General features: G+C 69.6%; 56 protein-coding genes, 2 tRNA genes and 2 pseudogenes (2 of these 60 cut by a window edge). 30 read left to right on the forward strand and 30 right to left on the reverse strand.

The features are described 5' to 3' along the window. A pseudogene (locus IEY73_RS33685) lies at window positions 1-227 on the forward strand (MerR family transcriptional regulator); its annotated part reaches 112 nt to the left of the window's first position; the annotation flags it as partial. A 38-nt stretch (window positions 228-265) separates the two neighbouring features. Here IEY73_RS33685 and IEY73_RS20000 read toward each other — a convergent pair. Genes IEY73_RS20000 through IEY73_RS20015 form a run of 4 tightly spaced genes read right to left on the reverse strand, consistent with a single transcriptional unit; the run spans window position 266 to window position 3,595 of the window. After that, the gene (locus IEY73_RS20000) at window positions 266-1,009 is read right to left on the reverse strand and encodes a sirohydrochlorin chelatase (protein WP_189080787.1); all 744 of its coding nucleotides are present in this window, start codon (window positions 1,007-1,009) and stop codon (window positions 266-268) included. Next, complete coding sequence (locus IEY73_RS20005) at window positions 991-1,752, reverse strand: phosphoadenylyl-sulfate reductase (RefSeq protein ID WP_189080788.1); 762 nt, start codon at window positions 1,750-1,752, stop codon at window positions 991-993. The genes IEY73_RS20000 and IEY73_RS20005 overlap by 19 nt, the downstream gene beginning before the upstream one ends. Next, window positions 1,749-1,907: a hypothetical protein gene (locus IEY73_RS20010; protein ID WP_189080789.1), complete on the reverse strand. Its 159-nt coding sequence runs from the start codon at window positions 1,905-1,907 to the stop codon at window positions 1,749-1,751. The genes IEY73_RS20005 and IEY73_RS20010 overlap by 4 nt, the downstream gene beginning before the upstream one ends. Further along, window positions 1,904-3,595 (reverse strand): nitrite/sulfite reductase, encoded by a 1,692-nt coding sequence (locus IEY73_RS20015; protein ID WP_189080790.1) that lies wholly within the window; start codon window positions 3,593-3,595, stop codon window positions 1,904-1,906. Before IEY73_RS20015 ends, IEY73_RS20010 begins: the two co-directional genes overlap by 4 nt. A 378-nt stretch (window positions 3,596-3,973) precedes the next feature. On the opposite strand from IEY73_RS20015, the gene IEY73_RS20020 reads away from it, so the two are divergent. After that, window positions 3,974-5,479, forward strand: a complete 1,506-nt coding sequence (locus IEY73_RS20020) for a glycosyltransferase family 39 protein (RefSeq protein WP_189080791.1) — start codon at window positions 3,974-3,976, stop codon at window positions 5,477-5,479. 79 nt (window positions 5,480-5,558) lie between these two features. Here IEY73_RS20020 and IEY73_RS20025 read toward each other — a convergent pair whose 3' ends face one another. Beyond that, complete coding sequence (locus tag IEY73_RS20025; RefSeq protein ID WP_189080792.1) at window positions 5,559-7,109, reverse strand: sensor histidine kinase; 1,551 nt, start codon at window positions 7,107-7,109, stop codon at window positions 5,559-5,561. A 23-nt stretch (window positions 7,110-7,132) separates the two neighbouring features. After that, complete coding sequence (locus tag IEY73_RS20030; protein ID WP_189080844.1) at window positions 7,133-8,167, reverse strand: SIS domain-containing protein; 1,035 nt, start codon at window positions 8,165-8,167, stop codon at window positions 7,133-7,135. A 206-nt stretch (window positions 8,168-8,373) separates the two neighbouring features. Here IEY73_RS20030 and IEY73_RS20035 point away from each other — a divergent pair, with 206 nt between their 5' ends. Continuing rightward, a complete protein-coding gene (locus IEY73_RS20035; protein WP_189080793.1) occupies window positions 8,374-10,029 on the forward strand; it encodes a tetratricopeptide repeat protein in 1,656 nt (551 codons plus the stop codon). Here the strand turns inward: IEY73_RS20035 and IEY73_RS20040 are convergent. Beyond that, complete coding sequence (locus IEY73_RS20040; RefSeq protein ID WP_189080794.1) at window positions 10,007-10,225, reverse strand: biotin/lipoyl-binding carrier protein; 219 nt, start codon at window positions 10,223-10,225, stop codon at window positions 10,007-10,009. The two genes, IEY73_RS20035 and IEY73_RS20040, sit on opposite strands and share 23 nt — an antisense overlap. 133 nt (window positions 10,226-10,358) lie before the next feature. Here IEY73_RS20040 and IEY73_RS34405 point away from each other — a divergent pair, with 133 nt between their 5' ends. Beyond that, window positions 10,359-10,433, forward strand: coding sequence for a 50S ribosomal protein bL37 (locus tag IEY73_RS34405; protein ID WP_373292824.1), 75 nt, complete (start codon window positions 10,359-10,361; stop codon window positions 10,431-10,433). 53 nt (window positions 10,434-10,486) lie between these two features. On the opposite strand, the gene rsrA is transcribed toward IEY73_RS34405, so the two are convergent. From rsrA to IEY73_RS20065, 5 genes are all read right to left on the reverse strand, one after another. Next, entirely contained in the window at window positions 10,487-10,765 is a 279-nt protein-coding gene (gene rsrA, locus IEY73_RS20045) for a mycothiol system anti-sigma-R factor (protein ID WP_189080795.1), read from the reverse strand. 5 nt (window positions 10,766-10,770) lie between these two features. Next, on the reverse strand, window positions 10,771-11,553 hold the full coding sequence (locus IEY73_RS20050; protein ID WP_189080796.1) for a sigma-70 family RNA polymerase sigma factor: 783 nt from the start codon (window positions 11,551-11,553) through the stop codon (window positions 10,771-10,773). A gap of 43 nt (window positions 11,554-11,596) precedes the next feature. Further along, the gene (locus tag IEY73_RS20055) at window positions 11,597-12,223 is read right to left on the reverse strand and encodes an alpha/beta hydrolase family protein (protein WP_373292823.1); all 627 of its coding nucleotides are present in this window, start codon (window positions 12,221-12,223) and stop codon (window positions 11,597-11,599) included. 11 nt (window positions 12,224-12,234) lie between these two features. Then, a complete protein-coding gene (locus IEY73_RS20060; protein ID WP_189080797.1) occupies window positions 12,235-12,639 on the reverse strand; it encodes a WhiB family transcriptional regulator in 405 nt (134 codons plus the stop codon). 188 nt (window positions 12,640-12,827) lie between these two features. Continuing rightward, window positions 12,828-13,517 (reverse strand): SOS response-associated peptidase, encoded by a 690-nt coding sequence (locus tag IEY73_RS20065; RefSeq protein WP_189080798.1) that lies wholly within the window; start codon window positions 13,515-13,517, stop codon window positions 12,828-12,830. Window positions 13,518-13,629: 112 nt separating this feature from the next. Between IEY73_RS20065 and aroA the strand changes: the two genes are divergently transcribed. The 6 genes from aroA (at window position 13,630) to IEY73_RS20095 (ending at window position 19,235) form a co-directional block, all read left to right on the forward strand. Next, complete coding sequence (aroA, locus tag IEY73_RS20070; protein ID WP_189080799.1) at window positions 13,630-14,907, forward strand: 3-phosphoshikimate 1-carboxyvinyltransferase; 1,278 nt, start codon at window positions 13,630-13,632, stop codon at window positions 14,905-14,907. Between the two features lie 2 nt (window positions 14,908-14,909). Continuing rightward, a complete protein-coding gene (rsgA, locus tag IEY73_RS20075; RefSeq protein ID WP_189080846.1) occupies window positions 14,910-15,986 on the forward strand; it encodes a ribosome small subunit-dependent GTPase A in 1,077 nt (358 codons plus the stop codon). Window positions 15,987-16,013: 27 nt separating this feature from the next. Then, the gene (hisN, locus tag IEY73_RS20080) at window positions 16,014-16,811 is read left to right on the forward strand and encodes a histidinol-phosphatase (RefSeq protein ID WP_189080800.1); all 798 of its coding nucleotides are present in this window, start codon (window positions 16,014-16,016) and stop codon (window positions 16,809-16,811) included. Between the two features lie 64 nt (window positions 16,812-16,875). Next, window positions 16,876-17,742: a hypothetical protein gene (locus IEY73_RS20085; protein ID WP_189080847.1), complete on the forward strand. Its 867-nt coding sequence runs from the start codon at window positions 16,876-16,878 to the stop codon at window positions 17,740-17,742. Window positions 17,743-17,876: 134 nt separating this feature from the next. Next, window positions 17,877-18,665, forward strand: coding sequence for an ATP-binding protein (locus tag IEY73_RS20090; RefSeq protein ID WP_229715986.1), 789 nt, complete (start codon window positions 17,877-17,879; stop codon window positions 18,663-18,665). Between the two features lie 9 nt (window positions 18,666-18,674). Beyond that, window positions 18,675-19,235 (forward strand): DUF5709 domain-containing protein, encoded by a 561-nt coding sequence (locus IEY73_RS20095; RefSeq protein WP_189080802.1) that lies wholly within the window; start codon window positions 18,675-18,677, stop codon window positions 19,233-19,235. 35 nt (window positions 19,236-19,270) lie between these two features. On the opposite strand, the gene IEY73_RS20100 is transcribed toward IEY73_RS20095, so the two are convergent. Then, window positions 19,271-19,906: a response regulator gene (locus IEY73_RS20100; RefSeq protein ID WP_189080848.1), complete on the reverse strand. Its 636-nt coding sequence runs from the start codon at window positions 19,904-19,906 to the stop codon at window positions 19,271-19,273. An 8-nt stretch (window positions 19,907-19,914) separates the two neighbouring features. Further along, window positions 19,915-21,129, reverse strand: coding sequence for a MacS family sensor histidine kinase (macS, locus tag IEY73_RS20105; RefSeq protein WP_189080803.1), 1,215 nt, complete (start codon window positions 21,127-21,129; stop codon window positions 19,915-19,917). 71 nt (window positions 21,130-21,200) lie between these two features. On the opposite strand from macS, the gene IEY73_RS20110 reads away from it, so the two are divergent. The 3 genes from IEY73_RS20110 to IEY73_RS20120 all read left to right on the forward strand — a co-directional run bounded on the left by IEY73_RS20110 (window position 21,201) and on the right by IEY73_RS20120 (window position 23,584). Then, the gene (locus IEY73_RS20110; protein ID WP_189080849.1) at window positions 21,201-21,593 is read left to right on the forward strand and encodes an ATP-binding protein; all 393 of its coding nucleotides are present in this window, start codon (window positions 21,201-21,203) and stop codon (window positions 21,591-21,593) included. Window positions 21,594-21,698: 105 nt separating this feature from the next. Next, the gene (locus IEY73_RS20115) at window positions 21,699-22,217 is read left to right on the forward strand and encodes a carbohydrate-binding protein (protein ID WP_189080804.1); all 519 of its coding nucleotides are present in this window, start codon (window positions 21,699-21,701) and stop codon (window positions 22,215-22,217) included. A 104-nt stretch (window positions 22,218-22,321) separates the two neighbouring features. Then, a complete protein-coding gene (locus IEY73_RS20120) occupies window positions 22,322-23,584 on the forward strand; it encodes a family 16 glycosylhydrolase (protein WP_189080805.1) in 1,263 nt (420 codons plus the stop codon). Between the two features lie 159 nt (window positions 23,585-23,743). Here the strand turns inward: IEY73_RS20120 and IEY73_RS34250 are convergent, their stop codons facing one another. After that, window positions 23,744-25,006, reverse strand: a complete 1,263-nt coding sequence (locus IEY73_RS34250) for a chitosanase (RefSeq protein WP_306661511.1) — start codon at window positions 25,004-25,006, stop codon at window positions 23,744-23,746. Window positions 25,007-25,231: 225 nt separating this feature from the next. Here IEY73_RS34250 and malQ point away from each other — a divergent pair, with 225 nt between their 5' ends. After that, complete coding sequence (gene malQ / locus IEY73_RS20130) at window positions 25,232-27,274, forward strand: 4-alpha-glucanotransferase (protein ID WP_189080806.1); 2,043 nt, start codon at window positions 25,232-25,234, stop codon at window positions 27,272-27,274. Here malQ and IEY73_RS20135 read toward each other — a convergent pair. Then, a complete protein-coding gene (locus IEY73_RS20135; RefSeq protein ID WP_229715988.1) occupies window positions 27,271-27,657 on the reverse strand; it encodes a hypothetical protein in 387 nt (128 codons plus the stop codon). The two genes, malQ and IEY73_RS20135, sit on opposite strands and share 4 nt — an antisense overlap. Window positions 27,658-27,824: 167 nt before the next feature. On the opposite strand from IEY73_RS20135, the gene IEY73_RS20140 reads away from it, so the two are divergent. Next, a tRNA-Met gene (locus IEY73_RS20140) sits at window positions 27,825-27,898 on the forward strand. 51 nt (window positions 27,899-27,949) lie between these two features. Here the strand turns inward: IEY73_RS20140 and IEY73_RS20145 are convergent. After that, the gene (locus tag IEY73_RS20145) at window positions 27,950-28,441 is read right to left on the reverse strand and encodes a hypothetical protein (RefSeq protein WP_189080857.1); all 492 of its coding nucleotides are present in this window, start codon (window positions 28,439-28,441) and stop codon (window positions 27,950-27,952) included. Between IEY73_RS20145 and IEY73_RS20150 the strand changes: the two genes are divergently transcribed. From IEY73_RS20150 to IEY73_RS20160, 3 genes are read left to right on the forward strand one after another with little or no spacing between them, the layout of a single operon-like run. Beyond that, complete coding sequence (locus IEY73_RS20150; protein WP_229715989.1) at window positions 28,421-29,089, forward strand: hypothetical protein; 669 nt, start codon at window positions 28,421-28,423, stop codon at window positions 29,087-29,089. The genes IEY73_RS20145 and IEY73_RS20150 overlap by 21 nt on opposite strands. Further along, window positions 29,086-29,406 carry a hypothetical protein gene (locus IEY73_RS20155; protein ID WP_189080807.1) on the forward strand — a complete coding sequence of 107 codons (321 nt, stop codon included), beginning with the start codon at window positions 29,086-29,088 and terminating at the stop codon, window positions 29,404-29,406. Before IEY73_RS20150 ends, IEY73_RS20155 begins: the two co-directional genes overlap by 4 nt. Further along, window positions 29,403-29,768 carry a sigma factor-like helix-turn-helix DNA-binding protein gene (locus IEY73_RS20160; protein WP_189080808.1) on the forward strand — a complete coding sequence of 122 codons (366 nt, stop codon included), beginning with the start codon at window positions 29,403-29,405 and terminating at the stop codon, window positions 29,766-29,768. Before IEY73_RS20155 ends, IEY73_RS20160 begins: the two co-directional genes overlap by 4 nt. An 88-nt stretch (window positions 29,769-29,856) precedes the next feature. On the opposite strand, the gene IEY73_RS20165 is transcribed toward IEY73_RS20160, so the two are convergent. Beyond that, window positions 29,857-30,393 carry a GNAT family N-acetyltransferase gene (locus IEY73_RS20165; protein ID WP_189080809.1) on the reverse strand — a complete coding sequence of 179 codons (537 nt, stop codon included), beginning with the start codon at window positions 30,391-30,393 and terminating at the stop codon, window positions 29,857-29,859. Window positions 30,394-30,402: 9 nt separating this feature from the next. After that, complete coding sequence (locus IEY73_RS20170) at window positions 30,403-31,668, reverse strand: helix-turn-helix domain-containing protein (RefSeq protein WP_229715990.1); 1,266 nt, start codon at window positions 31,666-31,668, stop codon at window positions 30,403-30,405. A 592-nt stretch (window positions 31,669-32,260) separates the two neighbouring features. Between IEY73_RS20170 and IEY73_RS20175 the strand changes: the two genes are divergently transcribed. The 5 genes from IEY73_RS20175 (at window position 32,261) to cyaB (ending at window position 37,686) form a co-directional block, all read left to right on the forward strand. Beyond that, a complete protein-coding gene (locus tag IEY73_RS20175; protein ID WP_189080811.1) occupies window positions 32,261-32,614 on the forward strand; it encodes a hypothetical protein in 354 nt (117 codons plus the stop codon). A 321-nt stretch (window positions 32,615-32,935) separates the two neighbouring features. Further along, entirely contained in the window at window positions 32,936-33,766 is an 831-nt protein-coding gene (locus tag IEY73_RS20180; RefSeq protein WP_189080812.1) for an SAM-dependent methyltransferase, read from the forward strand. A gap of 419 nt (window positions 33,767-34,185) precedes the next feature. Further along, window positions 34,186-36,006, forward strand: coding sequence for a B12-binding domain-containing radical SAM protein (locus IEY73_RS20185; protein WP_229715995.1), 1,821 nt, complete (start codon window positions 34,186-34,188; stop codon window positions 36,004-36,006). After that, on the forward strand, window positions 36,003-37,109 hold the full coding sequence (locus tag IEY73_RS20190) for an aldo/keto reductase (RefSeq protein ID WP_189080813.1): 1,107 nt from the start codon (window positions 36,003-36,005) through the stop codon (window positions 37,107-37,109). The genes IEY73_RS20185 and IEY73_RS20190 overlap by 4 nt, the downstream gene beginning before the upstream one ends. 10 nt (window positions 37,110-37,119) lie before the next feature. Further along, window positions 37,120-37,686, forward strand: coding sequence for a class IV adenylate cyclase (gene cyaB / locus IEY73_RS20195; protein WP_189080814.1), 567 nt, complete (start codon window positions 37,120-37,122; stop codon window positions 37,684-37,686). Between the two features lie 191 nt (window positions 37,687-37,877). On the opposite strand, the gene IEY73_RS20200 is transcribed toward cyaB, so the two are convergent. The 3 genes from IEY73_RS20200 to IEY73_RS20210 form a co-directional block, all read right to left on the reverse strand. After that, on the reverse strand, window positions 37,878-38,027 hold the full coding sequence (locus tag IEY73_RS20200) for a hypothetical protein (RefSeq protein ID WP_189080815.1): 150 nt from the start codon (window positions 38,025-38,027) through the stop codon (window positions 37,878-37,880). Window positions 38,028-38,053: 26 nt separating this feature from the next. Further along, window positions 38,054-38,647, reverse strand: coding sequence for a hypothetical protein (locus IEY73_RS20205; RefSeq protein WP_189080816.1), 594 nt, complete (start codon window positions 38,645-38,647; stop codon window positions 38,054-38,056). 349 nt (window positions 38,648-38,996) lie between these two features. Further along, window positions 38,997-39,818, reverse strand: a complete 822-nt coding sequence (locus IEY73_RS20210) for an SAM-dependent methyltransferase (protein WP_229715991.1) — start codon at window positions 39,816-39,818, stop codon at window positions 38,997-38,999. Window positions 39,819-39,933: 115 nt separating this feature from the next. Here IEY73_RS20210 and IEY73_RS20215 point away from each other — a divergent pair, with 115 nt between their 5' ends. Together IEY73_RS20215 and IEY73_RS20220 are read left to right on the forward strand one after the other, a co-directional pair. Beyond that, complete coding sequence (locus IEY73_RS20215) at window positions 39,934-40,683, forward strand: pentapeptide repeat-containing protein (RefSeq protein ID WP_189080853.1); 750 nt, start codon at window positions 39,934-39,936, stop codon at window positions 40,681-40,683. A 10-nt stretch (window positions 40,684-40,693) separates the two neighbouring features. Then, window positions 40,694-41,671: pseudogene (locus tag IEY73_RS20220) on the forward strand (TerC family protein); the annotation flags it as partial. A 240-nt stretch (window positions 41,672-41,911) separates the two neighbouring features. On the opposite strand, the gene IEY73_RS20225 reads toward IEY73_RS20220, so the two are convergent. Beyond that, window positions 41,912-42,694, reverse strand: coding sequence for a translation initiation factor 2 (locus IEY73_RS20225; protein WP_189080819.1), 783 nt, complete (start codon window positions 42,692-42,694; stop codon window positions 41,912-41,914). Between the two features lie 190 nt (window positions 42,695-42,884). Beyond that, window positions 42,885-43,736 carry a spermidine synthase gene (locus tag IEY73_RS20230; RefSeq protein ID WP_189080820.1) on the reverse strand — a complete coding sequence of 284 codons (852 nt, stop codon included), beginning with the start codon at window positions 43,734-43,736 and terminating at the stop codon, window positions 42,885-42,887. A 411-nt stretch (window positions 43,737-44,147) separates the two neighbouring features. On the opposite strand from IEY73_RS20230, the gene IEY73_RS20235 reads away from it, so the two are divergent. After that, window positions 44,148-44,828: a hypothetical protein gene (locus IEY73_RS20235; RefSeq protein WP_189080821.1), complete on the forward strand. Its 681-nt coding sequence runs from the start codon at window positions 44,148-44,150 to the stop codon at window positions 44,826-44,828. Window positions 44,829-44,901: 73 nt separating this feature from the next. On the opposite strand, the gene IEY73_RS20240 is transcribed toward IEY73_RS20235, so the two are convergent. The 4 genes from IEY73_RS20240 to IEY73_RS20255 form a co-directional block, all read right to left on the reverse strand. Continuing rightward, on the reverse strand, window positions 44,902-46,284 hold the full coding sequence (locus IEY73_RS20240) for a hypothetical protein (RefSeq protein WP_189080822.1): 1,383 nt from the start codon (window positions 46,282-46,284) through the stop codon (window positions 44,902-44,904). Between the two features lie 207 nt (window positions 46,285-46,491). Then, window positions 46,492-46,568: transfer RNA gene (locus IEY73_RS20245), tRNA-Met, on the reverse strand. A gap of 144 nt (window positions 46,569-46,712) precedes the next feature. After that, window positions 46,713-49,661, reverse strand: coding sequence for a UPF0182 family membrane protein (locus IEY73_RS20250; RefSeq protein WP_189080823.1), 2,949 nt, complete (start codon window positions 49,659-49,661; stop codon window positions 46,713-46,715). Window positions 49,662-49,746: 85 nt separating this feature from the next. Next, window positions 49,747-50,775, reverse strand: coding sequence for a YlbL family protein (locus tag IEY73_RS20255; RefSeq protein WP_189080824.1), 1,029 nt, complete (start codon window positions 50,773-50,775; stop codon window positions 49,747-49,749). A 159-nt stretch (window positions 50,776-50,934) separates the two neighbouring features. Between IEY73_RS20255 and IEY73_RS20260 the strand changes: the two genes are divergently transcribed. Further along, window positions 50,935-52,104 (forward strand): zinc-dependent metalloprotease, encoded by a 1,170-nt coding sequence (locus IEY73_RS20260; protein ID WP_505744146.1) that lies wholly within the window; start codon window positions 50,935-50,937, stop codon window positions 52,102-52,104. Between the two features lie 8 nt (window positions 52,105-52,112). Here IEY73_RS20260 and IEY73_RS20265 read toward each other — a convergent pair whose 3' ends face one another. Together IEY73_RS20265 and IEY73_RS20270 are read right to left on the reverse strand one after the other, a co-directional pair. After that, window positions 52,113-52,691: a hypothetical protein gene (locus IEY73_RS20265; protein ID WP_189080826.1), complete on the reverse strand. Its 579-nt coding sequence runs from the start codon at window positions 52,689-52,691 to the stop codon at window positions 52,113-52,115. Window positions 52,692-52,797: 106 nt separating this feature from the next. Then, window positions 52,798-52,959 (reverse strand): DUF5679 domain-containing protein, encoded by a 162-nt coding sequence (locus IEY73_RS20270; protein WP_189080827.1) that lies wholly within the window; start codon window positions 52,957-52,959, stop codon window positions 52,798-52,800. Between the two features lie 462 nt (window positions 52,960-53,421). Here IEY73_RS20270 and IEY73_RS20275 point away from each other — a divergent pair, with 462 nt between their 5' ends. The 3 genes from IEY73_RS20275 to IEY73_RS20285 form a co-directional block, all read left to right on the forward strand. After that, complete coding sequence (locus IEY73_RS20275) at window positions 53,422-53,955, forward strand: M48 metallopeptidase family protein (protein ID WP_189080828.1); 534 nt, start codon at window positions 53,422-53,424, stop codon at window positions 53,953-53,955. 181 nt (window positions 53,956-54,136) lie between these two features. Beyond that, entirely contained in the window at window positions 54,137-55,252 is a 1,116-nt protein-coding gene (locus IEY73_RS20280; protein ID WP_189080854.1) for a ThiF family adenylyltransferase, read from the forward strand. Window positions 55,253-55,280: 28 nt separating this feature from the next. Then, window positions 55,281-55,481 carry the beginning of an ABC1 kinase family protein gene (locus IEY73_RS20285; protein WP_189080829.1) on the forward strand. 1,146 nt of this gene lie beyond the right edge of the window, so the window shows 201 of its 1,347 coding nt (coding positions 1-201); the start codon lies at window positions 55,281-55,283; its stop codon lies beyond the right edge, outside the window.

A 55,481-nucleotide genomic window follows, 5' to 3' on the forward strand; every position in this document is an offset into this window, starting at 1 on the left:
AGCGCGCGTTCAGCGACGCCGACATCGCGTGGCTGACCATTCTCCGGTGCCTGCGCGACACCGGCATGCCGATCGCACAGATGCTGCGCTACGCGCGGCTGGCACGCATCGAGCACACCGAGGAGGAGCGGCTCACCCTCCTGGAGGAGCACGACACGGAGGTGAGCCGGCGGATCGACGTGCTGGAACGGCAACGCGAGCACATCCGGGAGAAGATCGCGTACTACCGCGCCGTCGTGACCGCGCCGCGGGCCGAGCGGACCGCTCAGGCGGCGACGGGGGATGCGGCGGCCACCCGCGAGGCGATCAGCCGGACCAGTTCCGGAGCGTCCCCCAGCGGCTGTGCCGCCGCGATCGCCCCGGCGGACTGCGCCGACGCCACCACGGCGTCATAGAGCCGGCCCGGCGCGAGGAAGTACGACGCCACACCGACACGGGAGGCGCCCGCTTCGCGCAGCGCGGTCACCGCCTCGGCACCGGTCGGGGGCGCCGCCGAGGCGTACGCGACCCGGCAGGGCCGGTCCAACCGGTCACCCAGCACCGCCGCCGCCTGCTCGACCGTGGCGCGCGCTGCGGCGTCGTTGGTGCCCGCGGCGGCCAGCACCACCGCGTCCAGGGAAACCGGCGGCAGACGACGAATGAGGGCGTCCACCAGGGCCGCCGAGACGGGCCCCAGCACCGGGGCGACGGACACGTCCACCGCCAGGCCCGCGTCGCGCGCGTCGGCCACCACGGCCGGCACGTCGACGCGCCCGTGATAGGCGGCGGTCAGCAGGAGCGGCACCATGATCGCGCGCCGGCACCCCAGCGCGGACAGGGTCGCCAGCACCTCCAGCGGTCGCGGGCCGGCATGGTCCAGGTACGACGCGTGCACGTCCCACTGGGGATGCGCCGCGGCGACCGCGGCGGCGAGCGCCCGGGTGGACGCGGCCGCCCGCGGGTCGCGCGAGCCATGCGCGACAAGCAGGACGGCCGGCCCGTCCCCGAAGTTCACTGATGGAGGCCGCATTCGGTCTTCTCGAACATCGCCCAGCGGCCCGCTCGCGGGTCCTCCCCCGCGGTGGTGCGCCGGGTGCACGGCCAGCAGCCGATGGACGTGTACCCGCGCTGGAACAGCTCGTTGACCGGCACGTTCCACCGGGAGATGTACTGATCCACCTCCGGCTGCGTCCACGCCGCGATCGGGTTGACCTTGATCTTGCCCCGCCGTGCGTCGAAGGACACCACGGGCGTGCCGGCACGCGTCGGCGATTCGTCGCGGCGCAGGCCGGTCGCCCAGGCGTCGTACTCGCTCAGCGCCCGCTCCAGCGGCTCCACCTTGCGCATGAAGCAGCACTCGTCCGGGCTGCGGGCGAACAGCCGCGGGCCGTACTCGCCGTCCTGCTGCCCCACCGTCATCCGCGGCCGGATCGATCGCACGGTCACGTCCATCGTCGCCGCGACCGTGTCACGCACCTTGAGCGTCTCCGGGAAGTGCAGTCCGGTGTCCAGAAAGACCACGTCGACGCCCGGCGCCACGCGGGAGAACAGGTGCGCCACCACGGCGTCGGCCATGGAACTGGTCACGCAGAAGCGCGCGCCGAAGGTGTCGGTCGCCCACTTGGCGATCTCCAGCGCGCTAGCGCCCTCCAGGGCGACACCCGCGGCGTCGGCGATCGATTGAAGTTCGTCGGCGGATCGTCGGGACGGATCGGTCGCCCGGCTGCCCTGGAGAGACACCAGGCCCAGTCCGGCGGCGGTCACCACAGTCATCGGTTCACTCCCTTGGACAGCAACCCGTTGAACTTGACCGTGAAAACGCGGGCACAGCAGTGGCACTCCCACGCCCCGTGCGACGCCTCGCTCGGACGCAGGTCCTCCTCCCCGCAGTAGGGGCAGTACAGCGGCGTGGAGCGCGCATCGCTCATTGCACGAGCTCCTCGTCCGCCCGGACCACCCAGTCGGCGAACGACTCGCCGTCGGTGCGTCCCCGCACGTAGTTGTTGGCCAGCCGCTCCACGTACGCGGGAAGCTCGTCGGCGGTCGTCTTCAGCCCGCGCACCTTGCGGCCGAAGCCCGCGGTGGCGCCCTGCGCCATGCCGAGCCCGCCGCCCAGGTGGACCTGGAAGCCCTCCACCTGCTCACCCTGCGCGTTCATCACGAGCTGGCCCTTGAGGCCGATGTCCGCGACCTGCGTGCGGGCGCACGCGTTGGGGCAACCGTTGATGTGGATCGAGATGTCCGCGTCGAAGTCCTTGAGCCGGTCCTCCAGCCGCGCGACCAGTTCCTCGCCGCGGGCCTTGGTCTCCACGATGGCGAGCTTGCAGTACTCGATGCCGGTGCACGCCATGGTGCCGCGCCGCCACGACGACGGCCGCGCCTCCAGCCCGGCCGCGCGCATCTGCTCGATCAGGCTCTCCACCCGGTCGTCCGCGACGTCGAGCACCAGCAGTTTCTGGTACGGCGTGAGGCGCACCCGCCCGGAGCCGTGCTGCTCGGCGATGTCCGCCAAGCGGCTCAGCTGGGTGCCGGAGGAACGCCCGACCACCGGCGCGGCGCCGACGTAGTTGCGACCGTCGACCTGCTGGTGCACTCCGATGTGGTCGATCGGTTTGGCGGGCAGATCCGGCGACGGACCGTCGATCAACGCCCGTCCCAGGTATTCCTTCTCCAGCACCTCACGGAACTTCGCCACGCCCCAGTCGGCGAGCAGGAACTTCAGCCGTGCCCGGGTGCGCAGCCGACGGTAGCCGTAGTCGCGGAAGATGCCGACCACGCCCTCCCAGACCTCGGCCACCTCGCCCAGCGGCACCCACACCCCGAGCCGTTCGGCAAGCCGCGGGTTGGTGGACAGGCCGCCGCCGACCCACAGGTCGAAACCCGGGCCGTGCTGCGGGTGTGTCACACCGAGGAAGGAGATGTCGTTGACCTGGTACGGCGTGTCCGCCAGCCAGGAGATCGAAGACTTGAACTTGCGGGGCAGGTTGGCGTACTGCGGATCGCCGATGAAACGGTCGAGGATCTCGTCGATGGCCGGCGTCGGGTCCAGTTCCTCCACCGCCGAGATGCCCGCCACCGGGCTGCCCAGCACGACCCGCGGGCAGTCGCCGCACGCCTCCGTGGTCTGCAGGCCGACGGCTTCGAGCCGGCGCCAGATCTCCGGCATGTCCTCGATGCGGATCCAGTGCAACTGGATGTTCTGCCGGTCGGTGATGTCCGCACTGTCGCGGCCGAACTCGCGCGAGATCTCGCCGATCGTCCGCAACTGAGCCAAGTCCAGCGCCCCGCCGTCGATGCGGACCCGGAGCATGAAGTGCTCGTCCTCCAGCTCGTGCGGCTCCAGGATCGCGGTGCGTCCGCCGTCGATCCCCGCCTTGCGCTGGGTGTAGAGGCCCCACCAACGGAACCGGCCGCGCAGGTCCTGCGGGTCGATGGAGCCGAATCCGTTGCGGGCGTAGATGTTCTCGATGCGGGCTCGGACGTTGAGCGGATTGTCGTCCTTCTTGAGCTGCTCGTTGGAATTCAGCGGCTCGCGGTGTCCGAGCGCCCACTGGCCCTCGCCTCGGGCCTTGCGGGGCCGGGCGGTCGGGCGGGATGTGGTGCTGCTGGGCGCCATGTCGGCGTTCCTCCGGGAGGTCGTGGGCGCAACGCGACGCTCACGGCCTGCGGAGGCTCGCGACATCAATGTCAGGAGAGGCCGGCGCGTCGTGCGCACCCGGATCGGTCGGATCGGGCGGCGTCAGATGGCCGGACACATCGCGCTGCGGACACGCCCGTAGTCCACGTGGCGGCGGGCCACGAGGCGGCGGTCGAACGCAGCGGTCATAGCGTCAGCCTCTCACGCGCACGCAGCCCCGGCCAGCGTGGTCCAGATGGCGGGAGTGTGCCGCTGCACACAACGGGCGTGAGTGTGCCACTGCGCACAGTGCTGGGTACTGAGGTGCGCGCGGGTCATAGACTGCTGCATTTCGCCCGGTCGACACGAAAGAATGACATGCCCCTCCAGGCGGAGCAGCAGACCGCAATCCCCCGTCAGCGCGCCGAAGCGCCCACCGGGTCGCCCGACCAGCGTTGGACACGGGCCCGGACGTGGACCCGGGCCTGGATGATCTCCGTGGTCCCGGCGCTGGCGATGCTCGTCGTCGGACGGTTCCGGCTGCAACAGCCGACCCTGGGCTGGGACGAGAACGCCACCTGGATCGCCAGCCAGCGTACGCCGGGGCAGATCGTCGACCTGGCCCGGCACTTCGACGGCGTGATCTCGCCCTACTACCTCTTCATGCACCTGTGGACCGCGGTCTTCGGCGATTCGGAGTTCGCGCTGCGCGCCCCGTCGCTGCTGGCCGTCGCGACTGCGGTCGGGGTGGCGGCGGAACTCGGCCGACGGCTGTTCGGCCCGGGCGTCGGCCTGCTCGCCGGGCTCCTCCTGGTCGCCGTCCCGCAGTTGTCCCGCTACGCGCAGGACGCACGGGCGTACGGGCTGGCGTTCTGCTGCGCCACGCTGGCCACGCTGCTGCTGCACCGGGCGCTTGCCCGCCCCTCGTGGGGCCGCTGGGCCGGGTACGCCGCCGCGATCACGCTGGCCGGGTGGGCGCACATCCTGACGCTGCTGGTGCTGGCCGCTCACGCGTACGCGGTGTGGTCGCGCAGCGCCGGGCAGCACGACCGCCTGCGGACCGCCCGACGCTGGCTGATCGCCGCCGCGGCCGCGCTGCTGCCCGTGCTGCCGTTCGTCTATCTGGGGCTGACCCAGCGCGGCGAGCAGCTCGACTGGATTCGCCCGATGGACGCGGAGCAGGTGTGGTCGGCGCCCGGAGACATCTTCGGATCGGCCGCCGTGGGCCTGCTGCTGATCGGGCTGGCCTTCGCGGCACACGCCACCGACCGCCGGGCGGTCCGCGAGCTGGCCGTGCTCGCCACGGTGCCGCCGGTGCTGCTCATCGCGGTCTCCTTCGTCACGTCCTCGCTCTGGGTCCCGCGATATGTGCTGTTCGTCATCCCGGCGGTCGCCCTGCTGGCCGCGCTCGCGCTGCGCGGGCTGTGGATGCGCGCCGCCCTGGCGTTGGTCGTGCTGGCCGCGGTGGGCGTGCCGGCACAGACCGAGGTCCGGGGGCCGGTGAGCCACATGGGTGCGGACTTCCGCACCATCGCGGGCGTCGTCAAGCGGCACCAGCAGCCCGGCGACGTGATCGTGTACGGGCGTGAGGGCACCTGGTCGCTGCGTGCCGGCATCGACTATCAGCTACGCGACCAGCCGAAACCGCGGGATGTGCTGCTGCGCGAGCCGGCCGCCGAGGTCGGCGAGCTGGACGCGGTGGAGTGCGACGAGCCGGCCCGGTGCCTGGGCACGGCGCCGCGGGTGTGGTTCTTCCGGCAGTGGCAGTCCGACGAGCCGCTGAGCAGCGCCGGGGACCTGACCGACACGCTGCACACGAACTACCGGGTGGTGCGCGTGTGGAAGGCCACGAAGGCGACCCTGGTGCTGCTGAAACACCGCTGACCGGCGGGCGACCGGCGGCCCTGCGTCACTTGGCGGCCCTGCGTCACTTGGCTGATCAGCGTCACTTGGCTGATCAGCGTCACTTGCGGATCAGCGGCACGACCAGCACCGCCTCGGTGCCGCCGCTGGCCCGGTTGCGCAGCTCGATGGTGCCCCGCAGCTCGCCGGTGGCCAGCGCGCGCACGATCTGCAGTCCCAGCCGGCCGCCGGCGTCCGCCCGGAACCCCTGCGGCAGGCCCTGTCCGTTGTCCGCCACGCTCACATGCAGTTGCTTGCGGAACCGGTGCGCCGAGACCACCACTTCCGCGTCGCCTGCGGCAGGCGACGACGCCTCGTCCACGACCGGCGCGGGCTCGTCCGGGTCCTCGTCCGGGAACGCGTGTTCCACCGCGTTCAGCAGCAGCTCATTCAGCACCATGACCAGCGAGGTGGCGATTTCCGCCGGAAGGACGCCGAAGGTGCCGTCGCGGCGCATGCGCACCGCGCTCCCGGTGGCGGCGACCTCGGCGGCGGCCGTGGCGACCCGGTCCACGATGCCGTCGAAATCCACCGCCTCGTCGCTGGACATGGACAGCGTCTCATGCACCAGCGCGATGGAGGCCACCCGCCGGACCGAGTCCTGGAGTGCCATCTTGGCCTCCGGAATGTCCACTCGCCGGGCTTGCAACCGCAACAGCGCCGCCACCGTCTGCAGGTTGTTCTTGACCCGGTGGTGGATCTCCCGGATGGTCGCGTCCTTGGTCATCAACGCGCGCTCCCGCCGACGGACCTCCGTGACGTCGCGCACCAGCACCAGGGCTCCTATCGGCACGCCGGCCGGCAGCAGCGGCAGGGCACGCATCAGCACCGTCGCACCGCGGGCCTCCACCTCCTGCCGCGGCGGCGACTCACCGCGCAGGGCGGAGAGCATCCGGTCCGCCACGTCGTTGCCTTCCAGCGGATCGGCCGCCAACCGGCTGGTCAGAGCGGAGAGGTCCTCGCCCACCAGATGGGCGTTGAAGCCCAGGCGCCGATACGCCGACTGGGCGTTCGGGCTGGCGTAGGTGACCTTGCCGCCGGCGTCCAGCCGGATCAGGCCGTCGCCGACCCGCGGGGCCGACGTGGTCTCGCCGGGATGCCGCCGCGGCGGGAACGTGCCGTCGCTGACCATCTGCGCCAGGTCGTCGGCGGTGGTCAGATAGTTGAGTTCGAGCTGGCTGGGGGTGCGGGCGGTGGAGAGGTTGGTGTCCCGGCCGATCACCGCGATGAGCCGGCCGGGCTCCTCGGCCCCCCGCAGCCGCACCGGGATGGCTTCGTGCCGGGCGGGGGTGTCGCCGTACCAGACCGGGTCGCCCTCGCGCCAGATCCGGCCCTGCGCGAAGGCGATCTCAAGGTGCGCCACCTCCGGACCGCCGAAGATCCGGCCGACCTGGTCGTCCTGGTACGCCGTCGGCGCCGTGGTCGGACGCACCTGGGCCACGCAGAGGAATCGCCGCGGCTCCCCATCGTCGCGCACCGGCACCCAGAGCAGCAGGTCGGCGAACGACAGGTCGGAGAGTAGTTGCCAGTCCCCGGCCAGCCGGTGCAGCGCATCGATGGCGGGTGCCCCGAGGTCGGTGTGTTCTTCGGCGAGATCGCGCAGGGTCGACACACCATCAGCCTGCCACGCCATTGTTACCGGGTTGCGGTCACCTTGTTCAGCCCCCGGGGTGCGTCCGGGTCCGCACCGCGGGCGAGCGCCAGCGACAGGGCCAGCTTTTGCAACGGCAGGATGTCCAGCAGCGGCGCGTACCGCTCGTCCACCGCCGGCACGTCGAGCCGCCCGGCGGCGCCCGGCACGTCGTGCGCGCCCACGGTCACCACGTCCGCGCGACGTTCACCCAGCCGGTGCACCACGTCGCTCATCGCGCTGCCGCCCGGCCCCGCGCCGACCACCGCCAGCACCGGCACGTCGGGGTCGGTCATCGCGAGCGGCCCGTGCAGCAGATCGGCGCCGGAGAACGCCAGGGCGGGCAGGTAGGACGTCTCCATCAGCTTGAGTGCGGTCTCCCGGGCCGTCGGATACGCGTACCCGCGTCCCGTGGTGACCATCCGGGAGGCGAAACGGTACCGCTGCGCCAGTTCGGCGGCGCCGTCGTCGGCGATCACCCGGGCGGCGAGCCCGGGGAGTGCGCGCAGCGCCGCCTGCTCCTCGGCGGGAATCGCGCCGTCACCGGCCCGGATGCCCTCCACCAGCATCAGCAGGGCGAGCAGTTCGGCGGTGTAGGTCTTGGTGGCGGCCACCGCGCGCTCGTGTCCGGCGGCCACGTCCACCGCGAACTCGGCCGCCTCCGCCAGCGGTGACGACGGATTGTTGGTGACCGCGAGGGTGAGCGCGCCGCTGGCCCGCGCGACGGTCAGAACCTCGGTGAGGTCCGGCGACCCGCCGCTCTGGCTGACGCCGACGACCAGGGCGCCGGAGAAGTCCGGCCGCGCGCCGTAGAGGGTGATCGCGCTGGGCGATGCGCTGGCGACGGGCAGACCGAGGCGGATCTCCGTCAGATAGGCCCCGTACAGCGCGGCGTGGTCGGAGGTGCCTCGCCCGACGAAGACGACGTGGCGGGGGCGCCGCTGCGCGATGCGGGCGGCGATCTCGGCGATCCCGGTGGCGTGCGACCCGTCGACCAGACGGTCGTATCCGGCGGGCTGTTCCTCGATGTCGGCGGCCATGCCCCGGCCGTGCAGCGTCACAACATCCTCCCCAAGACGTAATTTGCTCGCCTGATGCGCAATCTTGCACGAAATCATCGTCAAACGCAAAGCTTCGATCAGGGTGGTGTCAAGAGAGGACTGACATATTGAGGAACGTCGCCTAGGCTCGCGACCGGACCCGCCACCCGAGACTGATCCGCAGACGACAGGGATGGGTGCAGCGCATGAACGATGCACGGCGCTCCGCCGACCACGACCTCGCGCAGGCCCGCGCCGCGCTCGCGCGAGGCGAGATGAGCCATGCGGCCGGGCATCTGGCCGGAGCCATCGCGCACGCCCCCACCCTGCCCGAGACCCACGAATTGCTCAGCCTGCTCGCCGCCCGGGCGGACGGCGGACTCGACCTCTTCCCGCTGGAACGCCACGCGTTCGTCGGCACCATCGTGGCCCGCGCACATCTGCTGGCCGCCGCCGGACGCCCCGAGGACGGGCTGCCGTTGCTCGTCGCCGCCAGCGGCAACACTCCCGGCACGGATTGGGCCGGCGTGCCCTGGGTCAGCGACCCGGCCCTGGCCGTTCGGATGGAGCCCAGCCTGCTCGCCCGCGTGGTGATGCAACTCTGCACCGCCATCGGCGATCCGGCGCCACTGCAGGGACGGGACTCGCTGCGCCCGTACCTGACGCTGATGCGGCACGCGGTGACGGCTCACCCGGGTCATGCCCTGCTTCTCGGCGCGGGGTCCGCGCTGGCCCGCCGGCTGGGCGAGACGCGGCTCGCGGTCGACTGGGCCGAACTGGCCGTGGCCGCCGAGTCCACCAAGCTCGGCGAGATCTGGCTCGGGTACGCCTACCGCAGCGCGGGCCGGACCGGGGAGGCGCTGGAGGCCCTCGGCCGCGCCGTGGCGCACGACCCCGACGACCTTTCGGTGTACGCGGACATCGCCGCCACCCTCGCCGACGACGGCCGCCTCGACGAGGCGCTGAGCTGGGCGGACCGCGCCCTGGCTCGCGACCCCACGTACGACTGCGCCGTGCACACCGCCGGACGCCTGCGCTTCCGCGCCGACGGCGACCTGACCCATCTGGTGCGCGTCGCGGACTTCCAACGCGATCATCCCGACGATGCGCACGAGCACACCGACCTGGCGGACTGCTGCCGTGGCGTGCCGTGGCTGGGCCACGTGCCGCCCGCGGGCTTCCCCCGCCACGACCCGCGGCGTCGGCCGCCGGTGTCCCAGCGCCCCTCGGCCGCCGCGATCGAGCGGTTGCGCCGGGTGGCGTCACCCACCTGGGGGCACCCGCCGACCGCCTACGACGCCGCGCTGGGGCTGGTGCTTGTCGAACCGGACGAACTGCTGGCGCTGCTCATCCACACCCCGCCGGTGGACCCCGGCATGGCCGGCTCGGCAAGCCGCAGCGACCGTGCCTGGTGGGAGCGGACCGCCCGGGTGTGGGCGTGCCTGGGCCTGCTGCATCATGGCGCCGACGAGCCGTGGGCCTGCTCCGCCCGCCGCCGCCGGCTGGTGGAGCTGGTCTCCGACGGAACCGATCAGATCACCGAGGCGGCGTTGTTCGCGCTGGTCGTCTACGCCTGGGTGGATCCGGCGGCGCGCATCGACGTGGCCGCCCTCATCACCCGGCGGCTGATCGACGCGGCGCGCGGCGAGAACGGCATGTCGACGGCGAGCGCGTGGTCGATCGCGCAGATGGCGCTCGCCACCCCGGAGATCGACCCGGCGGCGTCCCGCCTCGCGGCGTCGATGGCCGAGGCTCGGGCGGCCACGCTCGGCCCGGATGTGCCACAGCAGCGCCGCCGTGGCACGACACGGCGGCTGCTGCGATGGCTGTCCGGTGGTCTCAGTCCTCGATCACCGCAATGAGGTCACCCTCCTGCACCACGTCTCCCTCGTTCACCGCCAACTGGGAAACCGTCCCATCCGACTCGGCGAGCACGGGGATCTCCATCTTCATCGACTCCAGGATCACCAGCGTGTCGCCCTCGGCCACCTCGTCACCGGCGGAGGCCACGACCTTCCACACGTTGGCCACCATCTCGGCGCGGATCTCTTCGGCCATCCTGAGTTTCCTCTCCTGCGGCTGTCCGGGATGACGGTATCCAACCACGAACCCTTGGTGGGGGAATCCTGAGAGTCGTCACGCGCCGACTACGATCGTCGGGCTGAACGAATGCGATGAACAGGAGTCCGCCATGGCGAAGAAGGCTCGCAAGAAGAAGGCTCGCAAGAAGAGCAACGCCAACCACGGCAAGCGGCCCAACAGCTGAGCGGAGGGTCCGCGCCCGGATGCCGGGCGCGGACCCTCGGCATCAGGCCGGGATCAGGACAGGTACTCCCGGCTCTCCACGTCGATCACCAGGTCGTTGAGCTTCAGGCGCAGCCGCTCACGGAGTTCCCGCGGTGCGGTCTCCGAGCCGCAGCAGCGGGCGACCAGAGCCTTCACCTCATGCTCGATCCCATACTCGTGGAGGCAGTGGGTGCAGTCGTCCAGATGCCGCCGGATCAGTTCCCGGCGGGTCTCGCTGCACTCCAGATCGAGGTAGAGATAGACCTCGCTGAGCACGGTGCCGCAATCGGGCGTCTTGTCCTCGTCGCTCATCGAACTCATGCCTCCTGCGGTTCCGACGCATTCCGGGTGATGCCCCGGTCCGCGGCGTACTGCTCCAGCAGTTTGCGCAGGTTACGCCGGCCACGGTGCAAGCGCGACATCACGGTGCCGATCGGCGTCCCCATGATGTCCGCGATCTCCTTGTAGGAAAAGCCCTCGACGTCCGCCAGATAGACGGCGAGCCGGAATTCCTCCGGCAACGCCTGCAGGGCGTCCTTGATGTCGCTGTCCGGGAGACGGTCGAGCGCCTCGGTCTCGGCCGACCGCAGACCCACCGACGTGTGCGACTCCGACGACGCGAGTTGCCAGTCGGTGATCTCCTCGGTCGGCGCCTGGACGGGCTGGCGCTGCCGGCGCCGGTACGAATTGATGTAGGTGTTGGTGAGGATGCGGTACAGCCACGCCTTGAGGTTCGTGCCCTCTTGGAACTGGTGGAACGCGGAGAATGCCTTGAGGTATGTCTCCTGCACCAAGTCCTCGGCGTCCGCCGGGTTGCGCGTCATCCGCAGACCGGCGGCGTAAAGCTGGTCCACGAACGGCAGCGCATCCCGCTCGAAGCGCGCGCGTCGCTCCTCGGTCCGTTCCGTCTCAGCCACCCTCTGCTCTCCCCTCGGCCGTCCCGCCGAGGATACGGGTAGTGCCCGAGGAGTCGATTCGAAAACCGCCGGTGTGCCGACGCTCACCGTTTCGGTGGACGCCGATGTCGTGGCGGGCCACTCCGGGGCACCCAGCAGGTTCCGCACCCGCTCTGCCTCACGGTTGACACTCGCGGCTAGCACTCGATCCCCTTCCGACGTCGTGCCTCACCGCCAGTGCAACGGATCAGCGGGACCTCGCATTCCGGCCCGCGTCGGTCCATCCATGCCGCCCCAGCCAGGCGATAACCTGCTCCGCGGTGGCCGCCAGGTCCTTGCGCAGATCGTGTTTCGCGCCGGGCCGGACGATCACCTCGACCTGGCCGACCGGCTCGGGAACGCCGAACGGGTCACGGTCGCCGTTGACCACCAGGGTGGGCAGACGCTCCGGCAGCTCGGCGGCGCGGCTGCGCTCCGGCCGACCCGGCGGGTGCAGCGGAAACGCCAATGCGAGCACGGCCGCGGCACCGAGCCCGGCGGCCGTCCGGCAGGCCACTCGCGCACCGCTCGATCGGCCACCGAGGACCAGCGGCAGATCCGGATCGGCGATCTCCCGGACGACCGCGGTCCACGCCTCGTCGAGGTGACCGGCCGGCGGGGGCGAACGCCTGCCGGCCACCCGATAGGGCTGGGTCACCAGGACCACCCGCAGGCCCGCCGCCACCGCCGCGGACCGGATCCGGGTCAGGTCGGGAGCGTCCACCCCGCCCCCGGCGCCGTGGCCGAGGACGAGCATTGCCGCCGGTTCGCCGGCCGGCTCGGTGACATCCACACCGGCCGGCCCGCGCGGGGTTGGGATTTCGGGACTGTGCACAGCTCCTATGTTTACCGGCCGGCCGGCACCAACGGGGACGGCCGGAGGCCGTCCTCACCCGGACGATCTCGGACCGGATCGGCCGACCGGTCATCCGGTCGTGCACGCTCGTTCCAGGCCACCAGCATCGCCCGCCGCTCTCGCGGGGTGGTGCCGCCCCACACACCATGGCAATCGCCCACGGTCAGCGCCCAGGCCAGGCAAGGCCCGCGAACGTCACAGGCCCGGCAGAGCGCCAGGGCTGCGTCGGACGGCTCGTTCGGTGCCGGGAAAAACATCTCCGGATCGACCGTGCGGCACGCGCTGCGCGTGCGCCATGCCTCATCGGCGTGCTGTTCATCGATCGCGGCAAGCAGTCGCGGATCACGCCTCGCGACCGCGACCTCGTGCGGACGGGGCAATCGTGCCCGGGTCATCAGCCCACCTCCCCCGTGGGACCGGCCATGCATGTGATGGCACGTCCCGCCCCGTGCGGGTGCATGCATCACGACCGGGGCTGGTTTGTATCGCAATCGGATGGACAAGAACAAGGGGCTTATCGATCCCGAAACAAAGTTTCCGAAAAAGCCGTGGCCACAAAACCGGTTAAGCCACGCATTCCGCGTCAGAAAAGCGTCGCCGGTTCTTCGTCCGCGGGTGTGGCTGGCGTCACCAAATGCGGGCCGTTGTTGCGCACGTTGCCCACATCCGGGCGCACCGCGCGGACCTCGATCGCGTCCAGCTCCGGCACCGGCAGCGGCCGCAACACCTCGGCCGGGTCGCCACCGCCGGACAGCCACGAGGCCCACCGGTCGCGCGGCAGGATCAGCGGCATCCGATCGTGCACCCGTGTCAGGCCGCCCAGCGCGGCCGTGGTGATCACGCTGCAGGTCAGCATCTCGCCACGCCATGTCGTCCACAGCCCGGCGAAGGCGAGCGGCGAGCCGTCCCGGCTGGTCATGTAGTAGGCCTGCCGGGAAGCGGAGACCCGGACCCACTCGTACCACCCGTCGGCGGGCACCAGGCAGCGACGGCGCGCGAACGACGGCGCGAAGGCGGGTGAGGTCGCGACCGTCTCGGCCCTGGCGTTGATCATGCGACTACCGGCCCGCGGATCGCTCGCCCAAGGCGGCACCAGGCCCCAGCGAGCCGCATCGAGGACGCGCCCGTCGTGCCGTTGCGACATCCGGATCACCGGCACCGGGTCGGTGGGCGCCACGTTCCAGCTCGGCTCCGGCGCCTCCGCGACGCTCACGGCATCGAACAGCGCGCTCAGATCGGTCTCGCTCCGAGTGGTCGCGTACCGCCCGCACATGGTTCGGAAGACTACGCCTGCGGGCCGCCGGGCGGGGGCACCGATCGCGGACGCCCGCGGCGGGCGGGGCAACGGCCATGCCGTCCGACCGGGATGGCCACGATGGAGCAGAATGAGACCCGTGACTTCATGGACCGCTCCGCACGCCGCCGGCCCCGTCGACGCCACCGTGACACTGCCCGGCTCCAAGTCGATGACCGCTCGCGCGCTGGTGCTCAGCGCGCTGGCGGACAGCCCGTCGGAGCTCGTCCGGCCGTTGCGCGCGCGGGACACCACGCTGATGGCCGGCTGCCTGCGCGCCCTCGGCATCGACGTGGACACCTCGGCGGACGACCGCTGGCGCGTCACGCCCGGTCCGCTGCGCGGGCCGGCCACCGTCGACGTGGGCCTGGCCGGCACGATCATGCGGTTCGCCCCGCCGGTCGCCGCGCTGGCCGACGGTCCGGTCACCTTCGACGGCGACCCTTACGCGCGCGAGCGGCCGCTGCGCCCGATCGTGGACGGGCTGCGCGCCCTGGGCGTGACCATCGACGCGTCGGCCTCCGGCGGCCTGCCGCTGACCGTGCACGGCACCGGAGCGGTCGAGGGCGGTTCGGTGGTCATCGACGCGTCCGGTTCCAGCCAGTTCGTCTCCGGGCTGCTGCTGTCCGCGCCGCGCTTCGGCAAGGGCCTGGTGCTGCGGCACGAGGGACCGCCGGTGCCGTCCGCGCCGCACCTGCGGATGACCACCCACATGCTGCGGGCGGCCGGCGCGGCGGTCGAGGACGGCATCCCGGACGAGTGGATGGTCGAGCCCGGCCCGCTGCGCGGCTGCACCTGGCAGATCGAGCCGGACCTGGCCGGGGCGGCGCCGTTCTTCGCGGCGGCGATGGTCACCGGCGGCACGGTCACGCTCGCCGGGCTGCCCGCGGAAAGCTGGCAACCGGTGGACCGGCTGGCCGAATTGCTCACCGCGATGGGCGCCACGGTGTCGCAGGGGACCGACGGGCTGACCGTGCGTGGCGGCATGCTCCGGGGCATCACCGCCGACCTGTCCGAGGTGGGTGAGCTGACGCTGGTGATCGCCGCGCTGGCCGCGCTCGCCGACGGCCCGTCCCGGCTGCGCGGGGTGGCGCACATCCGCAGCCACGAGACGGATCGGCTGGCCGCGCTCGCCCGGGAGCTGACGAAGGCGGGCGCCACGGTGACCGAGCACCCGGACGGGCTGGACATCACCCCGGGGCCGCTGCGCCCGACCGTGTTCGAGACCTACGACGACCACCGGATGGCGCACGCGGCGGCGGTGCTCGGGCTCGGTGTCGAAGGGATCGAGCTGACCGACGTAGCGTGTACGTCGAAGACGCTGCCCGAGTTCCCGGAACTCTGGGCCGGGCTCGTGACGAGGAGCTGAACCTGCCGGGGCGCAAACGGGAGTACGACGAGGACGACGTCCGGATCCGACCGGGCCGCTCGTCGCGTCCCCGTACCCGCACCCGGCCGAAACACTCCGACGCCGCCGACGCCCTGGTGGTGACGGTGGATCGCGGACGCTACGGCTGTGTGCTGAGCGCGGCGGCCACCGCCAAGGATCCCGCGGACGGCCTGGTCACCGCGATGCGCGCCCGCGAACTGGGACGCCGGTCGGTGGTGGTCGGTGATCGGGTGGCCCTGGTCGGCGACGTCTCGGGCGCGTCCGGTGCGCTGGCCCGGATCGTGCGGGTCGGCGAGCGCACCTCGGTGCTGCGCCGGACGGCGGACGACGACGACACCACGCCCGAGGGGCGCCTGGAGCGGGTGGTGGTGGCCAACGCCGACCAGATGGTCATCGTCAGCGCGCTGGCCGATCCGCCGCCGCGTACCGGCTTCGTGGACCGGTGCCTGGTGGCGGCCTACGACGCCGACGTCGAGCCGTTGCTCTGCCTGACCAAGGCCGATCTGGCCGGCCCCGCGGCGGTGCTCGGCTACTACGCCGAACTCGATCTGCCGTACGTCCTGGTCGGTCCGGGATCCGACCTGAGCGAGCTGGGCCGGCACCTGAGCGGACGGATGTCCGTGCTGGTGGGCCATTCCGGGGTGGGCAAGTCGACGCTGGTCAACCGCTTAGTGCCGGACGCGGTCCGGGCGGTGGGCGAGGTCAGCGCGGTGGGCAAGGGACGGCACACCTCGACCAGTGCGGTGGCGCTGCGGCTGCCCCGCCACGGGCGAGGACGGCGGGACCCCGGATGGATCATCGACACGCCCGGCATCCGCAGCTTCGGGCTGGCCCACGTCGGCGCCGAGAGCCTGCTGCACGGGTTTCCCGACCTGGTCGAGGGCACCGTCGACTGCCCCGCCAACTGCGGCCACACCGCTGGCGATGTGGACTGCGCGCTGGACGCCTGGGTGGTGGCGGGCAAGGCGGACCCGCGACGGCTGGCGTCGTTTCGCCGGCTGCTCGCCTCCCGCGCCGGTGAGCTGGATCCTCGTACGGACGCCGCCGGGCACCCCTGAGGCGGTCATCGGTTAGCGTGCCATGTCATGGCCGGTTACGCCGATGATCTCGCCCTCGCCCACCTGCTCGCCGATACCGCCGACACGATCTCCACGGCCCGGTTTCGAGCGCTCGACCTGCATGTCGAGTCGAAGCCCGATCTCACCCCCGTGTCCGACGCGGACACCGCCGTGGAGTCGGCCATCCGGTCCACGCTGGCCCGCGCCCGGCCTCGCGACGGCGTGCTCGGCGAGGAATACGGCGCATCCGTGGCGGGCAGCGGCAACCGGCGCTGGATCATCGACCCGATCGACGGCACCAAGAACTTCGTCCGCGGGGTACCGGTCTGGGGCACGCTCATCGCGCTGATGGAGGGGGATCTGCCGGTGGCCGGCCTGGTGTCCGCGCCCGCGCTGGGGCGCCGTTGGTGGGGTGCCAAGGGCCACGGCGCGTACGCGGGACGGCACCAGCGGGCGGCAAGCCGGATCCGGGTGTCCGCGGTCAACCGGCTGGCCGACGCCAGCGTCTGCTATTCGAGCCTGACCGGCTGGGAGGAGTCCGGCCGGCTGGAGCCGATGCTGGACATCCTGCGGCAGGCGTGGCGGTCACGGGCGTACGGCGACTTCTACGGCTACATGCTGCTGGCCGAGGGCGCCGTCGACGTGATGGTGGAGCCGGAGCTGTCGCTGTGGGACGTGGCCGCGCTGGTGCCCATCGTGACCGAGGCCGGCGGCCGGATCACCGACCTGCAGGGACGGGTCGACCCGAGCGGCGGCAGCGCGATTGCCACGAACGGGCACCTGCACGCCGACATGCTGGACCGGTTGTCTGCCGGGAAGCCCTGAGACCCTCCCCGCGCTGGTTTATTCTCGCCCAGTGGTGTCCGCGGGATGGTTCTTCCTCGCGGCGATGATCGCTGCGTATGGGGTGGCCAACCTGCTCCAGGCGATCGCCGCCGCGCGCACCACCGCGCACCACACCTTCGATCCCGGGCTGCTGCTGCGCCTGGCCGGCCAGCGCACGTACCTCTGCGGGGTGGGCTGCCAGACGCTGGGCTTCGTGCTCGCCTTCCTGGCCCGCCGCGACCTGCCGTTGTTCCTGGTGCAGGCGAGTGTCGCGGCGGGCCTGGGGGTGACCGCGATCCTCGGTGTGGTGCTGCTGAAATGGACCCTGCCGAGGGCCGAGGTGGCGCTGCTGGGGCTGCTGGGGCTGGGCATCACCGCGCTGGTGATGTCCGCGCGGCCGGCGCACGCCCGGCAACTGGGCGTCGCCGGGATCGTGGGCCTGGCGGTCGCCGCGGTGCTGATCGGCGTGCTGGGTTATCTCGCCGCGCGGATTCCGGGGGTGGCCGGCTCGGTCGCGCTGGGTTCGCTGGCCGGAGTGGGCTTCTCCGCGGCGGCGATCGCGGCCCGTCCGCTGACCGCCGAGCACGGCGTGACCGGCTATCTGTCCAGCCCGCTGCTCTACCTCCTGCTGGCACATTCCGTGATCGGCCAGATGCTGCTCGGCCTGGCCATGCAACGCGGCTCCACCACCGCCGCGGTGGCCGCGATGGACGCCGCGGGGGCGGTGCCCGCGGCCATCGTCGGACTGCTGCTGCTCGGCGACCAGATCCAGCCGGGACGAACGTGGCTGGCGACCACCGGATTCTTGGTCACCCTGGCCGCGGTCCTCGGCCTGACCCGCTACGCCGAGCCACAGCACCACCACGCCGCGTCCGCGGCGGCGACCGTCGCACCGGGGGTGGCGGCGGCGCCCGCGTCCGGGCGCCGTTGAGCGTGCATATCCCCGCGACGACGGGGTAAACCCTGGTCACGCAACGCACATGCATGCCCACCGGACACTTCGGCACGTGTCCTTCTCGCCCGCGAAATGCGAGAACGATACGCGAAATGCACAATGGAGCGATCATGCCGATCGAGGTTGGCCATCCGGCGGACGACGAGCGACCGTTTCCGGTGCTTCGGCTCGCCGGAGCGCTCGATGACGGCGGCGTGTCCACGGTCCGGTCGGCATTGCTCAGCACGTTGGCGCATCAGCCCGCCGCGCTGATCGTCGACGTGGCCGACGTGCGTCTCGACGATCCCGCCGCGGCGCGGGTGTTCCGGGACGTCGCGAGCCTCGCCGCGGACTGGCCCGCCGCCGCCCTGATGCTGGTGTCACCGCAGGCGTCGGCGTGGCACACCACCGGGTTGCCGGTGCACCCGAGCGTGCCGGAGGCGCTGGCCGGGATGGATCTGCCCGCGGTGGCCGACCGGCTGGACGCGGAATTGGATCCGGTGGTCGGCGCCGCCCGGGTGACCCGGCAGATCATCACCGACGCGTGCCGCCGCTGGGCGATGCCCGATCTGGCCGGGTCGGCCTGCATCGTGGCCACGGAAATGGTGAACAACGGCGTGGCGCACGCCCGTACCGGAATGACCTTGCTCCTGTCCCGGCGCGCGGACCCGCGCGGAGACCAGCTCCAAGTGGCCGTGCGGGATCACTCCCGCGCCGCGCCGACGTTCACCGGTCCGGTGCCGCCGGAATCCTACGGCGGCCGGGGCCTGGTGCTCATCGACTCGGTGGCGGACCGCTGGGGTTGCCTGCCGCTGGACGACGGCAAGGTGGTGTGGGCCGTGCTCTGGCCGGAGTCGGACATTCCGCCCCCGGGCGCAGACCCGCATCGCACAGGCATGGCCGAGCCGGGCCGCGGGTAGATAGCTGGCATGCGAGACAACGACTACCCGACCGAGGTCTCCGACCCGGAGGCGTCCGGCCTTCCGGAGACCGCGGACGACGACTCGAACGCGTACGACTCGGTACGCAGCTCCCGCTGGGCGGACGGTGCCGACCCGGCCGCGCTCGCAGGAACCGGACCGGGCGGATCGAACCGCTTCGGCGACACCGCCGAGGAGGCCCGCGAGGGCGAATCGCTTGACTACCGGCTGCGTCAGGAGGAGCCGGACGTCGGCGCGCGGGACCCGATCCCGCCGCGCCGCGACCCGTACGACGAGACGGTGGACAGCTCGGAGCAGCGTGCGCTGGACGCCGACGTGTGGGGTGCCGGGCCGACCTCGGACCCGAACTCGCCGGTGTCGCTCTACGACGACGGCCAGCTCGACGACGACGACCCGGAGCAGGTCGGCCGGCTGGTGGCGCCGGACGAGGGCAGCGGCACCGACGACGAGGCGGACAGCGTCGCGTACGACGCCGGCGCGGCCGGCGGCGGAGCCAGCCCGGAGGAGCGGGCCATCCACGAGACCAACGCGCCCCGATACCGCCCCTGATCATCCGCCCTCGGGTCCGCCCTGGTCTGGGCGACTCAGGGCTCCCGATCCAGGCCCTTCTCGATCGCGTACCGGGTGAGCTGCACGCGGTTGTGCAACTGGAGCTTGCCCAGCGTGTTCTGAACGTGGTTCTGCACGGTGCGGTGGCTGAGGACCAGTCGTTCGGCGATCTGCCGGTACGACAGGCCCTTGGCCACCAGCCGGAGCACCTCGGTCTCCCGCTCGGTGAGCTTGGGCGCGCCGTCGTCGTCGGCCGGCTCGACCGCCAACCGACGGAACTCGCCCAGCACCAGTCCGGCCAGGCCGGGGTTGAAGACGGCGTCGCCGGCCGCGGTGCGCCGCACCGCATCCAGGAACTCCGGCAGCGCGGCGGATTTGAGCAGATATCCGCAGGCGCCGGCCTTCACCGCGTCCAGTACGCTCTGCTGCTCGCCGCTCGCGGACAGCATCAGCACCCGGACGCCGGGCACCTCGCTCAGCAGGCCGCGAATCACCTCGACACCGCTGATGTCCGGGAGTTGCAGGTCGAGCACCACCACCTCGGGCCGGGCTGCCGCGGCGATGCGCACCGCCTGCCGCCCCTCCCCGGTGGCGGCGACCACGTCGTGTCCCGCCGCGGTCAGGTCACGGCCGACGCCCTCGCGCCACATCGGGTGGTCGTCGACCACCATCACCCTGCTCAACGGCTCTCCCCCCGTCCGGACCGCGCGCTCGCCGTCGCGGGCCGTTCCATCGTCGCCGACGATCTCGGCACGCTCATCTCCACCTCGGTGCCCTGATCGGGTGCCGAGGTGATGCGCACCGTGCCGCCCAGGTCGGCGATGCGACCCCGGATGGACTGCGCCACGCCCAGGCGACCCTGCCCCGCCGCCTCGCCGAGCCGCTCCGCGGGCATGCCGCACCCGTCGTCGCGCACGCTCACCGTCACCTCGTCCGGCTCGTCCTCCACCAACACCCAGACCGGGGTGCCGGGGGCGCAGTGCCGGGCCACGTTGTCCAGCGCCGCCGCGGTGGCCGCGGCCATCTCGCGGGCGGTTCCCGCGGGCAGCCGCACCGCGCCGGCCGGCCCGGCGATCGACACCGTCGGCGACGCGTACGCGCCGAGCAGTCCCATCAGATCGGTGTCGGCGGCCGTGTCCACGAGCGCCGCCGCGTTGCCGACCACCAGCGCCCGCAGCGCCGCCTCCTGCTCCCCGGCCAGCCGGGCCAACTCCCCGGCCTCGCCGGGCAGTCCCGCGCCGCGTCGCTTCACCAGGGCCAGCACCTGGAGGACCCCGTCGTGGATGTCACGGGCCAGCCGTTCCCGTTCCCGGGTCGCCGCCTCCGTCTCGATCGCCCGCTGCAGGCGTTCCTGGGCGTCCTCGGCCAGCCGCACGAGATAGCCGACGGCGAACGCGGCGAGCAGCATGAGCACCGCTCCGGTGAACGCCGACTGGTCGTAGTGCGCCCGCACGGTCAGATCGGTGGCGCCCATCAGCAGGGCCGTGGCCACGCCCCACCGTCGGCCGCCCCAGACCGCCCAGGCGAGCACCGGGGCGACGTGCCACGCCACCGCGAGCGTGGGACGTCCGGCTTCCAGCCCGGGACGCCCCACGACCACGATGCTCGCGGCCATCACGGCCATGGTGATCACCAGGTCCGCCACGAGCAGCGGCGGGCGACGACGACGCGGATCCGCGTACGCGTACGTGGTGACCACCGTCCAGCCCGCGGTGACCGCCAGCACCGGCCAGGCGAGCATCGGTCGCGCGTCGTGGCCGATGTTGCGGATCACCAGCACGGCGACGTAGATCAGCGCGGCGATGCGGTAGACCGCGATCGCCCGCCACAGTGGCGTCTGCAGGGCCGGCGCGGGACCGCCTCCCGGCCCACCCCGGTCGCCCTCGCTGCGCATGCACCGACCTTGCCATACGTAATTTGGGTGCCCAACGGGCAAGAACTTCCGGCGTCGCATACGGTCGACGGATCGACGCCGAACTCCTGCTCTCGCAATCCTTCGACCGCAGCCGGATCACCGGGCTACGGCACGTCCTGGCATCCTGCGCCGAGCGCAGCGGGTTGAGCGGGGATCGCCTCGACGGTTTCGTGGTAGCCGCGAACGAGTTGCTGACCAATGCGGTGCGGCACGGCGGCGGCCAGGGTCACGTGGCGCTGTGGCAGGAGGACGGATTCGTCGTCTGCGAGGTCTCCGACCACGGGGACGGCCTCCCCGAGCCGCGCCCGACGCCGCCGCCGCGTCCGGCCACCGATCAAACCGGCGGTTGGGGGCTGTGGCTGGCCGGTGAGCTCACCGACGAGTTGCACCTCACCACGGGAGCCGCGGGCACGACCGTACGCATCTCCAGCCGTACATCTTGAAGAGAACCTTAATTTTTCGGCCGTAACTTGCCCGGCCAAAATCGTTCTTCGAAAGTCTTCCGTGCTGCATCAGACCCCCGACCGCCAACGGAGGTTCCCGTCCCCATGCATCGCGCCCGTCACGGACGACGCTCGTCGCTGCTGCGCCCCCGCACCCTGATCGCCCTGGCCGTCGTCGGCGCGGGCCTCGCCACCGCGCTCTACCTGCCCGGGCGCGGCGACACCGCCGCGGCGACGGAGAACGACCGACACTCTCACGACGCCGATTTCCGGGACGGCCAACGGGATCGGGACGGCCAACGGGATCGGGACGGTCTGCGGGAACGGATCATCGCCGCGCTGCAACGGCATCGCGACGAGCACCAGCGCTGGGACGGGACCCAGCCGCCCGGCACGCAGCCGCCCGGCACGCAGCCGCCAGCGAGCACTCCCCCGACCGACGAGCCGCCGACCAGCCCGCCCACCTCCGCTCCGGCGGTGACCGCATGGGAGCCGTTCGTCACCTACGCCGCCGGTCAGCGGGTGACCTTCGAGGACGTGACCTACCTCGTACTGCAATCACATACATCGATGCCGGATTGGGACCCGCCGCACGTCCCGGAGCTGTTCGAGGCGGTTTCCTAGGGCTGGCTTCGCGAAGCCCGGTTCCGCAACCCGCCCGACTTGACGGAACGCCGTCAATCTCTAAGGGTTACTACGAATTACACCTCTCCCCCGGAGGATTCCCCATGCGCAAAGCGCGAATCACGCTTGCCGCGGCAGTCGTCGCGGCAACCCTCACGGGCGGCCTGGCGGCCGCCTCCCGCAGCGACACGGCAGACGCCGCCATCGGCGGCATCACGTGGCAGGACGAGTTCAACGGCGCCGCCGGCGCCCCGATCGACGGCTCCAAGTGGAAGTTCGACATCGGCGGCAGCGGCTGGGGCAACAACGAGCTGGAGTACTACACCAACTCCACCAGCAACGTGTCCCAGGACGGTCAGGGCCACCTCGCGATCACCGCGCGCAAGGAGAACCCGGCCAACTACCAGTGTCACTACGGCCGTTGCGAGTACACCTCCGGCCGCATCCTGACCCAGGACAAGTTCACTCAGGCGTACGGCCGCTTCGAAGCCCGCATCAAGATCCCGAAGGGACAGGGCATCTGGCCCGCGTTCTGGATGCTCGGCAGCGACATCGGCAGCAACCCGTGGCCCAACTCCGGCGAGATCGACATCATGGAGAACGTCGGCAAGGAGCCGAACACGGTGTACGGCACCGTGCACGGCCCCGGATACTCGGGCGGCTCCAGCATCGGCGGACACAAGGTGGCCGGTTCGGCGCTCGGGGACGCCTTCCACACCTACGCGGTCGAGTGGTCGCCGAACCTGATCGTCTGGTTCCTCGACGGCCAGGAGTACTTCCGGGTCACGCCGGCCAGCCTGAACGGCAACCGGTGGGTCTTCGACCACCCGTTCTTCATGCTGCTGAACGTGGCGGTCGGCGGATACTGGCCGGGCAACCCGGACGCGAGCACCGTCTTCCCGCAGACCATGCTCGTGGACTGGGTCCGCGTCTCGGCCTGGAACGACGGCGGTGGCGGCGGATCGACCCCGCCCCCGTCGACCGGCGGAACGATGCTGAAGTCGAACTTCAGCGGCCGGTGCATCGACATCCCGGGCGGCAACGCGGTGGACGGCGCCCGCCTGCAGATGTACGACTGCAACGGCAGCGACGCACAGAAGTGGACCTTCCAGGGCGACGGAACGCTGCGCGCGAAGGGCATGTGCATGGACCCGGCGGGCGGTGCGCTGAGCAACGGCACGCCGATCCAGATCGTCAGTTGCAACGGCAACCCGGTGCAGCGCTTCACCCTGTCGGGTGCGGGCGACCTGGTGAACGTGTCGGCGAACCGGTGCGTCGACGTCAAGGACTGGAACAGCGGAAACGGCGCTCAGTTGCAGCTCTGGGACTGTGGCGGCACGTCCAACCAGAAGTGGACGAAGGCCTGACCGCATAACGCCCCGATCGACGGCATGAACCTCAAGCTCGACGCGTCGGCGCGTCGAGCTTGAGGTTTATCGGGCGACGTACGCACAGGATTACCCGCGAATCGGGCAACATGAAGGTCAACATCGGCCGCTCGTGGGTGGCGGCGGCGGAGCGCACACTCAACCGGGCATCAGGCCGGTCCGGGTGATCTGGAAGTCGTCGCCGTAGACGGCCCAGCTCAGCGGCAGGTTGAGGTCCAGGTTGCCGGCCCGCAGGAACGCCCGCTGCGCGGTGTCCACCCGGCTGGTGTCGTGATGCGCGGCCTCGGAGCGCATCTCACGCACCCGCATGTCCAGGAAGGCGTTCAGATAGGCGACCTCGTCGCCCCCGCGTTTGGGTGCCGGCGACACGCGCAGCGCTGCGGCGCGGATCTGCCGCAGGCCGGACACGCCGTGCATGACCGCGGCGTCGAAGTAGGCGAACTGCCCCAGCGCCCGGAGCCCGTCGGCGCGGCTGAGCGCGAGAGCCGGTTCGAGGTACAGCCTGTCCCGTTCGTCCTCCTGCGTCTTCTGGAAGACCGGGTCCTGCGCGGCGGCACGCCAGTCGGCCGGGAACCCCGGATCGAGGCCGGCATGCGAGTCCGAGCCGTCCACCACACGCAGCGCGGGAAGGTATTTCGCCAGCGGGTTGTCCGGCTTCCGCCGGGTGTATTCGGTGACCACGATGAGCATGTCGGAGGTGCCGGAGCAGAACCCGACCAGTCCGGCGGTGTATCCGCGGCCGTCGCCGATGTCCTCGATGTAGCCGTACTGTCCGCGCCAGTCCCGGGTGGAGTTCTCCGCGGTGGAGACCAGTTGGAGCGCGATCTCCTTGCGCGCCGGGTGTTCCAGGCCGGCTGCCGTGGACGGCACCGCGGCAGAGAGGGACGACGGCCGGCCCGGCCGGGACGCGGGCGCGGAACCGTACACCTGCACCTCCCGGAGCGAATAGCCGAAGCGTGTGGCGCGCTGGGTGGCGAGCACCCGCAGGAAACGCCCCCGTCCGTGCAGTCGACGCAGGTCGTCGGTGCCGCCGTTGCCGGAACGCATCACGTAGGTGTCAGACCAGGAAGCACCATCGTTGGACGTCTGGATCCGGTAGCCGGTGGCATAGGCCCGCTCCCACGTCAACCGTACGCGGGAGACGCCGTGCACGCCGCCGAGGTCGATGCGCAGCCACTGGGTGCCGCCCCCGCTGACGCTCGCCCAGCGGCTGCCGAGGCTGCCGTCGGTGGCGTGCGCGGCGGCGTACCGCTCGGCATAGGTGCTGGACGCGAGGGCCGGACGACCGGCGGAGATCAGCACGGCGGTCGCGGCGGATGCGGTGACCGTGATCCCCAGGGGCACCAACCCCACCGTCGCGACGGTGGCGACGATGGCGACGTTCCGCACCCTGATCCGCACCCGTCAATGCTAGGCCGCCGGGCTCAACGCCGTTTGCGGTTCCGCGAAATGAGCACGATGCCCAGCACCACGGCGGCCACCACGAACAGGCAGCAGACCCCGCCGAGGAGCGGGAAGAAACCGAAGCCGCGCCGTCGCCGACCCGGGCAAGGCCCTCGGCCCACGATGGGGAGGCGGATCAGGCAGGGTAGTACCTGGGGAGATCCCGTCGAGAGAGGAGAGCGCATGGACGCCGACCTGGTGGCCTTGGCCGAGGCGTACGGAGTCGCGACCTGGTATGAGGACTGGCACCGGGAACGCCGCGACGTGTCCGCCGAGTCCGTCATCGGGGTCCTCGGCCTGCTCGGGGTGGATGCGAGCACCCCGGCTTCGGTCGCCGGTGCGCTCGCCGCCGTGCAGCGGGCGCGCCGGGAACACCGCCTGCCGGGGACCGTGGTGGTCCGGCACGGCACGGCCCGGGAACTGCCCGCGCCGGGTCGGATCGTGCAGGAGGACGGCACCACGCGCGACGTGACCGGGATTCCCGACGATCTGCCGCTGGGCTGGCACCGGCTGACCGTCGAGGACCGTGCGGTGACCCTGGTGGTGGTGCCGGCCGAGCTGCCGGAGCCGCCCACCACCTGGGGGTGGATGCTGCAGCTATACGCGCTGCACTCGGCCGCCTCGTGGGGCATGGGCGACCTGGGTGACCTGCGAGAGTTCATCGGCCAGGGCCAGGACGCCGGCATGATCCTGCTCAACCCGCTGCACGCGATCACGCCGACGTTGCCGGTGCCGTCGTCGCCGTACTCGCCGTCCAGCCGCCGCTTCGCCAATCCGCTCTACCTGCGGGTGTCCGACACCGCCGAATACCGGCGCGCCGACCCGCCGCTGCGTGCGCAGGTGGATGCACTGCGGCCCGGCCCGACCGCGGACGGTCTGATCGACTACAGCGCCGTCTGGCAGGCCAAACGCGCCGCGCTGGAGCTGCTGTGGCCGCTGGCCGGTCAGCGGGACCCGGACGCCGATCCGGGGCTGACCGACTTCGCCACGTTCTGCGCGCTCGCCGAGGTGCATGGCGCGAACTGGCAGCAGTGGCCGGCTCAGTTGCGGCGGCCGGACTCGGACGCGGTCCGCGCGGCCCGGGAACGGCTGGGCGACCGGATCGGCTTCCACATCTGGCTGCAGCATCTGCTGGACGAGCAACTGGACGCCGCCAACGAGGCCGCGCGGGCGGCCGGCATGCCCCTCGGGGTGGTGCACGACCTGGCGGTGGGCATCGACCCCAGCGGCGCCGACGGCTGGCTGCTGCAGGACGTGCTGGCCGAGGGTGTGCACGCGGGCGCCCCGCCGGATGCCTTCAACCAGCTCGGGCAGGACTGGGGACTGGCGGCGTGGCGGCCCGACCAGCTCATCGAGACCGGCTATGCGGCGTACCGGGACATGCTGCGGCGCATCTTCCGGCACGCCGGCGGCCTGCGCGTGGACCATGTGGCCGGGTTGTGGCGGTTGTGGTGGGTGCCGCCGGGCATGGGACCGGTCGACGGCACGTACGTGCATTACGACCCGGAGGCGATGCTGGGCATCCTGGCGCTGGAGGCGCAGCGGCACGGCGCCGTGGTGATCGGCGAGGATCTGGGCACCGTACAGCCTGCGGTCACCGCGGGCCTGGAGCGGATGAACATGCTCGGCTCCGCGGTGCTGTGGTTCACCCGCGACTACGACGACCCGGATGAGGGATACCTGCCCTCCGCGAAATACCCACGCAACGCGCTGGCCAGCATCTCCACCCACGATCTGCCCACCGCGGCCGGTTTCCTGCGCGGTGAGCAGGTTCGGGTACGCGCGGAGCTCGGCCAACTGGCCGGGCCGGTCGAGGAGGAACGCAAGCGCGCCGACGCGGACCGGGCCCAGTTGCTGACACTCCTGGCCGACGAGAATCTGATCGAGCCCGGCGCGGACACCGAACACGTGGTGGTGGCGATGCACGAGTTCCTCGCCCGGACGCCGTGCCGGCTGGTCACCGCCTCGCTGTACGACGTGCTCCTGGAAACGGATCAGCCGAACCTGCCGGGCACCACCGACGAGTACCCCAACTGGCGCATGCCGCTGCGCACCAGCCTGGAACAGATCGGCGACCAGGAACTCGTGCGGCGCGTCGCGGCGGTGCTGAACGGCCGCAAGAGCGCGGCGATGCCGAACGGGCGGACGAGCGCGGCGGTGCCGAACGGCCGCAAGAGCGCGGCGGTGCCGAACGGGCGGACGAGCGCGGCGGGACCGGACGCCTAGACGGACAGCGGGGGCGGCGGCGGATCGTCGTCCACCGCGAACAGCATCGGGTGGTCGGGGGTGGCCGCCGCCCGGGTGCGGCAGCGGGCCGGGGGCAGCAGGGACGATCGGTGCTGCGGGTGTTCGGCGCAATGCCGCAGGGCACGGGTGATCGCGTCCGGGTGGTGCCGGCCCCCGCCGTACTCGCCGCACCGGGCGCAGTCCCACCGCCAGTAGGCCGGTCCCTCGTCCGAGTCGTACCGGCGGATGCGCAGGGCCGGCTGGGTCTCGCTGTGCCGGGCGGCTGCCGCCGCAAGGATCGCGGCCACCCGCTCGGGCGGCTGCACCTCCGTGCTCCGATCGTGCCCGCCGATCAACCCGGCGGGTGCGCTGCTTACCGGCACCGTGTCACCTCCGCACCTCATAATCACCTATATGTCCAGCTTGGCGCTGCTTGTGGGCGTTCGGAGGTGTTTTTTGGCAAAGTGCGGGCGCATTCACCCGCTTCGGCGCCCGCACCGACCCCCGCGTGCAGCACGCCCACCGGATCGGCTAACGTGGGTATCACCGACGCGGGGTGGAGCAGCTCGGTAGCTCGCTGGGCTCATAACCCAGAGGTCGCAGGTTCAAATCCTGTCCCCGCTACAATGTGATGTCTCGGGACATCGGAATAGCCTGAACCTGCGTTTCGCAGGTTCAGGCTTTCTGTTTTTTGGGCGTGGTGCCGGGTGGCCGACCGGTGGGCTGGTAGTCGCGTCGTGGGTCGATGGTCGGTTCGCGGAGGAGTTCACCGGTGGCGGCGTTGATGACGCGGACGTTGAGGTCCTGGACGAGGAGTAGGACGTAGGTTCCGGCGTAGGTTCGGCCGATGCCGATGTGGCGGAGCCGACCGGCAACGCGCAGCGTGACGCTGCCGGTTTTGCTGATGGTGTCGTGGCGGACTCGGTCGTGGGTGTCGCTGGTGCGGTCGGTGCTGGGGCCGGCTTTCGGCCGGGCGTGGTAGGTGGTAGCCGGGGTGGCCCGCTGTGGCAGTGACCGGTAGGGGCGGCGGTGGTTGTACTCGTCGGTGAAGGCGTCGATCAGGGCTTGCAGCTGGGTGGTCGTGTGCGGCTGGCGGGGTTGGGCGCGGAGCCATTTCTTCACCTGCTCACCGTCTACCGATAGCGCATGGACATCGGCCAGGTCCACATCGGCTGGCTCGGCGACCACATCGAGGGCTTCAACTCGCAGGCCGGCGCGAACGTGTGGCGAACCCCGCTGACCTTGTCCGAGCAGATCCGGCTGACCCGCCGCGTGATGCTGCACGCCCTGGTCACCTTCGCCCCGCTGGCCGAGCGGGTCTCGATGGCGGCCGTCCCCGGCAACCACGGCGAGACCGTCAGGATCGCCGGCCGAGGGCTGACCCGATACGACGATTCCCACGACACCGAGTCGTTGATCGCCGTCCACGACGCCGCCCAGTTCAACCCCGACGCGTTCGATCACGTCGCGATCCACGTCCCAGAGACCGACGAACTGACCGTCGTGGTCGACGTCGCTGGCACCGTCGTGGCGCACGCCCACGGACACCAATGGCAGCCGGGCCGGCACTTCGACTGGTGGAAGGGCCAGGCGTTCAACAAGGACTCGGCCATGCATCGCGCTGATCTGCTCGTCGCGGGCCACCTGCACCACGAACTGGTCGACAGCGACGGCCCGAGGACCTTCATCCAGACGCCCGCCCTCGAATCGGAGAGCACCTGGTGGCGGCACGCGACCGGCACCCCGGGACACCCCGGACTCATTGTCGCGATCACCAAAGACGGGAACACGAACATCAAGGAGGTAGTGCGTTGACCACCACGGGGAAACTGTCGACCACCGTCGACTGGACGGTCCTCGACCTCAACGGCATCCCGGAGATCGCCCACCGCGCCGCCCGCAAGGTAGCAACCGAGTACGCCGGACTGGTCGACCTCGACGACCAACGCCAGGACGCGCTGATCCTGCTGGCCACCAACCCCATCCTGGTCCGCGAACACATCGAGGCCGGCGCCCTGGGCCGGCTGCACCGCTGGATCTGGTGCCGGCTGATCGACAAGGCCCGACCCATTGCCCGCCGCGCGAACCAGACCATCTCCTACGAACGGCGAGCCCGGGAGGTGGCAGCGTGACCGACTACGACCGCCCCCTCGTCGAGCGCCTGCTCCCCGCCGTCTGGGACGGAGCAACCGCGTACGGCATGAACAACCCCACCGCACCCGACCCCGACATGCCCCGCGCCCAAGGCGACCCCGCCCACGCCGGCACCCTTTACGCCCACATCGCGGACATCCGCATCGGCTGGACGAAGGCCCCGCTCAAGGACACCGAGCGCAAGGCACTCGTCCTGCGGTACGGGCTGGACATGACCGAACGCGAGATCGCCGCCCGCCAGGGCGTTACCCGGCAGGCCGTCAACCACCGCCTCGTTGCGGGCGTCGGCCGGATCGACGCATGCCTTAATGGCGCGGGAGGTCAAGCCGGCGACGAATAGCATCGAAGTGCATGAAACGAGCCCCAAGCCGTCTGGCTTGGGGCTCGTTTTTTGCTTTGCCATGAGGGCTCCAATGCGGCCACTGCCATCACGGCTCGTCGGCGTTCGCCCCTAGGCTGAGGACGAGAAGATCCATCGATGGCCCCCAGGATAAGCTTGTCCCAGCGACTTGCCGCCAGCCCGCTCGCGCGTACATGCCGCGTGCTTTTGAGCGAGGATCGGACGCGAGGGTAGCGATGGGTTCGGGCCGTTCGGTCAATAGCTCGCGAATGAGCTGTGCCCCTGTCCCTTCACCCCGATATCGGGGATGGACGATCCATTCCATTACGGCGAACTTGTCGACGTCCTTGATGGAATTTTCTGGCACAGTGTCGGAGCGAGACCACCATTTCCCAGCGGCCATCGTCCAGCCATAAGATGCTCCGACGAGTTGACCGTCATGAACGGCGATGATCAGGGTGAACCCAGGACGGCCTACGTCCTCGTTCAGGCTTGACCTGAAGCGGTCGAACTGCTCTGGGCCTTCGCTGTACGGCGGCTCCCGATAGACCACCTCGTACAAGTTGACGAGATCGTCGGCGAGCGGTGCCACGTCGCGCTCACCAAGACGAGCAAAAGTGATCATCATCGAATTCTAGGCCGAGCGGTCCGTCAGCTCCCTGAAGCCTGGCCGCCGCCTCTCGGACTCTGGCGTCGCTTCCGCGACCTGCTGCGCGACCGCACGAAGAAGGCCGTTGTGTTGGTCGGCAGGAAGCGCATCCAACACGCTCGCCGCCAAACGCAAGCCATCGGGGACATGCCCGTTACGGATAAGGGCTGAAGCGTGGTGGAGCTGAACCTGTGAGCGAAGCCGTGCAAGCGAGCGTGGATACAGCTCCACGGCTCGATCCTTGGCCTGCGCCGCCTTCCCCAGCTCCCCTGCGTGTGCATAGACCCAAGCCTCCGTGTGTCGGAGCCGATGTTCGGGCCACCCCCAAAGCGAGTCAACGTCACTCAGAACTGAACTGGGAAGGGCTGCCGCCATGTCGTCGAGCTGGCGCACGGCCGAAATCGCCTCGCCATGGCGACCGGCAAGAGAGAGTGCTTGAGCATGTCCGGCTACAAGTCCACACGAGGCGGCCGTCGGTTTCTTGGGGTCGACAAACCCGATAGCCTTCTCTGCTAGTGATATAACCCGAGAGGCCGGACGTCCGTCATAGCAGCCATTCACCACGTCCCAAGCGTGAGAGAAGATGACGCTATCCGAATCTCGCGAGTCTTTGGCATGCTTGTGGGAGTCCCGCCACCATCGATTTGCAGCCAGGACGTTTCCGGTGGCAATCATGTTCAAGGCGACGATGGCCGAGAGGCGGGACAATGTTTTGAGTAGGGCTAGTCTCGCAACTTCGGGGGCGGACGGAATGATCGCCTGCAATACGGTGATGTCCGCTCGAAGGCTCTCCGTAATCTGATCGGTAGAAACGCGATAATAGGACGTACCGTAGTCATCCACAATCGACTCCCACTGATCGTAATCAAGGGCACCCTCAGCCACTACTGAAACCCCGTTCCGAATTGCCTCCCACTGGACCAGCGGAATTGGGCTCGCAGCCAAGGCGCCTATCGCCCGGATTACGGTTCTTCGCTTCATATCGCTGTCGCCACTCTGTTCTTGCAGATACGCCTCGATGAGTGCGCCGTCGGCCTCCAGTCGTTCGTCGCAGTCCCTGGCGAGCTTCTCCGGCGGCCGACGCTCGCCGCGCTCCACTTGCGAGATGAACGTGAAGGTGTAGGGCACTCGTGCTTCGAGTTGTCGAAGAGACAAACCGCGAGCTTCGCGGTGCTGCCTAAGTATCTGACCGAAGGTCCCCACTGCGCCTCCCGCTCGCTGTACGCAGACGTGTCCGCGTACGCGGTACATCTCGCCATCGCCCTGAGTGTCGACAACGCTACTCCCGTAAGTCGATCACGAGACGCCGCCGGAGTCAGTGGCGGTGGCAGACCCTCGGTCGCGAGCGTATCGCGGAGTTGGCCTACGGGATCGCGAACACGTTTGGTTTGGACGGAGGGACAGGATGGGTGCGCGCGAGATGTACCAGCCAGGGCATGGCGATGCGTCCGTCACGACGAGTTCCCTGCCCGAGAGGCAGGCCGGATCGACGGGACCGACGGCCTTCGTCGGACAAAGGGCCGCAGGATGAACAGCGTCCACAGGTCAACTGCTCAACCGCTGGGCATCGAAAGGCCGAACGTCAGTGGTGGCAGGTCGCCCTCCTGCGGCCGGTCCGATGTACCTGTGGGGTGCAGTGGCCGTGTGTTGAGGTCAGGCTGGAGTTGATCCGCCGCCGCCCAACTGTCGAGTGTCCATTGCCGGCCTGGGCGCTGCCGGCACAGGAGCATCCGCAGGTGGGTCGTGCCGAGTCGTTCACCGAAGCGCCGCCCTACCGCGCGAACGGTGGACCTTGGAGCCGGTTCGATGAACGCGCCATTAGGCTGATGGGCGGATCGAAACAATGAAGGACACTCGACCCGAAGGCGCAATCCTGCTGGGGCATTATCCGCCTGGCGTCGTCTTGCATGCGCCGCATTGCATCGATGGCGAAAATGCAATGTCGGTGCCGGTCGGTGCGACTATCGAGGCTCACCCGAACCACCAGTTCGATCAGTGCTTCATCGACTTCTTCTCGATCGTGAATGATCCGGCCGCGCTTGCCGCAGTCATGCGCACGTCTCGATCGAGATCATCACCTTCCGGCGCCACCCGTACACCCCCTTCTGATCCTCGCGACATGACAAAGCCTCAACCCGCCGATGCGATTCGCCCTTTGTGCCGCATCTGTCGCGGGACGCACGAGCAGGACGCATGAAGTCCCTCGTTCCCGGCACCCCCGACCTTAGTGCTTGATGTTGATGGAGGCCCGCATGGCTGCCGCTCCAGAACTCGATCGGCGAATACCTGGCGCGACTGTCCCTCCAAGCGAGAGGGGCGCACAACCTATTGCCAGAGTGGACGTTGACCCCGAAATCCTGGAGCGGATTGCCGCCTGCCTCCGTAAATGGAGCCCCGCGCGCTCTCCCGTAGCGCGGGTAGCAGCGGTGAATTCCCCTTCCAGCCGCCCAAAAGGTGGTACTGGTCATCGGCCCCGTCACGCGAAAGGCACCGTGTACGACACGCGGGTGGTATAGAGATGAACGATCAGCCCTGGACGCTCCCGCGTGACCCCAACGAGTTGGCGTCATCGGTGGCGCCCGCCCGCCGTTACGACGCGCTCCTGCATCGCAAAGACAACTTCGCAGTGGACCGAGGCGCTGCGATGGACCTGCTGAGGATCCTCCCGTACGCGGAGATCGCGGCGGACGAGAATCGGCGCTTCATCGAACGATCCGTGCGCCGCCTGGCCGGCAAGCTGGGGGTGGATCAGTTCCTCGACGTCGGTTGCGGGCTGCCGACCACTCCCAGCGTGTTTGAGATCGCCGAGGCGGCTGAACCACGAAGTCGAGTCCTGTACGTCGACCATGACGAGCACGTGGCTGTTCACGCCCGAGCCCTCATGGCGGCCCCCGGCAGTCACGGGACGGGCTGGTCGGACTTCATCGCGGGCGACCTGCGCCGACCGAAGGCTTTAGTGAGCGATCCACGGTTGCGGAGCATGTTCGACCAGCGCCGGCCTGTTGCGGTGCTGATCAACGCGGTGCTGCGTTTCGTCACCGACGAGGAAGACCCGTATGGGGCGGTCGAGACGCTGATGGCTGCGATGCCGTCGGGGTCGTACCTGGCTTTGACTCACGGCACAGCCGACTTCATGACTGAGGAACAGCGAGAGGCGCTGGCTGGCCTGGACCGTGACGTTCACGGCCCTCTCGTGCCCCGCACCCGCGAGGAGATCGCGGGCTTCTTCGTCGGGTTCGAGCTGGTGAAGCCCGGCCTGGTACCGACCGCTGATTGGGGCCGACCAGACGACTCGGAGGTGACCGCGGAGCAGTGCGCCGCGTACGCCGGTATCGCGCTGAAGCTTTGACCCGACCTCGCGCCGGCCAATTTCGGCCTGTGGCTTCGGCGTTCTTCGCCTGCCCGAGTGGTCAGCGCCCCCTCGAACCGGAACGGAGACGAACCTTGAAGAGTGCCACTGTGAAGATCGATCCCGCTCGACGACTGGAGGCGATCATCAGCTCGGTCACCGGTCGAGCGGATCCTGCCCTGACCGAAAACTCGGATTCGCTGATGACGGATCCGAACGCGCTGCTCCGGTTGATCGCGAGCGTCGTGCCGTATAGGGCGATCGTCGCCGGCACACTCGATCGGAGGCTCGCGCTGATCGAGACGGACCCGGTTCAGCAGCAATGGCAGATCGGAGAGCTGTCGGGCAGCGCCTTGGCAGAACGCGACTGGCCCGCTTGGGCGCACGAAGGCGTCAACGCGCACGAGCCGAACTCGTGGATGTCGCTGGGCACTGTAAGCGCGGGAGCGGTCCATCGGCTGACCCGGCCGCGGGTGCTGCTGGTCGCCCTGTACCACCCGGAGTATTTCCCGATGCCGCGATTCCCGCTGGCCATCTCCGATCTCGCGCGCGCGGCCCGCGCGATGTTGACCGGCCAGGTCCGCATGGTGGACATGCAGCTCGGCGTGAGTCTGGCCGGCATCACCTCCGAGGTGGAAGGCTGGTCTCCGGACATCGTCGGCATCTCGGCGACGTTCGGTCAGCATGACCTGATGGAGCGACTGCTCGACCACCTGAACGGGTTGCCGCAGGCTCCGATGGTCATCGCCGGGGGAAGCCTGACCGCCCGCAACGAAAAGCTGCTCCTCGACCGCTACCCGAACCTGTTGATCGCGCGAGGTGCCGGGGAGCCGACGATCCAGGACGTGATCGGGCACTGGCATGGCGACCTGGGCATCAGCGATATTCGGGGCATCGGCTACAACGGGGCGGCGCGTGGCGGCGGAATGGCGATCGGCTCGTTCCGCCGGACCGCATCGGTCGCCAACCGGTTGCAGACGGACATCTTCCCGGAGCTAGACCTGCTGCCTCGGACGTTCCAGCATCGCGGCGTCGCGCAGTTGGAAGGCTCCCGAGGGTGCACCAACTTCTGCTCGTTCTGCCCGCGCGGACACAAGGGAACGTGGGCCGGTGCCCTACCCCGGCAACTGCCGTGGATCTTGCGCGAAATGCGGCGGGTGTTCGACCGCCACCCGGAGGTTTCTCGGACGCTGTACCTGGTCGATGAGGAGTTCATCGGTCGTGGCCCAGATGCCGCCGGCCGAGCGCTAGACATGGCCCGGACCGTTCACGAGGCGGGGTTCCGATGGGAGAGCAGTTGCCGCATCGATCAGGTCTGTTCGCTCGACGAGGATCGGCGTTGGCACATCGAGCGGGCACGGATGTGGCGGGCAATGCTCGGGGCCGGGCTGCGGCGATGCCTGTTCGGGGTCGAGTCCGGCGTGACCTCGATTCTGGAGCGGTTCAACAAGGAGACGACCAGCGAGCAGAACGCGACCGGGATTCGGACGCTGTCGGCGTTGCAGGTTCCGACCCGGTTCACGTACATCACGTTCGACCCGCTGATGAGCATCGGCGAGTTGGAGGCCACTTACGCCTTTCAGGGCCGCACCGACCTGCTGATGCGACCGCTGCCCGAGATGGACGTTGAGCAGATCGTGGACGGCGTACGCGACGACCAGTTCGCCGCAGAGCATGCAGCGGGCGAGCCGTTCTATCGGGGCATCTCCTACATGCTGGTCTCGATGGAGTGCTTGATCGGCGCTGCCTACACCAGGGCCGCGCAGCAGGCCGGCCTCACCCGCGACGAGCGGCCCTCGATGGGCCGGGTCGACGCCGAGTACGCCGATTGGCGCATCGGTGTGTGCGCCCGCCACGCCCAGCTCTGGGTGGATCGCAACTTCGCCCTGGACTACACCTTCAAGTCACTGGAGAAGGTCCTCGACGGCGGCCAGCGCGACAGCGTCCGGCAGGCCCGGCTGGTAGTCAAGGACGCCGCCTACAAGCTGCTCGGGCAGATGCTCAGTCTGATCCGGACCCACGACCTGGAGCGGCCCGACCCCGAAGCACTGGAGTCGGGCCTCGTCGCGGTGATGGACCGGCGGATCGAGGAGTTGAAAGCAGAGATGCGGCTGACCATCACCGCAGTCACCGCGAACCTCAGCGGTCAGGATGCCGACCGGCTGACCAGCGAGCACCGACGGTGGGCCGACAGCGACGCCTGGCACTCGATCAACGCCTCGGACCCGTGCGGCACATGATGACGACACAGACCGAGACTGAGATGTGGCTGCCGATCCGCGACGTGCCCGGCCTTCCGCGGCCCATCCCCGCGATCGGGGCAGGATGCTGGACAATCGGGGGTCCGGCGGCCAACCAGGGCACGCCGATCGGCTGGGACGACGTCAACCCGGATGACGCCCTGGCCGGCCTCCACGCAGCCTACGACCTGGGCGTACGCCTGTTCGACACGGCCGACGTGTACGGCATGGGCCGCTCCGAACAACTCCTCGGCCAGTTCGTCAGCCAGGTGTCGCGAGCGGGCCTCGTGCTGACCAGCAAGGTTGGCTACCAGCCTGGCCCCGACGGCGGGCATCCGTACGCGCCGAACCAGATCCGCCGGCAGTTCGAGCACACCCTGACCCACCTGAACACCGATTACCTCGATGTGTACTTCCTGCACAGCGGCGACTTCGGCCCCGAGGACCGGTACCTCCAGCCAGCGGTCGACACGCTGCAAGACCTGCTCCGGCAAGGAGCGATCAAGGCGATCGGGCTGCGAGCGCCGCACGAGTTCGCGGTGGAGTGGGCCGACCGGGACGGACTGATCGCGGCGCAGGCCGCACGGTTCCTGCACCTGTTCCAAACGGTCCACCCGGAGATCCTGACCGTGCGCCACAACCTGCTCTCGCACCAGGTCAGCGAGGGTGAGACGGACGTATTCGCGTTCGCTCGTCAACGCGGCACCGGGGTCCTGATCAAGCAGGCGCTTGGTCAAGGCGTGCTGCTTGGGACGCACGACCCGGCCAGTCCGAGGCGATTCAGCGCGCTGGATCACCGCAGTCGGGATCCGCTGTTCGCCCCGGCGATCCTGCACGCGGTCCGTCACGGTCTGCGCAATGCCGGGGTCGCGGCCGGTGACGTGCCCGGTCTTGAAATCCGGGCAGCGCTCGGCTTCGCGCTGCGCCAGCAAGATGCGGCCGTTCTCGTCGGTTTCCGGGACGCGGCACAGATCACCGCGACCATTACCGCAGCACGCTCGCCGATTCACCCGGCCGACCTCGACCTTGTCCACCGCGCGCTGCAACCCGCGCGGGACCTGCTGCACCACCTGCCCCCGCCGATCCGGCAAACCGACAAGTAGAACGGACACCATGAAGTACATCGAGATCGAGCAGAAGTTCGCCGTACCCGACGCCGAAGCCCTGCGAACGGCCCTGGCCGCGAGGCACGCCAAGCCCGGCACGGCAACACGGCAGGTCGATACGTACTACAACGCCCCGCACCGTGACTTCCTCGCCCCGGCCGCAATATCCGAATGGCTTCGGATCCGCAGGCAGGATGGTGGCGACGCATCCCTGAATTTCAAGCGCTGGCACCCGATCGATGCCGACGTGAAGACCCACGCCGACGAGTACGAAACCCCCGTCACCGACCCCGAGGCAGTCCGGCTGACCCTGGAAGCGCTTGACTTCACGGTGATCGCCGAGGTCGACAAGACCCGCGAGGAATGGCACCTCGACGGCGACGTCCCTACCGTCGTCGCAATCGACACCATCGACGGCCTGGGAACCTTCGCCGAGTTCGAGTTCAAAGGCGAAGCCGAAAGCCCCGGCGACGCCATCGACCAGCTCACGTCCCTGATCGAAAGCCTCAAAGTTCCACTCGGCGACCGAATCAACCTCGGGTACCCCCACCTGATCCTCGGCCGCGAGAAGTAGACAGCCGTCCCTGGCGGCCATCTGAGCCCAGGGCAAGGTCCCACCACTTCCCCTGATTGCAGGTCACAGGAAGCCCGCGGGCATGGAACGCCTAAGCCTTCTGTGCGTTCGTGCCCGCGGGCCGGTAAGGTCAGCGACCTTCTCGCCCAGGTCGGCCCGTGCAAGCAGCCTGATCTCCCGGAGCGCGAGTGTCAGACCGCGACTAGCCGCGCGTCTGCTGCGGACTCCTCAGCCTCGTTGCTGCTCGCGGTCGCCGGGAGGTGGCGGCGTGCGGTACTGACGCTCACGCCGGCCTCCGAGGCGATCGTCGCGATCGGGGCCTGCTCGCCCAACTTCTTCACGGCTGCCGCGACCTTGCCGGCGTTGGTCAGCGACGGAGGGAGGCCGCTTCGCTTACGCGAGCGGATCTGCGGTTGCCGGGCAGCGGTACAGGCGTTCGAGGAGAGCTGCCGGAGAGCGGCGCAGCTTCCGGCGTTTCCGCGATCAGCTCGGGCTCGGGCGACTTCACGGCCGGCTCGGGTATGACTGGGGTTGCGTCAGCAAGCTGAGTGGCCCCCGGGCTCTTGGTCGCGTCTCCCTGCGGGGACAGCATCGCCACCGCAGCCTTCGTGATCAGCATGACCGCCGCCATCGGCGCGGCGGACGCGACGACACCGCTGATTCCGGGCGAGGCCATCGCGTACTGCGCGTTCAGCGACAGCCCGGCCCCGAGGACGAACAACAGGACGGGCAGGACGACCGAGCGGCCGGACCTGCGGCAGACCCTGTAGGCAACGATGCCGGCAAACGGCAGGAGTTCCGAGATCGTGGCGTTCGTGATGCCGGACAGCGACGACGTGCCAGGCGGTGAGTGGACGAGCGTCCAGGCGACGACGTGTCCGACGGACACCCGCGCGGCGAGAAGCGCGGTGACGATCAGGACGATCCCGAGCGCCCATCGCTCCCAAGTCTGAGTCTTCACGAGGTGCCTCCAGGGGGAAGTGGTGAGCCCGTCTGGCGGTTCCTCTCCGCGCCAGCTCAGGGCGGCAGTAAGAACGCGCCGAACCTGTCGGGACGCGGCCGTGCGGCTGAGACGGCGGTCAGCCGTTACCCGAGCCAGGACGCACACGCTGAGCCGTCGCCGGACTGCTGAGACGGCTGCCGGCCAGCTCATAACCCAGAGGTCGCAGGTTCAAATCCTGTCCCCGCTACAACAGAAGTGCAGGTCAGAGGCCCTTCACCCATCCGGGTGAAGGGCCTCTGTGTACTCCGTGGTCGCAAGGTGGCCGCAGACGAAAAAGGCACGAACGTCCGTACCGGCGCCGTGCGGCTCAGGGCTTGCGGGCCAGGCCGGCCCACACCCCGACGTCCCGCGGATCCGGCTGTTCCGCACCCGGCTCCGGCCGCCATTGTGAGGCCAGCACCACGCCCGGATCGACCAGGTCGAGGTCGTCGAAGAGTGCCACGACTTCATCCCTGCCGCGGGGCCAGACGTCGACCTTGCCGTCCTCGGCCATCTGCTGGGCAGTGCTCGCCACCTCCGGCGCCAGGAAGTCGACGGTGCCGTGCGTGATGGCCACATAACTTCCGGATGGCAGTGCGGACACGAGTCGCCGCACCAGCGGCCTGGCCCGGTCCCGGCCACGGACGAAGTGCAGGACCGCGATCAGCATCAACGCCACCGGCCGGGTCAAGTCGAGCGTCTCCGTCAGCTCCGATGCTTCCAGGATCTTCTCCGGCTGGCGCAGATCCGCTTCGATGTACGCGGTGCGGCCCTCCGGGCTGCTGGTGAGCAGGGCGCGGGCGTGCGACATGACCAACGGGTCATTGTCCACATAGAGCACTCGGGCGTCCGGCGCGGCGCGCTGCGCCACCTCGTGGGTGTTGTCCGCGGTGGGCAGGCCGGTGCCGATGTCCAGGAACTGGCGTATCCCCGCCTCGGCGGCCAGATGGTGCGTCATGCGGCGCAGCACGTCGCGGTTGGCGCGCACCCCGATGCGCAGACCCGGAAAGAGCCGCTCCAATTCGTCGCCCGACTCCCGGTCGGCGGCGAAGTGGTCCTTGCCACCCAGCCAGTAGTTGTAGCGGCGGGCCGGGTGCGCCGTCGAGGTGTCGATCACCGGCGCATCGGACACGTCGTCTTGCTCGTTCACGTCGACCCCCGTCGGACGTAGCGGACTGTCCACTGTAGTAGGTCGGCATTCTCGGTCGGCGTCCATCGTCGCGCCCGTGCCGCCACGGAGCAAGGCCCACTAGGCTGGCACGGTGATGGAGCTGGCCGCCGACTGCTCCCGGTGCGCCGGGTTGTGCTGCGTCGCCCCCGCGTTCTCGCAGTCCGTGGACTTCGCCTATGACAAACCCGCCGGCCGGGCATGCGTGCACCTCGACGACGACTTTCGCTGCGAGATCCACCCGATGCTGGCGTCCGAGGGGTTTCGCGGCTGTGCCGTGTTCGACTGTTTCGGTGCCGGTCAGCACCTGGTGCAGGGCACCTTCGGCGGTGCCGACTGGCGTGCCGCCCGGGCCATGCTCGACCTGTTTCCGGTGATGCGGCAGCTCCACGAGCTCGCCTGGCATCTCGACCAGGCACGGCGGCTGCCGGAGGTGACGGCGCTGCGGCCCGCCCTGCAGGCGGCGTTCGACGAGACCCGCCGATTGGCCGACGGAACGCCGGCGGATCTGGCCGGGCTCGACGTCACCGCGTACCGCAATCGGGTCAACCGGCTGCTGCGGCGGGCCAGCAAGATCGCCCGCGCCGGAGCCGGGCCGGCCCCTTGCTATCGCGGCAGGGACCTGGTCGGGCGCCGGATGCGCGGTGCGGACTTGCGCGGCGCCGACCTGCGCGGCGCGTTGCTGATCGCCGCGGATCTGCGCGACGCCGACCTGCGCCGCGCCGACTTCAGCGGCGCCGACCTGCGCGGGACGGACCTGCGCGGCGCCGACCTCACCGGGGCGCTCTTCCTCACCGAGGCCCAGCTTCGAGCGGCGCGGACAACCCCACCGGCAAACCGCATTTAGGATGTCGGTCATGCAGGTGACCGGCCTGGTCTGGGCCCTTACCGTGGCCGGGCTCGCCGGTCTCGTGCTGTTCGACTTCGTCTTCCACGTACGCCGAGCACACGTCCCGTCGATGCGCGAGGCGGCCGTCTGGTCGTCGATCTACGGCGCGATCGCCGTGCTGTTCGGGTTCGGCGTGTGGCAGTTCGGCGGGCACACCGCCGGAGCGGAATACTTCGCCGGCTGGGTGACCGAGTGGGCGCTGTCGGTGGACAACCTGTTCGTGTTCTTGATGATCATGAGCAGCTTCAAGGTGCCCCGCGCCGACCAGCAGAAGGTGCTGCTCTTCGGCATCGTCTTCTCGCTGCTCACCCGCACCGGCTTCATCTTCCTCGGCGCCGCCCTGATCAACGCGTTCGCCTGGGTGTTCTATCTGTTCGGGCTGATCCTGTTGGGCACCGCGATCAACCTAGTCAAGCCCGGCGACGAGGACCACTCGGCGGACAATCTGGTGATCCGCGTGGCCCGCCGGTTCCTGCGCACCAGCGACGACTTCGACGGCGACAAACTGTTCACGGTGCAGCACGGCAAGCGCATGCTGACGCCGATGCTGCTGGTCATGATCGCCATCGGCGGCACCGACCTGCTGTTCGCGCTGGACTCCATTCCGGCGATCTTCGGGCTCACCCAGAGCGTCTATCTCGTCTTCACCGCCACCGCGTTCGCGCTGCTCGGCCTGCGCCAGCTCTACTTCCTGCTGGACGGCCTGCTGGACCGGCTGGTCCACCTGTCGTACGGGCTGGCGGTGATCCTCGCCTTCATCGGTGTGAAGCTGATCCTGCACGCCATGCACGAGAACAACCTGCCGTTCGTCAACGACGGCGAGCCGATCGGCGTGTTCGAGTTCGGCACCGGCCAGTCCCTGATGGTGATCATCGTGGTGCTGCTGATCACCGTGGCGGCGTCGCTGCTCAGCCCGCGCGGGCGCGCCAAGACCTCGATGTCGGCGGTCCGCCGGCACGCGCGGGAGTTCCTCGACGTGGAGCCCGACCCGGCGTACTGCGACGAGCTCTACCATCGGCTGGTCGAGGACGAAGAGCGACTCCAGCAGTTGCCCGACCGCTTCCGCCAGGAGGCCGACGACGATTCCGAACTGCAGGACCTGCTGCGCCGCGCGCACGAGGTGCACGCGGAACGCGTGGCGAACGGCGATTGCTTCGTTCCGTCCGGCACGTGAGGGCAGGCATGCTCAGCCTCGGCGAGGGCCTCGCATGACGGCGCTGGCGGCGCGGTTGTCCGTCAGCCGGCCGCCGGGCCGGTAACGGCCGGAGTTGGCGGCGATCCGAGCCGCCGTACGCCGTATCGACTCAGCCCGCTCGGACAGGTTGACGGTCGGCACGTCGGCGGCGAGCTCGTCGTGGGAGATCCCGTCGGCTTCCGCCGGCGGGCGACGGACGAGCAACGCGCCGAGAAGCGACACCGTCTGCCCCTCGCCGCCCTGGTGGTTGCTGAACTCCGGCGCCATCAGCAGCCGGGAGAGCATCCGCGCCTGTCCCGAGCCGAGCCCCAGCTTCTCCGCGTTCTCCACCCGGAACCGCGCGATCGCCTGCCGGATCGCGTTGGCCAGGTGGTCCGCGTCAGCCACCGTGGCGATGTCGCCGCCGGCCAGCACCATCGCCGGATGGGTGCCGTCGGCGCCCCCGCAAACGAGCTGCACCTGGGTGGCCGCCGCCCCCCGATCCCCGCCGCGGGCACCCGGCTGCACCCGCAGGTACTGCGGCCACAGCCAGCGCAACTCGCCGCAGACGATCTCGTCTCCGCCGTCGGCCGCATGCACGTAGAGCAGGCGCTGGTCGGTCACCAGCACCTCGGTCGACTCCGGCAGCGTCCACCGCGGCATCGAAGCCGGCTCATCGAACGCGTACTCGGCGATGCCGCACCGCCCCCGCCACATCTCCCGCTCGCCGCCGTGCAACGGGCCGAACACGTCGACGCGCTCGCCGGCGAGAGGCGGAAAGTGTCGATCACGCATGAAACACTTTCCCTCCCGTCATGCCGCACTCTGCGCATGGCCCATCGATTACATCCGCATAGCATCGAGGCCGACAAGTGCGGACGACACAGTCGAGCCACATCGCGCATCCTCGATCCACGATGCGCAGCGAGCTCGAACCGGTAGAGGGCGAATGCTGCACGTTCGGCCGATGCAGTCCGGTTCGGCCCTAACCGCGAGCGCGGAACAGCCCCTCCGGCGGCGCGGGCGACCCCACCGCATCCGCATCGTGGACCGGCGGCGCGCCGCCGCAGAACCGGTCCAGATCCGACTCCACTCGCCCGGGAAACCAGTCACCCGCGGCGCGGCGAGTCAGCGCGGCCGTCGGCGGAGCGGTACGGCCCGCCACCACCACCAGATTGCCGAAGCGCCGGCCGCGCAACACCGTCGAATCCGCGATGACGATCGCCTCCGGCAGCACCGCGCGCATGGTCGCCACCTGCACCTTCGCGTGCCGCAGAGGCGGCCCGTCGGTGACGTTCGCGATCAGCCACCCGTCCGGCGCCAACGCCCGGGAGACCGCCTCGACGAACTCCACCGAGGTCAGGTGCGCCGGCGTACGGGCTCCGGCGAACACGTCGCAAACCACCACGTCATAGCCGCCTGCGCGGACGGTCGTCACCGCCTCGCGCGCGTCGCCCACCCGCACCTTGAGGTGCCAGCCCGGGTCCCAGGGAAGCGCGCGGCGGACCAGCTCGACCAGCGACCCGTCGATCTCGACCACACGCTGACGGGAGCCGGGCCGGGTGGCGGCCACGTACCGCGGCACCGTCAGAGCGCCGCCGCCGAGATGCAGCACGCGCAGCGGCTGATGCGGCGCAGCGATCAGGTCGATGGTCGCGGCGATCCGGCGGACATACTCGAATTCGAGGTAGGTCGGATCCGCCAGGTCGACGTGCGACTGCGGCGCGCCGTCCAGGGTGAGCGTCCACCCGGTCGAGCGATCCGGGTCGGGCACGAGTTCGGCCACCCCGGTGGCCACTGCCGACACCTGCCGCTGAGACCGTTTGCGCCGCGTCACCCGGCCATTATCCGTACGCCGCACGGCCCCCTTCGACGATCCCCGAACGCTGCCCGCTCGGCCGCCCCGGCCGCGGGGTGCGCCCGGGACCGATGGTGCGGGCCGGACAAGCCGCTAATGCCACATGTCCGCCCACAAACTCCAAGATCGAGAAGCGTCCGCGGGGCCCGCAGGGCAGGTTCAGTCGTGAAGGAGACAGTGCTTATCGCGATCTCGCGAATGCCCTGGTGACGATGCCGCATTCATGATCGTCCTCATATTTCCACAAAAGGTCCTCAGAATTTCCACAAGCAATCCACCCGGATCGACCGACAATATTCACGCAAGCACGGTGCAATGATACGCGCATTGTGGATCTCTTGGATCATCAGTCGATCAGTCAATCAGTCGATCAGTCAGAAAGAGGACAGCATGTCGTCACTCAATCAGTTCGCGTTCGTTTCCGGAACGACGAACTACGAGTTCGGCCACAACTCGATCCCGAACATCCCCATCACCGGCTCGCCCGCCGACGCCAACATCGACCGCGTGGCGATGCTGCACGACGGCAGCGCCTACCGGTTCTACGCCTTCCAGGGGAGCACCTCGACCAAGCTCTACCAGTACAGCTTCGACGGCTCGTCGTATGCTTTCGGGCACAACTCGATCCCCGAGCTGACCCTGGAGGGATTCCCCTCCGACGTCGACGCCAGCAGCTTCGAAATGCTGCACGACGGCAGCAACTACCGCCTTTACATGCGGCGCCTCGGCGATCGCACGACGCTTTATCAGGCCGCCTTTGTCGCCGGCACCACGACCTACCGTTTCGGCCACAACTCGATCCCGCAGATCCAGATCACCGGCTTCCCCGCGGACACCGACTGGTCGCGCTGGGGAATGTTGCACGACGGTGAGTTCTACCGCTTCTACGCTTTCAAGCTCGGCAGCAACACCGAGTTCTACCAGGGTGCGTTCGACGGCAGCACGTACGCGTTCGGGCACAAGTCGATCCCGACCCTGACGCTTGTCGGCACGCCGGCCAACAGCGACCTGCACGACATGTCGATGCTGCACGACGGCAGCGACTACCGCTTGTACCTGACCGTCCGCTGACACACGAGTAAACAGAACGCGGCCTCTCCCTCGACGGGAGAGGCCGCGTTCCGCGCGTCAGCCGTGGAAGCGTCTATTTCCGAGCTGCCTCATCGAGTTCCTCGACCGTCGGGAGCTGGTTCAGGTCAAGGCCCAGTTCCTTGGCGCCGGCCCGGAATCGTTCGAGCTGGTTCGCCGGCACATGGCGGAAGACCCCCACACCCTTGTCCGCGGCGTCCGAGGGGTAGAGCCGTCCCACGTACGAGCTGGAGCTGCCCGCGTTGAGCTTGAGGTTCTCGTTGGTCACCAGGGTGCCGTCACCTCGCACAGGGACCAGCTGGTGAGTGTCCGTCCACAACGCGCCGGCGTGGTCCGCCGGCACCTCGTACGTCACGGTCAAGGTGTGATCGTCGAACTCCGACACGCCGTAACGCCGGGCATACCCGAGCTCCAGAGACGCACTGACAGAGGTTTCCACCGAGGCGCTCGCGCCCATGCCGAGAGGCTTGGCCGACACCTCCACACCCGTCGAGACGCCGACGGTGATGCCCGTGGTCACGGCGAACTCGTCCGATCTCTCCTTCGTGACTCCTACGGTGATCGCCTCCTCGATCTCCCCGCCACCGCCGCCCCGGAAGTCGACGTGCCGGAGGAGGTCATACTGACGCTTGCGCAGGATCTTGTAGAAGGGGGAGTTGTCCACCTTCCACTCCTCGGTCCGGTTGCTGTCGTTGACCATCACATAGGGCACGGTCACCGCCCGGTCGGTGACGATCGCCTGGGCCGGGGGCGGATTGTAGGACTCCAGCGTCAACTCGGGGGCGTAGTCGGTCTTCTCGACGACGGCCGGCAGGTCCAGCACCCATGTCACATCCGTCGGGGAGTGCTGCACGTCGGGACCGCAACTGAACGTTCCGGCGGGCAGGAACATGTGCTCCTCGGTGTCATCGAACGGGTACAGCGGGGGCGTGATGGGCCACCATGCCTTCCCACCACCGATTCGAATGGTGGGTGACAGGCCGAGTTCCGCACGGCGCACGTACGCGCGCCCGGCATGTTCCTTCTTCACGCAGGCGACGCCCATCGACACCGACGGATTGCCCGGTTCCAGATCTCCGTCGTAAAGATTTGCCGCACTCGTCGTCACATCGCCCAGTGCCACATACCCGGCGGGCGGAATCGGTCGCCACACGAAATGCCGGAAATAGACGGTCCACGCCGCGTTGCCGAGGATTTTGTACTTGAAGCTCCCCTTGAATTCGCCCACCTTCTGGAAACTCACCGGCGGCCGGAGCAGATCCCGGCCGACAGAGCGATCCCTGACCAGGAGTCCGCCGCCGGAAGCCGGAACGTCGTGGACGGTGACGTCGCCCAGGAAGTGCCAGTCACCGGTCAGCTCCGGCCGGCCGATTCCATTTTGCTTCACCTCCATCTTGGTGTAGCCGATCTCCAGGTCACCGTATCGTTGGGTGATCATGAAGTGATGCTTCCTTTCGTCGTGACTCGACATCGGAAGCCACATCATTGAGCCACCACCGGCCCACGGCTTGGGGAATGCGTGAGGATGCGTTGAGCGAGAATCTCCAAATTCCCTACCACCGCCGGGCCGTTCCGTGTCCGGAAAGCAAATGGCCCGGACCTACGATCCGTAGGTCCGGGCCATTTCGATGTCCTAGACATCACATGGTAGCGGGGACAGGATTTGAACCTGCGACCTCTGGGTTATGAGCCCAGCGAGCTACCGAGCTGCTCCACCCCGCGTCGGCCTGTTAACCCTAGCGCAACCGACGGCGCACCTGCAAAACGCCCCAGCCTCGCTGTGCGAGCCGGGGTGCCACATGCGACGGCACCACCCCCGCCGTTCACGGGAGTGGCGCCATCCGATGGTGTCGCGATGTCGAGCCGTCAGCCTCCGCTCGGCGTCGGGGCCGGCGCCGACGACGCTCCGGTCGTCGGGCTCGGCGTGATGCCCGCCGCCTTCTGCGCGTTCTGGAAGTTCGTCATCGCCTGGTCCAGCTTCTGCAACGCGTCGCCGTACCGCGCGAAGTCGCCGCTCTCCTGGGCCGCCCGCACGTCCGCGATCGCCTGGTCGAGTTGCGCCGCCGCGTCGGAGAGCTGGTTCGGCAGGTTCGTCGGCGGGCTGCCGCCACCCGACGGGTTCTGGTCCTGGTTGTTGTCGGACGACGTGCCGCCGGACGACGACGGGCCGTTCTCGCCCTGCTGCACGAGCTGCTCCAACCCCTGTTTCAGGTTGTCGGCCAGCACCACGTACGTGCCGCCGTCGCCGTACGACATGAGCACCTTCTGCAGCAGCGGAACCGCGTTCTCCTGGCCGCTGCGCACGTAGACCGGCTCGACGTAGAGCATGCCCTCGCCGACCGGCAACGAGATCAGGTTGCCGAACAGCACCTGACTCTGGTTGCTGTTGGACAGCAGGGTCAGCTCGGAGCGCACCGAGGCGTTGTTGGTCATGCGTTGATGCACCTGGACCGGGCCCTGGATGGCCGTCTGGTCCGGCAGTTCCAGCACCTCCAGCTTGGGTTCGTCGTTCACGTACGAGGCGGAGATGAGCGCCGCCAAGTTGTCGCGGTTGTTGGGTGTCACCGCGGAGGTGAGCTGGAACCGTGGCTCGTCCTGACCGGGCAGTTGGACGTTCAGATAGAACGGTGGCTGCTTGGACCGGCTGTCCGGGTTGTCCGGCGTGTTCGGCACCTGCCAGAAGTCCTGGCCGGAGAAGAACTCGGCGGCGTTGGTGACGTGGAACCGGGCCAGCAGGTTGCGCTGCACCTTGAATAGGTCCGCCGGGTAGCGGAAGTGCTGCGCCAGCTCCGGCGGCGTGTCCGCCTTCGGGATGATCAGGTCACCACCGAAGGCCTTGTTCCAGGCCTTCAGGATCGGGTCCTTGTCATCGAACTCGTACAGCTTCACCGTTCCGTCGTACGCGTCGACGGTGGCCTTCACCGAGTTGCGCATGTAATTCACGTTGTCCCGGGCGAGCGCGAACGTGCCCTGGTTGGTCAGCTCGTCGACGGTCTCCTGCTGCAGGTTGATGCGCTGCGAGTACGGGTAGGTGGCCGATGTCGTGTAGCCGTCCAGGATCCACACGATGCGCCCGTCCACCACCGCCGGGTACGGGTCGCCGTCGATGGTCAGGAACGGCGCCACCTTCTCCACCCGGGCGCGCGGTTCCCGCACGTACATGAGGCGGGATTTGCTGTTGACCGCGTCGGAGAGCACGAAGTTGCTCTCGGTGTTCTTGATGGCGAAGACCAGGCGGCGGAGCATCGAGCCGATCGGCACGCCGCCCTGACCGTCGTAGGTGAAGCGTTCGCCGCCGTTGTTGTTGTTCGGCTGCGGCCGGTCGAACTCGACGTTCTTGTTCTTGTTCTGCTGACCCACGATGGCGTACTCGGTGGACTGCTCGCCGTAGTAGATGCGCGGCTGCTTGACGGAGATCTGTTCGGTGTCCGACGCGCAGCCGGGCTGCTGGTCCTCGCCCAGGAAGCCGGAGACGAAGTACGGCAGGCCGCCGCACACCACGTCGTTGGCCGGCGCGGCGACCAGGCCGTACCCGTGGGTGAACACGGTGTGCCGGTTGATCCAGTTCTGCTGCTGGGTGGTCAGCTCATCGTCGTTGACTTCGCGGACGCCGACCACGTAGTCGCGGGTGCTGTTGTTGACGGTGTACCGGTCCACGTCCAGTTTCGGCCCGAAGTCGTAGAAGCCGCGGACCTGCTGCTGCTGGGTGAACGCCTCGGAGACCAACTGCGGGTCGATCAGCCGGACGTTCTGCGCGTTGGTGTCCGAGCTCAGCGTGTCCGGTGGCACGGTGTTGGAGGCGGGGTACGGCTTCACTTCGGTGCTCTGCAGGCCGAACGCCTCGCGGGTCGCCGCGATGGACCGGGCGATATAGGGCGCTTCCTTGTCTGCCAGGCTCGGCTGCACCTGGAAGTTCTGCACGGCCAGCGGGTAGATGCCGCCGATCGCCACCGCAGAGATGGCCAGCAGGGCCAGCGAGACCCCGGGCCATACCAGATTGCGCATCACCGCGTTGGAGAACACGATGATCGCCACGGCGACCACGATGGAGATGTACGCGAGGATCTCCTTGGCCGGCAGCAGCGCGTTGACGTCGGTGTATCCAGCGCCGTAGAGCCCCGGCGAGACGTGCTGCTCCAGCAGCAGCGCACGCCGGTCCAGCACGTAGGCCACCGCCTTGAGCAGCACGAAGAAGGCGACAAGCGTGGTCAGGTGGGCACGCGCGGCGGCCGTCATCCGGTCGCCCACGCCCTGCAGCCGCACGCCGCCGAAGACGTAGTGCACGGCCAGCGCCCCGATCACCGACAGCACCACCGCGGTGAAGCCGACGCCGAGCAGGTAGCGCCAGAACGGATAGTCGAAGATGTAGAACCCGACGTCCACTTTGAACTGCGGATCCCGTACGCCGAAGCTGCCGCCGTTGCGGAAGAGTAACCAGTCCTTCCAGCGGCTCTGCGCGCTGAGCCCGGCGAAGAACCCGACGACGATCGAGGCGATGGCGATCCAGAAGCCCAGCCGCGGCTGGATCACCATCCGGTAGCGCTCCAGGGTGGCCTGCTCGGCCGAGTGTGGTCGCAGCAGCGGACGCAGACGGTATGCCAGGAAGAGGTTGACGGCCACCACCAGCGCCATGGCCAGGCCGATCGCCAGGAACAGCACCAGCCGGGTGACCAGCTTGCCGGTGTAGACACCGGTGTAGTCCACCTCGTCGAACCAGAGCCAGTCCGTATAGGCGTCGATGCCCCAGCCGAGGAGCGTGAAGAGAAGGAAAACCCCCGCGAGGACGCCGACGGTGACGCGACCGCGCCGGCTCATCCTCGGCAGAGGACTATTACGCATGACCAACGTTGGCTCCACACAATCGTCGTGCTCGGTGTCTCACCTTACGATGTCGCAGCTATCAGGCGGCTGAGCAGGGTTTCGGCGTTCCGCCCGAGGTGAAGGTGCGCAGCGCGGTGAGGGCGTCGTCCACCGTGGTCACCTTCGCCATCGGCAGGCCGGACACCGCGTTGCGCAATGCCTCGGCGCAGTTGCCGGCCGGCACCAGGAACAGTTGCGCGCCGGCCTCTTTCGCGCCGACCAGTTTCTGCGGGATGCCGCCGATCGGGCCCACCTTGCCCGCGTCGTCGATGGTCCCGGTACCTGCGATGATCTTGCCGCCGGTCAGGTCGGCCGGCTTGAGCTTGTCGATGATGCCGAGGGTAAACATCAGTCCCGCGCTGGGTCCGCCGATCTCGTCCAGGTCGATCTTCACGGTGAACGGGTGCGGCTGCTTCTGGGCGATCTCCACGCCGATGCGCGGGGGTTCGTCGGCAGCGGCCGAACGGGTGGCGATCGCGACCGTGCCGGGCTTGCCGTCCCGGACGTAGCCGATGGTCAGTGTGCTGCCCTCCGGCTTGGCCCGGATCAGGTCGGTGAGGTTCTGCGGGCCGGTCACCTTGGTGCCGTCGACCGAGGTGAGCACGTCGTCGGCGGCCAGCTTGCCGACCGCCGGGCTGCCGTCGGTCACCTTCTTCACATACACCTGCACCGGGTACCCCAGTTCGCGCAGGGCCACGGTCTCCGCGCTGGTCTGCGAGCTGGCGAACTCCTGCTGGTTCTGCGCCTCGACCTGTTTCTCGGTGCGGTCCGGCGGATAGATGAGCTCGCGCGGCACCACCGCCTGCTCGCGGCTGAACCAGCCGCGGATGGCCCACACCAGTTCCACGTCCGGCTGCACGCCGACGGTGGTCAGCCTGAGCTGCCCGGCGGACGTCGAGGTCTCGGCCTTGGTCACCTGGATGACCTGCTTGCCGTTGTCCGAGCCGAGCGTGTTCACCGTGGGGCCGGGTTTGAGCACGACGTAGGGCAACGGGACGGCCATCACGCCGACTGCCAGGATCGCGGTGATCAAGGCGCCGAGCAAGACCGTGATACCGCGACGTCTCATGCGCGTGAGCGTACCCACCTACCCTGAGTTCTCTCTGAGCTGACACCACCCTCGGCCCGATCAGCGGATTTCGCGCGTACCGTTGACGACGTGCCTGATATCCCGTTCGGCTTCTCCCTGCCGGGCGCCCAGCCGCCCGATCCCTCCGACCCGCAGCAGATGCAGCAGTTCATGGCTTCGCTGCAGCAGATGTTCGCGGCCTCGGGCAGTGGCCCGGTCAACTGGGACCTCGCCCGCCAGGTCGCGGCCAGCCAGTTGTCCACGGCCGGCGACCCGTCGGTGAACGTCCTCGAGCGCCACCAGGTCGAGGAGTCGCTGCGGCTCGCCGATCTGTGGCTGGACCCCGCGTCCGCCCTGCCGTCGGGCGTCCGCACCGCCGCCGCCTGGAACCGCAACGAGTGGATCTATAACACCCTTGAGGTGTGGAAGAAGCTCTGCGACCCGATCGCCGGGCGGATGGTGGGCGCGATGGGCGATCTGGTGCCCGAGGAGGCGCGCGCGCAGCTCGGTCCGATGCAGTCGATGGTGGCCACGCTGGGCGGCGCGCTCTTCGGCGGGCAGCTCGGTCAGGCGCTCGGGCAGCTTGCCGCCGAGGTGCTGTCCGCCGGCGACATCGGCCTGCCGCTCGGCCCGGCGGGCACCGCAGCGCTCGTCCCGGCCAACATCCGGCCGTACGGCGAGGGACTGGAACTGCCCGAGGATCAGGTCCGCCTGTATGTGGCCCTGCGCGAGGCCGCGCATCAGCGCCTCTTCCAGCACGTTCCGTGGTTGCGTGCACACGTGCTGACGGCCGTGGAGGCGTACGCCAACGGCATCACCGTGAACCGGGAGGCGATCGAGGAGGCGATGAGCCGTGTCGACCCGACCGATCCCGAGTCGATGCAGGCCATGGCGCTGGAGGGCATCTTCACCCCGGAGGACACCCCGCAGCAGAAGGCGAGCCTGGCTCGCCTGGAGACGGCGCTCGCCCTGATCGAGGGCTGGGTCGGTCACGTGGTCGACCAGGCCGCGGGCGATCGGCTGCCGTCGGTGGTGGCGCTGGGTGAGGCGTTCCGCCGGCGCCGGGCCGCGGGCGGTCCGGCCGAGCAGACCTTCGCCGCGCTGGTCGGACTGGAGTTGCGTCCGCGCCGCCTGCGCGAGGCCGGCGCGCTGTGGGCCGCGGTCACCGAGCATCGGGGCATCCAAGGGCGCGACGCGCTGTGGGAGCACCCCGATCTGCTGCCGACCGACGAGGACTTCGCCGATCCGCAGCAGTTCGCCCGTTCCCAGCTCGACTGGGACATCTCCGAGCTGGAAAACTTGGACAAACCGGCCGATCCGGAGGACTGACCGGGCGGTCAGCCGCCCAGCAGCGCGCGGGTCATCTCCCAGCCCTCCAGCGCCGGGTCCAGCCGGGCGAGATCGTCCGGCCCCCGCAGGCGCCGCCAGGGCGACGTGGACTGCACGTCGCCCGGGTTCGGCGCGGGTGCCCGCAACCCGGCGGCGGTGACCGTGTCCAGGTCGTGGTCGGCGAGCCAGGCAGGCGGGGGCAGCGAGGCCGCCACGCCCAGGCCGGGAGCGATCGCCACCGGCTTGGTGGGCAGTGGCCGCAGCAGCTTGCCGAGGATCATCCCGGGCACGTCCGGCGCGTCCGCGGCCACCACGGCGGCCTGCTCGAACCCGTCGGCGGTGGCGGCGGCCAGCGCCGGGAGGACGGTGGGGGTGGGTACGTCGTACAGGCGCATGCCGGGCCAGGCGATGGCTTCGGCCAGCGGCCGGTCCCCGGGCGGCGCGGCGATCGCCGGCTCGGCCTGGGCCAGCCTGGCGAGGAGGTCCACGACGTCCTCGGCCATCGCGGTCCGCCAGGCTTCCGGGTCGATCCCGGGGGGACTCCACGAGACCGGGACCAGAAGGGCGATCACTGCACGCCGTGTCACATGTCGAGGCTATCCGCCTGGCGGCGGACGCCGCCGCCAGGCATGGACGGCGACGGCGGCGGCCCGTCGGGCCGCCGCCGTCGCCTCACCGAAGGTGTCGCCCGGATCAGGCCTTGGCCTTGCCCAGGATCCGGTTGACCGTGGTGCCACAGACCGGGCACTTGCCCTTGGCCATGTTCATGCCCGTCTTCGAGACCTCCACCGCCCCTTGGAAGTCACGCTTCTCCTTGCACTTGACGCAGTAGCCGTTGTATGTGTTGTCGGCCACGATTCCTCCTCGTCATGTCGTCGGCCGGGGTCGGCCCTGATGCCTGCTCGCGGCTTCCCGCGACTTCGTCGGCGCTGGACCGCTCCGCGACCACGTGGATGTGGCCACCCGCAAGGGCGGTCACTACCCAGGTCGGGCCGTTTCCATGTCAGCGCTGCCTCGACGTGTCGCCGATGACGTGAGTGTGCGGTGCGCTCGGGACCGATTCGGGCAGATACGCCAAGACACGCCGACAATTTGCTCTAGAGCACCCTAAAAGGGACACAAGCCGCAACCCTCCGCGCCGTGCGAGGGGGGTACCGTTGTGCCCGAAGTGGATGTTGCCGTGTCAAAAATTTTCTCGACACAGCACCACAAACCGCTCTTTTTACGCTGGTGTCATTTGACATACTCTTGCGGTGACCTGGGTCTCACGGATTAGCGTCTCCACGTGAACCCCAACCTGGGCCGCGCGAGCCGGTAATGGCCAGGGCACGCAAGCCTGTCGTGGAAGTGCGGCGCAGCCAGCGCCGCCGCCGGACGGTGTCCGCCTATCGAGACGGCGAGCGCGTGGTGGTGCTCATCCCGGACCGCTTCTCGCGCGCCGAGGAGAGCGAGTGGGTGGAGCGGATGCTCGCCCGGCTGGCCGCCCGCGAGGAGCGCGGCACACGCACGGATGCCGAACTGCTCGTGCGGGCACGGCGTCTGATCTCCCGATACCTCACCGACCACGAACGCCGCGCCACACCGGCCAGCATCCGGTGGGTGACGAACCAGAACGGACGCTGGGGGTCGTGCACGCCGGATGACCGCACGATCCGGATCTCACACCGGATCCAGGCGATGCCTGACTGGGTCGTCGACTACGTGCTGCTGCACGAACTGGCGCACCTCGTGGTGCCCAGCCACAACGCACGCTTCTGGGACCTGGTCAACCGCTACCCCAAGGCGGAACGGGCACGCGGTTTCCTGGAGGGCATCTCCGCCGCCGACGGGCTGGTCCTCGCCGAGGACTGACGGCCCATCATCCGTACGGGGCACAACCGGACACTCCCCGACCACGTTAAGTCATGTGGTCACCCCGCTCAGTCCCTGTGGATAACTCGCGCCATCCTGTGGACAACCGAGCGAGCGCCGTCGCGCGCCTGTGGATAACTGGAGCACTGCGCAGTGCCACCCTGACAGAGTGTCACCCATGATGCTGCGCCCCCTCTTGCTGCCGGGCCTGCCCCGTCTCTGGCGCGGCCCGCACACGTTGCAGCTAGGGCTGGACCCGGACCGGGCGGTGCTGTTCGATCTGCCGCACGCCCGGGTCGCCCAGATCCTCGATCTGATGGACGGCACCCGCCCGGAGCGAGCGGTGTACGCCTACGGCACCTCCTTGGGCGTGGCACCGGACGACGTCCGTGTCCTCGTCGACGCCCTGCGCGCGGCCGGCTACCTGCTCTCCGCGCCCAGCCTGATGCCCGCGACGCTGGCCGACGACCACCGTGGCCGCCTGCTCGCCGAGGCTGCCGCCGTCGCGCTCAGCGCACCCGCACCCCTCGCCGGGACGCCCCGGCCACCGGCGCCGACGCGTCGTTCCCCCTCGCCGGCGCAGGTGCTGCGACGACGCCTCGCGGCGTGTGTGATCGTCGCCGGCGCCGGCCGGCTCGGGCCGCCGATCGCGGTGGCCCTCGCCCAGTCCGGGATCGGCCATGTGCATCCGCAGTTGTCCGGCACCGTCTCGCCAGCCGATCTCGCCGGCGGGCCGCTGCACGCGGACGACATCGGCCAGCCGGCGGTGGCTGCCACCACGGCGGCACTGCAGCGCGCCGCCCCGGACACCCGCACCGGCCCGGTGCGGCGCGGCACCGCCTCCCTCGTGGTGCAGCTCGGGTTCGATCAGCCGGTGGAGCTCCTGGCCGCCCGCTTCGCCGCGCGCCGCCAGCCGCACCTGCGCGTCGGCCTGCGCGAGGCGACCGCCATCGTCGGCCCGCTCGTGCCAGCCGCCGGCCGTCCCTGTCTGAACTGCCTCGACCTGCACCGATCCGACCGCGATCCGCAATGGCCGCAGCTCGTCCGGCAGGCGCAACCACGCGTCGCCGAGCCGTGCAGCGTGACGACCGTGCTGGCCGCCACGGCCTACGCCTGCGCCGAGGTGTTGGCCTATCTCGACGGCGCCGCCGCGCAGACGGTCGGCGCGGCGGTGGAGATCCGTGGGCCGGGACGCGTACGCCGACGGGCATGGCCGCCCCATCCGGCCTGCATGTGCCATCGGCCAACCGGACTTTCACCTCGAAAGTCACCAGAAGGGAACGACACCGGCAGATGATGTCCCGCCGGTCGGTCACAATGATCTGGTGAGCGACATACCTCGGCGCGCGGCGTCACGGACCGCCAAGCTGGCCGCGCTGCCCCTCGGCTTCGCCGGACGGACAGCGCTCGGCCTCGGCAAGCGGGCAGTCGGAGTGGCGACCGACGTCATCTCCGAGGACATTCAGCGGCGCACCGCCGAGCAGCTCTTCAGCGTTCTCGGGCAGCTCAAGGGCGGGGCGATGAAG

Origin of the sequence: Mangrovihabitans endophyticus (genome assembly GCF_014646155.1) — a bacterium.
GTDB lineage: Bacteria > Actinomycetota > Actinomycetes > Mycobacteriales > Micromonosporaceae > Actinoplanes > Actinoplanes endophyticus.

Excerpts from the sequence above, each read along its gene's own strand:
- IEY73_RS20175 (WP_189080811.1), top strand. The coding sequence starts at position 32,261 with ATGAAGGACACTCGACCCGAAGGCGCAATCCTGCTGGGGCATTATCCG.
- IEY73_RS20120 (WP_189080805.1), top strand. The coding sequence starts at position 22,322 with ATGCGCAAAGCGCGAATCACGCTTGCCGCGGCAGTCGTCGCGGCAACC.
- rsrA (WP_189080795.1), bottom strand. The coding sequence starts at position 10,765 with ATGAGCGACGAGGACAAGACGCCCGATTGCGGCACCGTGCTCAGCGAG.
- IEY73_RS20030 (WP_189080844.1), bottom strand. The coding sequence starts at position 8,167 with ATGGCCGCCGACATCGAGGAACAGCCCGCCGGATACGACCGTCTGGTC.
- IEY73_RS20235 (WP_189080821.1), top strand. The coding sequence starts at position 44,148 with ATGTCGTCACTCAATCAGTTCGCGTTCGTTTCCGGAACGACGAACTAC.
- IEY73_RS20005 (WP_189080788.1), bottom strand. The coding sequence starts at position 1,752 with ATGACTGTGGTGACCGCCGCCGGACTGGGCCTGGTGTCTCTCCAGGGC.
- IEY73_RS20065 (WP_189080798.1), bottom strand. The coding sequence starts at position 13,517 with ATGTGCGGGCGGTACGCGACCACTCGGAGCGAGACCGATCTGAGCGCG.
- IEY73_RS20085 (WP_189080847.1), top strand. The coding sequence starts at position 16,876 with ATGATCGCTGCGTATGGGGTGGCCAACCTGCTCCAGGCGATCGCCGCC.
- IEY73_RS20060 (WP_189080797.1), bottom strand. The coding sequence starts at position 12,639 with ATGACCCGGGCACGATTGCCCCGTCCGCACGAGGTCGCGGTCGCGAGG.
- IEY73_RS20250 (WP_189080823.1), bottom strand. The coding sequence starts at position 49,661 with ATGAGCCGGCGCGGTCGCGTCACCGTCGGCGTCCTCGCGGGGGTTTTC.
- IEY73_RS20095 (WP_189080802.1), top strand. The coding sequence starts at position 18,675 with ATGCGAGACAACGACTACCCGACCGAGGTCTCCGACCCGGAGGCGTCC.
- malQ (WP_189080806.1), top strand. The coding sequence starts at position 25,232 with ATGGACGCCGACCTGGTGGCCTTGGCCGAGGCGTACGGAGTCGCGACC.
- IEY73_RS20225 (WP_189080819.1), bottom strand. The coding sequence starts at position 42,694 with ATGCGTGATCGACACTTTCCGCCTCTCGCCGGCGAGCGCGTCGACGTG.
- aroA (WP_189080799.1), top strand. The coding sequence starts at position 13,630 with ATGAGACCCGTGACTTCATGGACCGCTCCGCACGCCGCCGGCCCCGTC.
- IEY73_RS20090 (WP_229715986.1), top strand. The coding sequence starts at position 17,877 with ATGCCGATCGAGGTTGGCCATCCGGCGGACGACGAGCGACCGTTTCCG.
- IEY73_RS20255 (WP_189080824.1), bottom strand. The coding sequence starts at position 50,775 with ATGAGACGTCGCGGTATCACGGTCTTGCTCGGCGCCTTGATCACCGCG.
- cyaB (WP_189080814.1), top strand. The coding sequence starts at position 37,120 with ATGAAGTACATCGAGATCGAGCAGAAGTTCGCCGTACCCGACGCCGAA.
- IEY73_RS20170 (WP_229715990.1), bottom strand. The coding sequence starts at position 31,668 with ATGTACCGCGTACGCGGACACGTCTGCGTACAGCGAGCGGGAGGCGCA.
- IEY73_RS20240 (WP_189080822.1), bottom strand. The coding sequence starts at position 46,284 with ATGATCACCCAACGATACGGTGACCTGGAGATCGGCTACACCAAGATG.
- IEY73_RS20010 (WP_189080789.1), bottom strand. The coding sequence starts at position 1,907 with ATGAGCGATGCGCGCTCCACGCCGCTGTACTGCCCCTACTGCGGGGAG.
- IEY73_RS20035 (WP_189080793.1), top strand. The coding sequence starts at position 8,374 with ATGAACGATGCACGGCGCTCCGCCGACCACGACCTCGCGCAGGCCCGC.
- IEY73_RS20260 (WP_505744146.1), top strand. The coding sequence starts at position 50,935 with ATGCAGCAGTTCATGGCTTCGCTGCAGCAGATGTTCGCGGCCTCGGGC.
- IEY73_RS20150 (WP_229715989.1), top strand. The coding sequence starts at position 28,421 with ATGGACATCGGCCAGGTCCACATCGGCTGGCTCGGCGACCACATCGAG.
- IEY73_RS20100 (WP_189080848.1), bottom strand. The coding sequence starts at position 19,906 with ATGGTGGTCGACGACCACCCGATGTGGCGCGAGGGCGTCGGCCGTGAC.
- macS (WP_189080803.1), bottom strand. The coding sequence starts at position 21,129 with ATGCGCAGCGAGGGCGACCGGGGTGGGCCGGGAGGCGGTCCCGCGCCG.
- IEY73_RS20020 (WP_189080791.1), top strand. The coding sequence starts at position 3,974 with ATGCCCCTCCAGGCGGAGCAGCAGACCGCAATCCCCCGTCAGCGCGCC.
- IEY73_RS20000 (WP_189080787.1), bottom strand. The coding sequence starts at position 1,009 with ATGCGGCCTCCATCAGTGAACTTCGGGGACGGGCCGGCCGTCCTGCTT.
- IEY73_RS20215 (WP_189080853.1), top strand. The coding sequence starts at position 39,934 with ATGGAGCTGGCCGCCGACTGCTCCCGGTGCGCCGGGTTGTGCTGCGTC.
- IEY73_RS20040 (WP_189080794.1), bottom strand. The coding sequence starts at position 10,225 with ATGGCCGAAGAGATCCGCGCCGAGATGGTGGCCAACGTGTGGAAGGTC.
- IEY73_RS20280 (WP_189080854.1), top strand. The coding sequence starts at position 54,137 with ATGCTGCGCCCCCTCTTGCTGCCGGGCCTGCCCCGTCTCTGGCGCGGC.
- IEY73_RS20185 (WP_229715995.1), top strand. The coding sequence starts at position 34,186 with ATGTCGCTGGGCACTGTAAGCGCGGGAGCGGTCCATCGGCTGACCCGG.
- hisN (WP_189080800.1), top strand. The coding sequence starts at position 16,014 with ATGGCCGGTTACGCCGATGATCTCGCCCTCGCCCACCTGCTCGCCGAT.
- IEY73_RS20115 (WP_189080804.1), top strand. The coding sequence starts at position 21,699 with ATGCATCGCGCCCGTCACGGACGACGCTCGTCGCTGCTGCGCCCCCGC.
- IEY73_RS20180 (WP_189080812.1), top strand. The coding sequence starts at position 32,936 with ATGAACGATCAGCCCTGGACGCTCCCGCGTGACCCCAACGAGTTGGCG.
- IEY73_RS20165 (WP_189080809.1), bottom strand. The coding sequence starts at position 30,393 with ATGATCACTTTTGCTCGTCTTGGTGAGCGCGACGTGGCACCGCTCGCC.
- IEY73_RS20190 (WP_189080813.1), top strand. The coding sequence starts at position 36,003 with ATGATGACGACACAGACCGAGACTGAGATGTGGCTGCCGATCCGCGAC.
- IEY73_RS20015 (WP_189080790.1), bottom strand. The coding sequence starts at position 3,595 with ATGGCGCCCAGCAGCACCACATCCCGCCCGACCGCCCGGCCCCGCAAG.
- IEY73_RS20275 (WP_189080828.1), top strand. The coding sequence starts at position 53,422 with ATGGCCAGGGCACGCAAGCCTGTCGTGGAAGTGCGGCGCAGCCAGCGC.